The organism is Micromonospora sp. NPDC049114 (assembly GCF_040648635.1).
In the GTDB taxonomy this organism is placed as follows: Bacteria; Actinomycetota; Actinomycetes; order Mycobacteriales; family Micromonosporaceae; genus Micromonospora.
In genome coordinates this window covers 56,289-110,452 of sequence record NZ_JBEZEA010000012.1, presented here as the reverse complement: position 1 = coordinate 110,452, position 54,164 = coordinate 56,289, and the positions used below count along the sequence as shown (strand labels likewise).

Annotated in this window: 57 protein-coding genes and 1 tRNA gene (2 of these 58 cut by a window edge); 31 read left to right on the top strand and 27 right to left on the bottom strand. The window is 72.9% G+C overall.

Annotated features, from left to right (window positions below):
- A protein-coding gene (gene murQ, locus AB0B39_RS27065; protein ID WP_234582094.1) for an N-acetylmuramic acid 6-phosphate etherase crosses the window boundary here: on the top strand, positions 1–847 show its 3' portion. 77 nt of this gene lie to the left of the window's left edge; 847 of the gene's 924 nt are visible here — the last part of the coding sequence; its start codon lies beyond the left edge, outside the window; its stop codon occupies positions 845–847.
- Between the two features lie 400 nt (positions 848–1,247).
- Complete coding sequence (locus AB0B39_RS27060) at positions 1,248–2,237, top strand: sigma-70 family RNA polymerase sigma factor (RefSeq protein ID WP_083915936.1); 990 nt, start codon at positions 1,248–1,250, stop codon at positions 2,235–2,237.
- Positions 2,238–2,309: 72 nt separating this feature from the next.
- On the opposite strand, the gene AB0B39_RS27055 is transcribed toward AB0B39_RS27060, so the two are convergent.
- Complete coding sequence (locus AB0B39_RS27055; RefSeq protein WP_234582166.1) at positions 2,310–3,242, bottom strand: C40 family peptidase; 933 nt, start codon at positions 3,240–3,242, stop codon at positions 2,310–2,312.
- 582 nt (positions 3,243–3,824) lie between these two features.
- Between AB0B39_RS27055 and AB0B39_RS27050 the strand changes: the two genes are divergently transcribed.
- A complete protein-coding gene (locus tag AB0B39_RS27050) occupies positions 3,825–4,307 on the top strand; it encodes a DUF6232 family protein (protein ID WP_234582095.1) in 483 nt (160 codons plus the stop codon).
- 49 nt (positions 4,308–4,356) lie between these two features.
- Here AB0B39_RS27050 and AB0B39_RS27045 read toward each other — a convergent pair whose 3' ends face one another.
- Positions 4,357–4,683, bottom strand: a complete 327-nt coding sequence (locus AB0B39_RS27045; protein ID WP_234582096.1) for a DUF3817 domain-containing protein — start codon at positions 4,681–4,683, stop codon at positions 4,357–4,359.
- 26 nt (positions 4,684–4,709) lie between these two features.
- Positions 4,710–5,144: a hypothetical protein gene (locus AB0B39_RS27040; RefSeq protein ID WP_357575729.1), complete on the bottom strand. Its 435-nt coding sequence runs from the start codon at positions 5,142–5,144 to the stop codon at positions 4,710–4,712.
- Between the two features lie 130 nt (positions 5,145–5,274).
- Here AB0B39_RS27040 and AB0B39_RS27035 point away from each other — a divergent pair, with 130 nt between their 5' ends.
- The 3 genes from AB0B39_RS27035 to AB0B39_RS27025 are packed head-to-tail and all read left to right on the top strand — an operon-like array spanning position 5,275 to position 6,532.
- The gene (locus tag AB0B39_RS27035) at positions 5,275–5,613 is read left to right on the top strand and encodes a DUF6158 family protein (RefSeq protein WP_234582098.1); all 339 of its coding nucleotides are present in this window, start codon (positions 5,275–5,277) and stop codon (positions 5,611–5,613) included.
- A complete protein-coding gene (locus tag AB0B39_RS27030; RefSeq protein ID WP_234582099.1) occupies positions 5,613–5,939 on the top strand; it encodes a hypothetical protein in 327 nt (108 codons plus the stop codon). The genes AB0B39_RS27035 and AB0B39_RS27030 overlap by 1 nt, the downstream gene beginning before the upstream one ends.
- Before the next feature lie 50 nt (positions 5,940–5,989).
- The gene (locus AB0B39_RS27025) at positions 5,990–6,532 is read left to right on the top strand and encodes a DUF1360 domain-containing protein (RefSeq protein WP_234582100.1); all 543 of its coding nucleotides are present in this window, start codon (positions 5,990–5,992) and stop codon (positions 6,530–6,532) included.
- A gap of 64 nt (positions 6,533–6,596) precedes the next feature.
- Here AB0B39_RS27025 and AB0B39_RS27020 read toward each other — a convergent pair whose 3' ends face one another.
- The 3 genes from AB0B39_RS27020 to AB0B39_RS27010 form a co-directional block, all read right to left on the bottom strand.
- A complete protein-coding gene (locus AB0B39_RS27020) occupies positions 6,597–6,791 on the bottom strand; it encodes a hypothetical protein (RefSeq protein WP_007464327.1) in 195 nt (64 codons plus the stop codon).
- 48 nt (positions 6,792–6,839) lie between these two features.
- A complete protein-coding gene (locus AB0B39_RS27015; RefSeq protein ID WP_234582101.1) occupies positions 6,840–7,064 on the bottom strand; it encodes a hypothetical protein in 225 nt (74 codons plus the stop codon).
- A gap of 289 nt (positions 7,065–7,353) precedes the next feature.
- Positions 7,354–8,448 carry a 3-deoxy-7-phosphoheptulonate synthase gene (locus AB0B39_RS27010; RefSeq protein ID WP_357496113.1) on the bottom strand — a complete coding sequence of 365 codons (1,095 nt, stop codon included), beginning with the start codon at positions 8,446–8,448 and terminating at the stop codon, positions 7,354–7,356.
- Positions 8,449–8,722: 274 nt separating this feature from the next.
- Between AB0B39_RS27010 and AB0B39_RS27005 the strand changes: the two genes are divergently transcribed.
- Positions 8,723–8,941 (top strand): hypothetical protein, encoded by a 219-nt coding sequence (locus AB0B39_RS27005; protein WP_357496115.1) that lies wholly within the window; start codon positions 8,723–8,725, stop codon positions 8,939–8,941.
- Here AB0B39_RS27005 and AB0B39_RS27000 read toward each other — a convergent pair.
- A complete protein-coding gene (locus AB0B39_RS27000) occupies positions 8,908–9,669 on the bottom strand; it encodes a phosphodiesterase (protein WP_357575728.1) in 762 nt (253 codons plus the stop codon). The two genes, AB0B39_RS27005 and AB0B39_RS27000, sit on opposite strands and share 34 nt — an antisense overlap.
- A 93-nt stretch (positions 9,670–9,762) precedes the next feature.
- Between AB0B39_RS27000 and AB0B39_RS26995 the strand changes: the two genes are divergently transcribed.
- From AB0B39_RS26995 to AB0B39_RS26980, 4 genes are all read left to right on the top strand, one after another.
- Positions 9,763–11,055: a pitrilysin family protein gene (locus AB0B39_RS26995; protein ID WP_234582105.1), complete on the top strand. Its 1,293-nt coding sequence runs from the start codon at positions 9,763–9,765 to the stop codon at positions 11,053–11,055.
- Positions 11,052–12,389 (top strand): pitrilysin family protein, encoded by a 1,338-nt coding sequence (locus AB0B39_RS26990; protein WP_357575727.1) that lies wholly within the window; start codon positions 11,052–11,054, stop codon positions 12,387–12,389. Before AB0B39_RS26995 ends, AB0B39_RS26990 begins: the two co-directional genes overlap by 4 nt.
- Before the next feature lie 164 nt (positions 12,390–12,553).
- Positions 12,554–13,579, top strand: a complete 1,026-nt coding sequence (locus AB0B39_RS26985; protein ID WP_234582107.1) for an aspartate-semialdehyde dehydrogenase — start codon at positions 12,554–12,556, stop codon at positions 13,577–13,579.
- Positions 13,580–13,716: 137 nt separating this feature from the next.
- Positions 13,717–14,157: a PPOX class F420-dependent oxidoreductase gene (locus tag AB0B39_RS26980; RefSeq protein WP_357575726.1), complete on the top strand. Its 441-nt coding sequence runs from the start codon at positions 13,717–13,719 to the stop codon at positions 14,155–14,157.
- Between the two features lie 74 nt (positions 14,158–14,231).
- Here AB0B39_RS26980 and AB0B39_RS26975 read toward each other — a convergent pair whose 3' ends face one another.
- Complete coding sequence (locus AB0B39_RS26975) at positions 14,232–14,813, bottom strand: nucleotidyltransferase family protein (RefSeq protein ID WP_357575725.1); 582 nt, start codon at positions 14,811–14,813, stop codon at positions 14,232–14,234.
- A gap of 210 nt (positions 14,814–15,023) precedes the next feature.
- Between AB0B39_RS26975 and AB0B39_RS26970 the strand changes: the two genes are divergently transcribed.
- The 4 genes from AB0B39_RS26970 to AB0B39_RS26955 all read left to right on the top strand — a co-directional run bounded on the left by AB0B39_RS26970 (position 15,024) and on the right by AB0B39_RS26955 (position 19,075).
- Positions 15,024–15,440, top strand: coding sequence for a CBS domain-containing protein (locus AB0B39_RS26970; RefSeq protein WP_357575724.1), 417 nt, complete (start codon positions 15,024–15,026; stop codon positions 15,438–15,440).
- Between the two features lie 357 nt (positions 15,441–15,797).
- Positions 15,798–16,169: an SCP2 sterol-binding domain-containing protein gene (locus AB0B39_RS26965; protein WP_234582110.1), complete on the top strand. Its 372-nt coding sequence runs from the start codon at positions 15,798–15,800 to the stop codon at positions 16,167–16,169.
- Entirely contained in the window at positions 16,169–18,229 is a 2,061-nt protein-coding gene (locus tag AB0B39_RS26960; protein WP_357496128.1) for a glycogen debranching N-terminal domain-containing protein, read from the top strand. Before AB0B39_RS26965 ends, AB0B39_RS26960 begins: the two co-directional genes overlap by 1 nt.
- Positions 18,230–18,322: 93 nt before the next feature.
- Positions 18,323–19,075 carry a lysophospholipid acyltransferase family protein gene (locus AB0B39_RS26955; RefSeq protein WP_357496130.1) on the top strand — a complete coding sequence of 251 codons (753 nt, stop codon included), beginning with the start codon at positions 18,323–18,325 and terminating at the stop codon, positions 19,073–19,075.
- Between the two features lie 30 nt (positions 19,076–19,105).
- Here the strand turns inward: AB0B39_RS26955 and AB0B39_RS26950 are convergent, their stop codons facing one another.
- From AB0B39_RS26950 to AB0B39_RS26925, 6 genes are all read right to left on the bottom strand, one after another.
- Entirely contained in the window at positions 19,106–19,819 is a 714-nt protein-coding gene (locus AB0B39_RS26950; protein WP_234582113.1) for a hypothetical protein, read from the bottom strand.
- Positions 19,820–19,890: 71 nt separating this feature from the next.
- A complete protein-coding gene (locus AB0B39_RS26945; RefSeq protein WP_234582114.1) occupies positions 19,891–20,604 on the bottom strand; it encodes a response regulator transcription factor in 714 nt (237 codons plus the stop codon).
- The gene (locus AB0B39_RS26940) at positions 20,577–21,686 is read right to left on the bottom strand and encodes a hypothetical protein (RefSeq protein ID WP_357575747.1); all 1,110 of its coding nucleotides are present in this window, start codon (positions 21,684–21,686) and stop codon (positions 20,577–20,579) included. The genes AB0B39_RS26945 and AB0B39_RS26940 overlap by 28 nt, the downstream gene beginning before the upstream one ends.
- Positions 21,687–21,780: 94 nt before the next feature.
- Positions 21,781–22,959 carry an ATP-binding protein gene (locus AB0B39_RS26935; RefSeq protein WP_357496133.1) on the bottom strand — a complete coding sequence of 393 codons (1,179 nt, stop codon included), beginning with the start codon at positions 22,957–22,959 and terminating at the stop codon, positions 21,781–21,783.
- Positions 22,960–23,077: 118 nt separating this feature from the next.
- Positions 23,078–23,473, bottom strand: coding sequence for a VOC family protein (locus AB0B39_RS26930; RefSeq protein ID WP_357496135.1), 396 nt, complete (start codon positions 23,471–23,473; stop codon positions 23,078–23,080).
- An 87-nt stretch (positions 23,474–23,560) separates the two neighbouring features.
- Complete coding sequence (locus AB0B39_RS26925) at positions 23,561–23,944, bottom strand: hypothetical protein (RefSeq protein ID WP_357575723.1); 384 nt, start codon at positions 23,942–23,944, stop codon at positions 23,561–23,563.
- A 277-nt stretch (positions 23,945–24,221) separates the two neighbouring features.
- Between AB0B39_RS26925 and AB0B39_RS26920 the strand changes: the two genes are divergently transcribed.
- On the top strand, positions 24,222–25,241 hold the full coding sequence (locus AB0B39_RS26920; RefSeq protein ID WP_357575722.1) for a hypothetical protein: 1,020 nt from the start codon (positions 24,222–24,224) through the stop codon (positions 25,239–25,241).
- A gap of 6 nt (positions 25,242–25,247) precedes the next feature.
- On the opposite strand, the gene AB0B39_RS26915 is transcribed toward AB0B39_RS26920, so the two are convergent.
- From AB0B39_RS26915 to AB0B39_RS26905, 3 genes are all read right to left on the bottom strand, one after another.
- Entirely contained in the window at positions 25,248–26,141 is an 894-nt protein-coding gene (locus AB0B39_RS26915; RefSeq protein ID WP_357575721.1) for a septum formation family protein, read from the bottom strand.
- Positions 26,142–26,233: 92 nt separating this feature from the next.
- Positions 26,234–26,746: a DUF3592 domain-containing protein gene (locus AB0B39_RS26910; RefSeq protein ID WP_357575720.1), complete on the bottom strand. Its 513-nt coding sequence runs from the start codon at positions 26,744–26,746 to the stop codon at positions 26,234–26,236.
- Positions 26,747–26,823: 77 nt separating this feature from the next.
- Positions 26,824–27,303: a hypothetical protein gene (locus AB0B39_RS26905; RefSeq protein ID WP_357496144.1), complete on the bottom strand. Its 480-nt coding sequence runs from the start codon at positions 27,301–27,303 to the stop codon at positions 26,824–26,826.
- A gap of 277 nt (positions 27,304–27,580) precedes the next feature.
- Between AB0B39_RS26905 and AB0B39_RS26900 the strand changes: the two genes are divergently transcribed.
- A complete protein-coding gene (locus AB0B39_RS26900) occupies positions 27,581–27,841 on the top strand; it encodes a hypothetical protein (protein WP_357575719.1) in 261 nt (86 codons plus the stop codon).
- Between the two features lie 34 nt (positions 27,842–27,875).
- On the opposite strand, the gene AB0B39_RS26895 is transcribed toward AB0B39_RS26900, so the two are convergent.
- The 3 genes from AB0B39_RS26895 to AB0B39_RS26885 all read right to left on the bottom strand — a co-directional run bounded on the left by AB0B39_RS26895 (position 27,876) and on the right by AB0B39_RS26885 (position 29,471).
- Positions 27,876–28,256 carry a VOC family protein gene (locus AB0B39_RS26895; protein WP_357575746.1) on the bottom strand — a complete coding sequence of 127 codons (381 nt, stop codon included), beginning with the start codon at positions 28,254–28,256 and terminating at the stop codon, positions 27,876–27,878.
- 185 nt (positions 28,257–28,441) lie between these two features.
- Entirely contained in the window at positions 28,442–29,188 is a 747-nt protein-coding gene (locus tag AB0B39_RS26890) for a class I SAM-dependent methyltransferase (protein WP_357575718.1), read from the bottom strand.
- Between the two features lie 210 nt (positions 29,189–29,398).
- Positions 29,399–29,471, bottom strand: a tRNA-Arg gene (locus AB0B39_RS26885).
- A 158-nt stretch (positions 29,472–29,629) separates the two neighbouring features.
- Here AB0B39_RS26885 and AB0B39_RS26880 point away from each other — a divergent pair.
- Positions 29,630–30,325, top strand: a complete 696-nt coding sequence (locus tag AB0B39_RS26880; RefSeq protein ID WP_357575717.1) for a hypothetical protein — start codon at positions 29,630–29,632, stop codon at positions 30,323–30,325.
- A 55-nt stretch (positions 30,326–30,380) separates the two neighbouring features.
- Here AB0B39_RS26880 and AB0B39_RS26875 read toward each other — a convergent pair whose 3' ends face one another.
- Positions 30,381–31,442 carry an alpha/beta hydrolase gene (locus tag AB0B39_RS26875; RefSeq protein WP_357575716.1) on the bottom strand — a complete coding sequence of 354 codons (1,062 nt, stop codon included), beginning with the start codon at positions 31,440–31,442 and terminating at the stop codon, positions 30,381–30,383.
- A gap of 142 nt (positions 31,443–31,584) precedes the next feature.
- Complete coding sequence (locus tag AB0B39_RS26870) at positions 31,585–32,001, bottom strand: HPF/RaiA family ribosome-associated protein (protein ID WP_357496157.1); 417 nt, start codon at positions 31,999–32,001, stop codon at positions 31,585–31,587.
- Between the two features lie 305 nt (positions 32,002–32,306).
- Here AB0B39_RS26870 and AB0B39_RS26865 point away from each other — a divergent pair, with 305 nt between their 5' ends.
- From AB0B39_RS26865 to AB0B39_RS26855, 3 genes are all read left to right on the top strand, one after another.
- Positions 32,307–33,083, top strand: coding sequence for a single-stranded DNA-binding protein (locus AB0B39_RS26865; protein WP_357575715.1), 777 nt, complete (start codon positions 32,307–32,309; stop codon positions 33,081–33,083).
- Between the two features lie 207 nt (positions 33,084–33,290).
- Complete coding sequence (locus AB0B39_RS26860; protein ID WP_357575714.1) at positions 33,291–34,367, top strand: cobalamin biosynthesis protein; 1,077 nt, start codon at positions 33,291–33,293, stop codon at positions 34,365–34,367.
- Complete coding sequence (locus AB0B39_RS26855; protein ID WP_357575713.1) at positions 34,364–35,905, top strand: cobyric acid synthase; 1,542 nt, start codon at positions 34,364–34,366, stop codon at positions 35,903–35,905. Before AB0B39_RS26860 ends, AB0B39_RS26855 begins: the two co-directional genes overlap by 4 nt.
- A gap of 379 nt (positions 35,906–36,284) precedes the next feature.
- Here AB0B39_RS26855 and AB0B39_RS26850 read toward each other — a convergent pair whose 3' ends face one another.
- The gene (locus AB0B39_RS26850; protein ID WP_039908933.1) at positions 36,285–36,686 is read right to left on the bottom strand and encodes a rhodanese-like domain-containing protein; all 402 of its coding nucleotides are present in this window, start codon (positions 36,684–36,686) and stop codon (positions 36,285–36,287) included.
- A 510-nt stretch (positions 36,687–37,196) separates the two neighbouring features.
- Here AB0B39_RS26850 and AB0B39_RS26845 point away from each other — a divergent pair.
- The 5 genes from AB0B39_RS26845 (at position 37,197) to AB0B39_RS26825 (ending at position 42,409) form a co-directional block, all read left to right on the top strand.
- Complete coding sequence (locus AB0B39_RS26845) at positions 37,197–37,859, top strand: hypothetical protein (protein ID WP_357496265.1); 663 nt, start codon at positions 37,197–37,199, stop codon at positions 37,857–37,859.
- A 66-nt stretch (positions 37,860–37,925) separates the two neighbouring features.
- Positions 37,926–39,071: a M48 family metallopeptidase gene (locus tag AB0B39_RS26840; RefSeq protein ID WP_357496165.1), complete on the top strand. Its 1,146-nt coding sequence runs from the start codon at positions 37,926–37,928 to the stop codon at positions 39,069–39,071.
- Between the two features lie 36 nt (positions 39,072–39,107).
- On the top strand, positions 39,108–40,451 hold the full coding sequence (locus AB0B39_RS26835; protein ID WP_234582171.1) for a dipeptidase: 1,344 nt from the start codon (positions 39,108–39,110) through the stop codon (positions 40,449–40,451).
- 71 nt (positions 40,452–40,522) lie between these two features.
- Positions 40,523–40,729: a hypothetical protein gene (locus tag AB0B39_RS26830; protein ID WP_007464240.1), complete on the top strand. Its 207-nt coding sequence runs from the start codon at positions 40,523–40,525 to the stop codon at positions 40,727–40,729.
- Between the two features lie 87 nt (positions 40,730–40,816).
- Positions 40,817–42,409 carry an ATP-dependent DNA ligase gene (locus tag AB0B39_RS26825; RefSeq protein ID WP_357496267.1) on the top strand — a complete coding sequence of 531 codons (1,593 nt, stop codon included), beginning with the start codon at positions 40,817–40,819 and terminating at the stop codon, positions 42,407–42,409.
- A 31-nt stretch (positions 42,410–42,440) separates the two neighbouring features.
- Here AB0B39_RS26825 and AB0B39_RS26820 read toward each other — a convergent pair whose 3' ends face one another.
- Complete coding sequence (locus tag AB0B39_RS26820; RefSeq protein ID WP_234582131.1) at positions 42,441–43,262, bottom strand: SURF1 family protein; 822 nt, start codon at positions 43,260–43,262, stop codon at positions 42,441–42,443.
- 173 nt (positions 43,263–43,435) lie between these two features.
- Between AB0B39_RS26820 and AB0B39_RS26815 the strand changes: the two genes are divergently transcribed.
- The gene (locus AB0B39_RS26815; protein WP_357496169.1) at positions 43,436–44,839 is read left to right on the top strand and encodes a cobyrinate a,c-diamide synthase; all 1,404 of its coding nucleotides are present in this window, start codon (positions 43,436–43,438) and stop codon (positions 44,837–44,839) included.
- Complete coding sequence (locus tag AB0B39_RS26810; RefSeq protein ID WP_234582132.1) at positions 44,836–45,405, top strand: GNAT family protein; 570 nt, start codon at positions 44,836–44,838, stop codon at positions 45,403–45,405. The genes AB0B39_RS26815 and AB0B39_RS26810 overlap by 4 nt, the downstream gene beginning before the upstream one ends.
- A gap of 9 nt (positions 45,406–45,414) precedes the next feature.
- On the opposite strand, the gene AB0B39_RS26805 is transcribed toward AB0B39_RS26810, so the two are convergent.
- A complete protein-coding gene (locus tag AB0B39_RS26805; RefSeq protein ID WP_234582133.1) occupies positions 45,415–47,544 on the bottom strand; it encodes a transglycosylase domain-containing protein in 2,130 nt (709 codons plus the stop codon).
- Between the two features lie 122 nt (positions 47,545–47,666).
- On the opposite strand from AB0B39_RS26805, the gene cobC reads away from it, so the two are divergent.
- Genes cobC through cobA form a run of 3 tightly spaced genes read left to right on the top strand, consistent with a single transcriptional unit; the run spans position 47,667 to position 51,092 of the window.
- Positions 47,667–48,749: an Rv2231c family pyridoxal phosphate-dependent protein CobC gene (gene cobC / locus AB0B39_RS26800; protein WP_357575712.1), complete on the top strand. Its 1,083-nt coding sequence runs from the start codon at positions 47,667–47,669 to the stop codon at positions 48,747–48,749.
- The gene (cobT, locus tag AB0B39_RS26795; protein WP_357496269.1) at positions 48,749–49,828 is read left to right on the top strand and encodes a nicotinate-nucleotide--dimethylbenzimidazole phosphoribosyltransferase; all 1,080 of its coding nucleotides are present in this window, start codon (positions 48,749–48,751) and stop codon (positions 49,826–49,828) included. Before cobC ends, cobT begins: the two co-directional genes overlap by 1 nt.
- 31 nt (positions 49,829–49,859) lie before the next feature.
- Entirely contained in the window at positions 49,860–51,092 is a 1,233-nt protein-coding gene (gene cobA, locus AB0B39_RS26790; protein WP_357496174.1) for a uroporphyrinogen-III C-methyltransferase, read from the top strand.
- 323 nt (positions 51,093–51,415) lie between these two features.
- On the opposite strand, the gene otsB is transcribed toward cobA, so the two are convergent.
- Both otsB and AB0B39_RS26780 read right to left on the bottom strand, forming a co-directional pair.
- Entirely contained in the window at positions 51,416–53,977 is a 2,562-nt protein-coding gene (gene otsB / locus AB0B39_RS26785) for a trehalose-phosphatase (RefSeq protein WP_234582173.1), read from the bottom strand.
- Positions 53,978–54,018: 41 nt separating this feature from the next.
- On the bottom strand, positions 54,019–54,164 hold the final stretch of the coding sequence (locus AB0B39_RS26780; RefSeq protein WP_030488230.1) for a trehalose-6-phosphate synthase. The gene runs 1,255 nt beyond the window's last position; only the last 146 of its 1,401 coding nucleotides appear in the window; its start codon lies beyond the right edge, outside the window; the stop codon is at positions 54,019–54,021.

Genomic DNA, 54,164 nt, shown 5'->3' with positions numbered 1-54,164 from the left:
CGACCTGATGTCGACCCGGGACGTGCTCACCGTGATCAACGAGGCCGACCGGCGGGTGCCGGCGGCTGTCGCCGCGGTGCTCGACGAGATCGCCACCACAGTCGACCTGGCGGTGGCGGCGTTGCGCGGCGGGCACCGGGTGCACTACTTCGGGGCCGGCACCTCCGGCCGGCTGGGCGTGCTCGACGCGGCCGAGCTGGCTCCCACCTTCAACTCGCCCCGGCACTGGTTCTGCGCCCATCTGGCCGGCGGCCCGGACGCCATGTGGCGGGCCGTGGAGGACGCCGAGGACGACGACCGGAACGGGGCGGACGAGGCTGCCGGTTGTGTGCGCGCCGGTGACCTGGTGGTCGGTCTGGCGGCCAGCGGACGCACCCCGTACGTCCTCGGGGCGCTCGCCGCGTCCCGCGCCGCGGGCGCCTCGACGGTGCTGCTGTGCGCCAATCCGGAGGCGGAGGCCGCCCGGTCGGTCGACGTGTTCATCGGGGTGGACACCGGACCCGAGGTGGTCACCGGGTCGACCCGGATGAAGGCGGGCACCGCGCAGAAACTGGTGCTGAACACGTTCTCGACCGCCGTCATGGTGCGCCTGGGTCGGGTCTACTCGAACCTCATGATCGATATGGTGGCCACCAACGCGAAGCTCCGGGGACGAATGATCTCGATCCTGGTCGAGGCGACCGGCTGCTCGGAGGAGGTCTCCCGGCGGGCCCTCAACGAGGCCGACGGCGACCTGAAGACGGCGCTGGTCTCACTGGTCTCCGGAGCCGAGGTGGCGGCCGCCCGAGCCGCCCTGGCGCGCTCCGCCGACCAGGTTCGCGGGGCTCTCGCCCTGCTCGCCTCCTAGCCCGTACCGCCCGGGAAGCGAACGGGGCTCCGGATTGTTCATCGGGGCGGGGGGTAATCACACCCCCGTGGATGAACCGACGGCTCCATCGCTGCGTATCTGGCAGTGACCAGGATCGCAGCACGGAGGTGACCCGGGTCGCTGTGCCGGCACAGCGGGCGGTGTTGCCATGGTGCGGGCGATCAGCGATTCGTCGACCCACCAACCCGTTCGAGGTGCCCAGCGGCGAGCCGCCCGACGGGTGCTGACAGCAAACATGGACCGTGCTCTCAGCAACTACTCAGGCATTCGTGACACTTTCGACTCACGACATGGAATCCCCGACACGTCTCATCTGTTGTGTAGGTGTCAGCGACGGTGGGCACAGCAGAAGTTACCAGGGGCTGACCGGACGTGGGGAATGGCAAGGAACCGGGCAACCGGCGCGAGCGAGGGGACCGTGGGCAACGTGGACAAGAACATCGGCATGCGCACCGACGAGGTTGCCGAGGAGCGCGACCTGGTCGGCGTCTACCTGCACGAGATCTCCCGGACGCCACTGCTGGACGCCGCCAAGGAGGTCGATCTCTCCAAGGCGATCGAGGCCGGCCTCTACGCGGAGCACCTGCTCGGCGAGGACGCCGTCCCCGACGGTGTCGACCGGGCCGACCTGGAGCGGCTGGTCGTCGAGGGTGAGCGCGCGAAGGACCTCTTCATCCGCGCCAACCTGCGACTGGTCGTGTCGATCGCGCGTCGTTACGTGCGCTCGGGCATGCCCATGCTGGACCTGATCCAGGAGGGCAACACCGGCCTCGTCCGGGCGGTCGAGAAGTTCGACTACGAGCGTGGCTACAAGTTCTCCACCTACGCCACCTGGTGGATCCGCCAGGCCATCAGCCGGGCGATCGCCCAGCAGGAGCGCACCGTCCGTCTGCCGGTGCACCTGGTGGAGGACGTCAACCGGATGCGGAACGTGACCCGGCAGCTCACCCGTGAGCTGGGCAGCGACCCGGAGCCGGAGCAGATCGCGGCGTCGCTCGGCGTCACCGTCGAGCGGGTCAACGAGTTGCGCCGCTGGTCGCAGGACACCGTCTCGCTGGACACCCCGGTGGGCGACGACGGCGACACGAACCTCGGCGACCTGGTCGCCGACAGCGACGCGCCGTCGCCGGAGGACATCGTCCTCAGCGGGCTGGAGCGGCAGCGCATCGAGGGGTTGCTCAACCACCTCGACGACCGGTCCGCGGGCATCATGCGGGCCCGCTACGGGCTGGAGGACGGCCGCGAGCACTCGCTGACCGAGGTCGCGTCCCGCTTCTCGCTGTCCCGCGAGCGGATCCGGCAGCTGGAGATCCAGGCCCTCGGCCGGCTCCGCGAGCTGGCCCGCGCAGAGGGGCTGCAGGCAGCCTGACCTGGTAGTAATGACGGCGAACGGCCGGCGTCCGATAGGGGGACGCCGGCCGTTCGCCGTCACTGGGTCGGGCTAGCGGACCCGGCCGTAGCCGTGGATGGACATCATGTTCATGCCGCGTTTGAGCACGTTGCGACCGGCGCTCGGCGCGTCGATGACCTGACCGTCGCCCACGTACAGAGCGACGTGCCCGAGCCCGCTGTAGAAGATCAGGTCTCCCGGCCGCAGGTCACCCCGACCGATGTGGGCGACCGCTCCCCACTGCAGCCGTGCGCTGTGCGGCAGCGACCTGCCGGCCGCCCGCCAGGCCGCGAGGGTCAGTCCGGAACAGTCGTAGCCGTTCGGCCCGTCGCCGGCCCAGACGTATGGCTTGCCGATCGCCCCGAAGGCGTAGCGCACCGCCGCGCCGGCGTCCCCGGCCACTGCCGGCACGTTCCTGGCCTCGGCCTCCGCCGCCTTGGGCGCGGGTCGCTCGGTGGCGGCCCCGTACGCCTGCCGGCGCAGCTCGTACAGGTCGGCCAGGTCACTCTCGATGCGCTTCTTGCCCGCCGCCAGCTCGCGGGCCTGGGCGGCCTGCCGGGCCAGCGTGGCGTCCAGGCGTGTCTTCTCGTCGAGCAGCCGCCGCTGGTTCGCGGTGAAGCCGGAGATGCGCTCCTGGCGCTGGCGGGTCAGCTGATCGAGGGTGCCGAGCCGGTCGAGCAGAGCGACGGAGCCGCCGGGACGCAGCAGCGCGTCCGCCGTACTCAGGCCACCGCTCTTGTACGCGGTGTTGGCGAGTGCCGCGACGTCGGCGCGGCTCTGCTCGGCCTGCTGTTCCAGAGGGCCGATGCGGGCCTGTAATCGGGCCACCGCGGTCTTGTTGACCTTGATGTCCTCGGTGAGCTTGTTGTAGGACTCCACGATCCGTTCCAACTCGGCCGAGGAGGTCTCGATCCGGTGGGTCAGGTCGGCGGGGGACGGCTCGGCGTGGGCCACCGCCGTCGGGGCGATCAGTGCGGCCGACATGCCGGCCAGCACCGCGGTACGCAGCAGGGTTCTCAGGGATGACAAGAGCGAAGGGCCCCTCTCCCACGGTCGCCGACGGGGCTGCTGACGCCCTCGGCGACACCGGCCGGGGCCACCCGGGTGGACGGCACTGGGCCGGACCGGCTCGCCCAACCTAACCCGGGACGGTTGTGCCGCGCAGTTGAAGCAGGGGCGAATGTTGGCGAAGTGGCGGGAAGTGCCGCTGCTGTCGGTGACACCAGCGGGGCTGCTGACGCGGAACGGGGGATCGTCGTGAGTCCTTTTTCGCATTCACTGACCGATATCTGACTTTCGTCGTTCCGGGCGTATGCCGTCGGATGACCTCCGCCAATATCCGATAAAAGCTGAAATGGATGCTGTTTCGCGACGATGTCCCCCGGTCGGGTGAGCAGGTCGGAATCGTAAATGCCCAGGTGGAGTGGCGGTGCCCCAACACAATGGAGCCGCAGCCGGGAATCCCGTCCCCGGGCAGCGATGCCCGGCCACGGACCGAACCCGGCAGACCGCCCCACGGGAGGAACCGTGAATCGTGAAGGCGCAAAGACGCGACCGCAACGAACGGTGCCCGGAGCCAGGTCCACGCTGCTGTACGCGCGGCCCGGCATCATCGTCACCGTCGACCGGTTCACCGTCGGCCGCACCAGCTATCGCATCGTCGACCTGACCCACCTACGCACCACCCGGGGCCCGCACGACCGCATCGCCGTCCGGGCCGTCGTGATCACCGCATCCATGATCGGCGTGGTCGGCCTGCTCCTCGGCTTCAGCGGCGGCCTGCAACGGTTGACCGCCGAGGCGTACCTCATCCTCGGGGCGGTGCTCCTGCTGCCGGCGGCACTCGCCCTGGTCGGGGACCGCTGGCGCCCGCCGCCGTACGAGCTGTGGGGATGGCATCGGGGCGCCGAGGTGCTGCTGTTCACCGCCGACGACGAGAGGCAGTTCGGCCAGGTCACCCGGGCGCTGCTGCGTGCCCGGGAGGTCAACCGGTACGGCGGCTGGGTCGACCCGCTGGCCTCAACCGACCCCTGGCGGCCGAACCGCTGACCAGACCCGACGGTGGTGTGCCTGGCCCTGCTCGGCCCCCGCCGGCCGGTCAGCTGGCGACCGGCTCCGGCGTACGGGTCGCGGGCCGGTCCAGCCAGGCGGTGACGCGACGCTCGGCGTAGAACGAGACGAACGGCACGGTGCCGGCGAGCATCACCAGGAGCATCCGCTTCAACGGCCAGTCGGCCCGGCGGCTCAGGTCGAACGCGGCCACCAGGTAGATCATGTAGAGGAAGCCGTGCGCCGGCCCGACCGTCTCCACCACCACCGGGTTGTCGAACGCGTACTTCAGTGGCATGCCGACAACTACCAGCAGGATCAGCACCACGCCCACGATCCAGGCGATCACGCGGTACCGGGTAAGGGCTGCGCCCACCTTCGTCCGTCCTTCCGAGCCCCGGCTCAGCCGGGATAGTCACCGGGCCGGGCGCCCGGATTGGCGTTCAACCATGACAGGTAGTCGTTGTAGGCGGCCAGGTCGGCGTCGTCGCCGCGCGTCGCGTCGACCGGCACCCGGGCCACCCGCACCGGTCGGCGTACCGCCGGACGGGAGCCGACGGTCGCGGCCGGCGGCGGCTCGACGGCGGGCGCCTCGGCGGGGTCCGCCGGTGGCTCGGCGGCCACCTCCGCGCTGCGGCGGGCCAGCCGCACCTCGCGCCACCAGACGTACACCACGAAGCCGGCGAAGATCGGCCACTCGACGGCGTACCCCCAGCTGAGGTTGTTGCCGGCCGTGGCCCGGCTGATCTGCCACCAGCCCAGCCCGAGGAAGCCCACGACCAGCACGACCATGGCCACGTGACGTGCGATCCACGCCGGGGTCCAGAGCCTCCTCATGGCGTCGAGGGTACCGGGAACGACTGCGGTCTCCGACACCGTGTCGTAGGTGCCACGTGGGTCCGATGGTTTGGCGTCACCCGGTGTGGGCATCCGTCTAGACGCCAGCCCAAACGAGACCAGGGGGGCGATGATGACCGGATCGGTACGCGAGGACGGCTTTGGGTCCAGCGGCAGCACGGAGATGAGCCCGGAGCAGCGGGTGCCCGAGTGGGGCGGCGACCACCTCGCCGACTCCGGTGGTGCCGATCTCGACGGCGACGCGCTCGGCGTCGACCCGACGGAGCTGACCGACGACGATCTGATCCGCGAGATGCACAGCCTGCACCGCACCCGGCTGGACACCCTCCGGCACGCGGCGGACTCCGCGCTCGCCAACCACCTGCGGCGCACTGCCGAACTGGAGACCGAGTACCTCGCCCGTCACCCGGGCCGGGAGGTCGACCCGAGCCGCCTGCGGGACGCCTGATGCCGGCGCGAGCCGTGCGCGGCGTGTCCGCGCCACCCGAGGTGGTCTTCAACACGGCCACCGACCCGGCTCGGGCGTCGGCCTGGTTGCCGGCGCCACTGCGCTCCGACGGGAGCCCACCCGCCGAGATCAGCGGCGAGGAAATGCGGGCCCGCTGGGGCGACGCCGACTGGGCCGCCGAGATCCGGGTGGCTCCGGCCGACTCCGGTGGCGCCCGGGTCCAGCTCGACCTGACCGACGGCTCGGACGCCGACCCGGACCAGTTGGCCGACGAGGCGCTGACCAACCTCGCCCGCGAGGTCGCCGACAACCTCCAGGCCGGCTGACACCGGCACCGACGGCCGCTTTCGCACCACGACGACATGTGAGGAGAACGGTGAGCGACACTGGCCTGCGACAGAAGGCGGCGCGGCTGCGCCGGGCGTACGCGCCGCACGAGCACCGGCCGCTCGGCGGCTACCTGGTGGCGATGGGCACCTACGCCGGGGTGACCGGGGCGCTGGCCGGTCTGGTCAAGGTGACCGGCCGCCCGGTGCCCGAACGTCCCGCAGCCGCCGACGTCGTGTTGCTCTCCATCGCCACGCACAAGCTCAGCCGGCTGCTGTCCAAGGACGCGGTCACCAGCCCGTTGCGGGCACCGTTCACCCGCTATGACCGGCCGATCGGCAGCGGTGAGGTGATGGAGCAGGTCCGCGACTCGGGCAGCTCCACCCGGCACGCCATCGGCGAGCTGCTCAGCTGCCCGTTCTGCCTGGCGGTCTGGGTCGCCACGGGGCTGACCGGGGGCCTGGTGCTCGCCCCCCGCCTCACGCGTCTGGTGGCCACCGCGCTGACGGCGGTGGCCGCGTCCGACTTCCTCCAGATGGCGTACGCCACGGCGCAGCAGGCCGCCGAGGGTGGGCACGACGACGAGGACTGAAGCGACCTGACGAGCGCAGCACAGCGGGGGCCGGCGGATTCGCCGGCCCCCGCTGTCGTACGCGTCAGCGCTGCATGCCGGACCAGCCGTGCGGCGACTCCGGCTCCCGTTCGTCCTCGTCCTCGCCGGTGATGATGTCCCGGTCCACCGCCGTGCGGTCGTGCTCGTTGGCGAAGTCCGGCTCGGGCGTGGTGTCCCGGCCCTTCGGCGGCTGACCCAGCGCCGGGACCTTCTCGTCATGGTCCTCGTGGTGCGTCATGGTGGTGTCCCTTCGGGTCGCTGGCTTCGCTTGTTGCGCTGGCGCGGCTCAGGCGACGGTGCCGCCCAGCAGGTCGCTGGCCTCGTCCACCGCGTACTCGCCCTCGGGCAGCGCGTCGATGCGCGCGAGCAGCTCCGCGGGAAGGTCGGCGGCCACCGCCCGGCGATAGATGTCCGCCTGGGTGACCCGCTCTTGACCTCGGAAGATGTCGTCGAGCAGGTCGTCGAGGGCGCGGGTGTCCGGCTCGTCGGCCACAGATGCGTCGTCGGTCACGCCGATCAGCTACCCGGGGCGGAATCGGTCAAACGTCGCGCCGGTGGCCCGCGTTCCGGGCAGCGGCACCGCAACAGACAGCGCCGCCCCCGAGCCTTGTGGGCCGGGGGCGGCGCTGGTGTCGGTGTGTAGGTCGCCTCTCGGCGAGTGGCGCGACGCGGCTCCAGCCGAACGGTATTCCGCGAGGGCTATTTAGGTGAGGCCCGGGGACACTGAGCACACCGACACCTCAGTTAACCAGGCCCCACCGTCGCATGTTCCGCGCACCGCAGTGCCGGCCGTCACACAGTCACGCCCGGGTCGGCAGCGTGGCCCGGCGGGCCCGTACGGCGGTGGCCAGGTGGTCGAGCACCTCGGCGGTGTCGTCCCAACCGAGGCAGGCGTCGGTGACCGAACGGCCGTACACCAGCTCACGGGTCGGGTCGAGGTCCTGCCGGCCGGGCAGCAGGAACGACTCCAGCATCACACCGGTGATCCCGCGCTGGCCGGCGGCCATCTGCGCCGCCACGTCCGCGGCGACCAGCGGCTGGTTGCGGTGGTCCTTGCCGCTGTTGGCGTGGCTGGCGTCGATCACCAGGCGCTCCGGCAACCCGGCCGCCCGGAGCAGGTCCAGCGCGCCCGCCACCGACTCCGCGTCGTAGTTGGGCCGACCGCCACCGCCGCGCAGCACCAGGTGCCCGTCGGTGTTGCCGCGGGTGTGCATGATCGCCGGCGTGCCGGAGAAGTCGATGCCCGGGAAGACGTGCGGCACTCCGGCGGCGCGGATCGCGTCCACGGCGGTGCCGATGCTGCCGTCGGGGCGGTTCTTCATGCCGATCGGCATCGACAGGCCGGAGGCGAGCTGCCGGTGCACCTGGCTCTCCACGGTACGGGCGCCGATCGCACCCCAGGCCACCGTGTCCGCGATGTACTGCGGGGTGATCGGGTCGAGGAACTCGCAGCCCACCGGGAGGCCGAGGCGCAGGACGTCGAGCAGCAGCGCCCGTGCCCGGCGCAGGCCGGTGTTGACGTCGCCGCTGCCGTCCAGCCCCGGGTCGTTGATCAGGCCCTTCCACCCCACGGTGGAGCGCGGCTTCTCGAAGTAGACCCGCATGACGATCAGCAGGTCGTCGGCGACCCGGTCGGCGGCGGCGCGCAGACGCTCGGCGTAGTCGAGGGCGGCGGCCGGGTCGTGCACCGAGCACGGGCCGACCACCACCAGCAGGCGGTCGTCCTCGCGGTCCAGCACGCGGCCCACCGCGCGTCGGCCGGTCAGCACGGCGGCGGCGAGCGGGGCGTCCAGGGGCAGCTCGTGGTGCAGGAGGGCGGGTGTGGTCAGCGGCACGACACGGTCGATCCGCTGATCGCTGACCCGATCGGTCTCCGGGGTCGTCACGGTGGGCATCCTTCCGCCGACCGTGCCCGGGGCCGGTGCCCGGGACGAGCCGGCTGCTCGTACGCAAAAGGGCAGGAACGACAGCTCCTGCCCAGCCGGCTCGGTCCGTGGTGACGTCAGTTCATGGTGAAGTCACCGGCGTGGGAGCCGGCTGCCTAAACCATCGATAGGAACGCGTCACGGGGGCCAGCGTACCCGACCGGGCGGGGATGCCCGGGGCATCGTCCCAAGATGCGGGGTGAACATCGCGTGCCGAGGCCGGGCCCGGGGTAACAGCTGTGCCATGAGTGACGAGCAGAGCGATCAGGAGCGGGTGGAGTCCCGCGCGCACCACCTCCTCCCCGAGGAGGCGGCCGTGGGCAGCGATGACCCCCAGGCGCAGGCGGAGGCCATCCTCGCCGAGTCGGACATCCGCGAGGAGGACCAGAACGCGGCCCCGGACACGGTGCTGGAACGTCGTACCTCGGATCAGACGGTCGCCGCCGTCGAACCGCCGGACTGAGCCCGCGCGCCGCGGGCCCGGCGTGACCCCCGGTAGGTCTGCTCACGCAGCCAGGTGAGTGGGCCGGCCGCCCGCAGCTCGGGTGGCAGGTTGCCCACCGGGTCGAACGCGAGCGCGGCGTCCTCCCCGGCGTCGAGCGGGGCACCGATGCTGACCTGGCCGACCGGCCGCCACGGCCCGACGGCGGACGCGACCGCGAGCACCACGCGCGGCGCGTCCGCCCGGGCCGCGGCGGCGACGGCGGCCAGCGTGCGGCCGAGGTCCACCGAGTCCGGGTCGGCCAACGCGGCCAACCAGAGGCGACGCCGGCCCACGCGGTAACACATGATCGTGCTGTACGTCCCGGTGAAGCCGCGGCGGGGCAGCGGCAGGTTCCGCAGCACCGGAGCGGCGCCGCTGGAGCTGACCAGCAGGTCGAACGGGCGGCCGGTCCGGGAGTGCACGCGCACCGCCAGGCCCAGCACGTCCGGCCAACCGCCCGGTGTGGGCGTACCCCTGGAGAGCCGGACCGTGGCCGCGTACCGGCCGGGGTCGTCCAGCAGGGCGACCCCGGTGGGCGGTCCGGGCGTACCCCAGATCGTCACCTCGCCGGCGAACGACAGCCCGGCCGGATGCAGCAGCCGCCGGCCGTGGCGCAGCCGGCCGAGCGCGGCGGTGGCGCGTTCGACGGCCCGGGCGGCCGGTCCGACGGTGCGGCGCGCGGGCGGGGTGGGGGTCGGTGGGGTCATTGCTCTGCGGTACCCCGACCGGCGGAGTCGATGCCGGCTCGCCGACCGGCGGCACGTCACCTTTCCGCCCGCGAGATCGGATAGCGTCGTGCCATGCCCGACAGTGGTTACCCCTGGCCCATCGAGACGTCCCGACTGGACAACGGCCTGCGTGTGGTGGTGAGCGAGGACCGCACCGCACCCGCGGTGGCCGTCAATCTCTGGTACGACGTCGGATCCCGGCACGAGCCGGCCGGGCAGACGGGTTTCGCCCACCTCTTCGAGCACCTGATGTTCGAGGGCTCGGTGAACGTGGCGAAGACCGAGCACATGAAGCTGATCCAGGGCTCCGGCGGCTCGCTCAACGCCACCACCAACCCGGACCGGACGAACTACTTCGAGACGGTCCCGGCCGAGCACCTGGAGCTGGCACTCTGGCTGGAGGCCGACCGGATGGGTGGGCTGGTCCCGGCGCTCACCCAGGAGACGCTCGACAACCAGCGCGACGTGGTGAAGAACGAGCGGCGGCAGCGGTACGAGAACGTCCCGTACGGGGACGCCTGGCTGCGGTTGCTCCCGCTGCTCTACCCGCCGGGGCACCCGTACCACCACTCGACGATCGGCTCGATGGCCGACCTGAACGCCGCCGACCTCGCCACCTTCCAGGCGTTCCACGAGACGTACTACGCGCCGAACAACGCGGTGCTCACCGTCGTCGGCGACGCCCCGGCCGCCGAGGTGTTCGCGCTGGCCGAGAAGTACTTCGGGGCGTTGCCCGCCCGCGACGACATCCCGCCAGCGCCCGACGGCCGCAGCGTCCCGGCGACCGGTGAGCCCGCCGTGGAGATCGTGACCGCCGACGTGCCGGCGCCCCGCGTCTACATCGCCCACCGGGGCCACCCGTTCGGCAGCCCCGGCTACGACGTGCTCACCGTCCTCGCCACCGTGCTCGGCAGCGGCCGGGGCAGCCGGCTCTACCAGCGGCTCGCCGACGGCGAGCGGATCGCGCAACCCGACCTTGTCGGCGCGTACGGGGTGGACCTCGCGCACGCCCCGGCGCCGCTGATCGCCACCGCCACCGCCCGCCCCGGCATCAGCGGCGAGCGGCTGGCCGAAGGGCTGGCCGAGGTCGTCGACGAACTGGCCACCGTGCCGGTGACCGCCGCCGAGCTGGACCGGGCGAAGGCGTTGCTGAGCACCGCGTGGTGGCGGCAGATGTCGACAGTGGACGGCCGCGCGGACACGCTCGGCCGGTACACGACCCAGTTCGGCGACCCGGCCCGGGCCGCCGACCGGCTGCCCGCCTGGCTCGCGGTGACCGCCGAGCAGATCGCCGAGACCGCCGCCGAGGTGCTCGGCGCCGCCGACCGGGTGACCCTGACCTACCTGCCCGAGGAGACCGCATGACGCTGATCGCCGACCGTCCCGGCCCGGGCGCCGCTCGCCCGTACCGGTTCCCGCCGGTGGTCCGCCGCGCGGCGGGTGGCGGCCAGGTGGTCGCCGCGCACCTGCCCGGGCAGAACCTCGCCGTCGCGCTGCTGCTGCTCGACGCCGGCGCCGGCCGGGAGCTGACCGGCAAGGAAGGGCTGGGCGGCGTGCTCGCCAAGGCCCTGGAGGAGGGCACCGCGCAGCGGGACGCCACGGCGTACGCGTTGGCCATCGAGGCGCTGGGCACCGAGCTGGTGACCGGGCTGGACTGGGACTCGTTCCAGATCAGCGTCCAGGTCCCGGTGGACCGGCTGACCGCCGCGGTGCAGCTCCTCGCCGAGGCCGTCCGGACGCCCCGGCTGGACCCGGCCGACGTCCGGCGCGTCCGCGACGACGAGGCCACCGCGTTGCGGATGGACTGGGCCAACCCCGGCCCGCGCGCCGACGCCGCGCTGCGCGCCGACCTGTTCGGCGCCGACACCCGCTGGGGCCGACCGATGTACGGCGATCCGGACTCGGTGGCCGCCCTGGACACCGAGGACATCACCGTCTTTCACTCCGAGTGGTTCCTGCGCCCCGGCACGCTGATCGTCGCCGGTGACCTGGACCGGATCGACCTGGACGCGTTGGCCGGCGCGGCGTTCGCCGGCACCGGCGGCGGTCCGGCCGAGCGGGGCGGCCCGATCGAGGTCCCGCTGCACACCAACCGCCGGATCATCCTGGTGGACCGGCCCGGCTCGGTGCAGTCCACGCTGCGGCTGGGCCACCCGTCGCCGCACCGGGCGCACCCCGACCACGTGCCGATGACGCTCGCGGGCACGGTGCTCGGTGGGGCGTTCACCTCCCGGCTCAACCACCTGATCCGTGAGGTGCGCGGCTACACGTACGGCATCCGGGGCGAATTCGCCTCGTCCCGCCGGTTCGGGCGGTTCGCGGTCAGCTCGGGCGTGCAGACCGCCGTCACCGCGCCGGCCCTGGTCGAGGCGGTGGGCGAGATCACCCGTACGCAGGCGGGCGGCGTGACCGAGGACGAGCTGGCGGTGGCCCGTTCCTGGCGGGCCGGGCAGCTGTCGGTCGAGTTGCAGAGCCCCCGGACGATCGCGTCCGCGCTGACCACTCTCGTGGTGCACGACCTGCCGGACGACTACCACGCCCGGCTGCGCGAGGAACTGCTCACCGCCGACGTGGACCAGGTCTCGGCGGCGGCGGCCACCCACCTGCACCCGGAAGCGCTGACCCTGGTCATCGAGGGCGACGCCGCAGTGATCCGCGACGACCTGGAATCGGCCGCCCTGGGAGACCTCCTCCCCTGACCCGGCGCCCGCTGACCCTCGTTGATCATGAAGTTGTTGTCACTCGTGACGGCGTGTCGCGGCAACAACTTCATGATCGACGGGGGAGGGGGCGGGTGTGAGGTGGGACCCGGGGGGTGGGAAAGGGGTCCCGGTTTCGGGGGTGGGGTGGGTAGCCTCCGGGCATGAGGATCGGCATTGTGGGGGCCACCGGCCAGGTCGGTGGCGTGATGCGGCAGGTGCTGGCGGAGCGGGAGTTCCCGGCGGAGCAGGTGCGGTTGTTCGCCTCGGCGCGGTCCGCCGGGCGGACGCTGCCGTGGCGCGACGGCGAGGTGACCGTCGAGGACGCCGCGACCGCTGACTACTCCGGGCTGGACATCGTGCTCTTCTCGGCGGGTAAGGGCACCGCCCGGGAGTTGGCGCCCCGGGTCGCCGAGGCCGGCGCCGTGGTGATCGACAACTCGTCGGCGTTCCGGATGGACCCGCTGGTGCCGCTGGTGGTCGCCGAGGTCAACCCGCACGCCGCCGCCGACCGCCCGAAGGGCATCATCGCCAACCCCAACTGCACCACGATGGCCGCGATGCCGGTGCTGCGTCCGCTGCATGCCGAGGCTGGGCTGGTCGGCCTGGTCGTCTCGACGTACCAGGCGGTCTCCGGCGCCGGCCTGGCCGGCGTCGCCGAGCTGGACGAGCAGGTCCGCAAGGTCGCCGAGCACGCCGCCGGCCTCGCCTTCGACGGGTCGGCCGTGGAGTTCCCCGCGCCGCGCTCGTTCGCCGAGCCGATCGCCTTCAACGTGCTGCCGCTGGCCGGCTCGATCGTCGACGACGGCTCGTTCGAGACCGACGAGGAGCAGAAGCTCCGCAACGAGAGCCGCAAGATCCTGGAGATCCCCGACCTCAAGGTCTCCGGCACCTGCGTCCGGGTGCCGGTCTTCACCGGCCACTCGCTCCAGATCAACGCCCGCTTCGCCCGTCCGCTCACCCCGCAGCGGGCCCACGAGCTGCTCGCCGACGCGCCCGGTGTCGCGCTTACCGCAGTGCCGACGCCGCTGCAGGCCGCCGGGCAGGACCCGACCTACGTGGGCCGCATCCGCGCCGACGAGACCGTCGAGTACGGGCTGGCGCTCTTCTGCTCCAACGACAACCTGCGCAAGGGCGCCGCCCTCAACGCCGTACAGCTCGCCGAGCTGGTGGCCGCCGAGCGACGCTGACAGTTGCGACAACTGCGGGCTCCCGGCCGGTCTCGGTGGGGGGCCCGCAGTCCGTGGCGGGCGGCGGCTCATCGGGGGCGGGAGCACGCCGGTCATGTTTGGATGGACTTAGCCAACCGTGCCACCTGGAGGAAGCCGTGCCGGAGGACCCCACCCAGCAGGCGTTGACCGACCTGATCGCCAGCCGCTCGATGGGCGTGCTGGCCACAGTCAAACGCGACGGGCGACCCCAGCTGTCCACAGTGGTCTACTCGTTCGACCGGGCGGCCGGCCTGATCCGGGTGTCCGTCACCGAGGGCCGGGCCAAGACCGCCAACCTTCGCCGGGACCCGCGGGCCAGCTTCCACGTCAGCAGCGAGGATGGTTGGGCGTACGCGGTGGTCGAGGCTCGGGCCGAGCTGACCGCTCCGGCAGCCGGCGTCGACGACGCCACGGTCGAGGAGCTGGTGGGGCTCTACCGGGCGCTTCGGGGCGAGCACCCGGACTGGGCCGAATACCGCAACGCGATGGTCGCCGAACGGCGGCTGGTGCTGCGCCTGCACGTGGAGCGCGTCTACGGGATCCCGCCCCGCGCCTGAGAGGGTCGGGAACCACGCCCGTGCCTGAGCGGCCGCAGACCGCGCTTCGCGACTGACGACCGCCCCCGCCCGGCTCAGCCGGGCTCGATCACTGTCACGCCGGGCCAGCGTTGCGCGGGCCGGTGGCGAGCCAGTCGCTGCCGGGACAGCGGGACGCCGACCCGGGCCGGGTTGTGCCGCCACACTCCGCCCAGCAGATCCGCCAAGCCGTACGGGGCGCACACCTCCAGCCCACCGCTCGGGCGTAGCCGCACGGCCACGGCTGTCGCGTACTCCGGCCAGGTGGCCACCGCCTCGGCGACGCTGCGGTACGGGGCGATCGGATTGCCGCCGAACTTCGACGCGTACCAGGTGTGCACCGCCGCCTGGTTGCGTGCCTCCCACGGCGGCACTGCCCACGCCGCGGCGAGTCGGGCGGTGGCCCGGCGGTCGTCGTCGCGGGACAGTCTCGTCGGGTCGAAGAAGACCACGTCCACGTCGCGGACCGTCGCCGGGTCGAACCCGTCGCCGTACCGATCGCCCCACACCAGGTCGCGGAGGGCGCCCGCGCCGATCCAGGCGTCCGGCAGGCCGGAGTCGCGGACCACGGTCAGCGCCCGGGTCAGCCAGGCGTTGCCGCCGACGAGGTCCCTCAGCTCCCGCTCGCCCGCCAGCACCCCACCACGCTAGGCGGTGCCGCCCTCGGCGAGTTGGTGGGGTCTGTGCCATTAACTCGCCCGGCGTCACGACGGTTGTCGATCAGGCGGTGTCGCGGGGTTTCTTCCCGCCGCCCCACGCGGATGGCGGCCCGCACCGCACCGCCGGCGGCGTTACCCCCTCCCGGGCGGCGGGTAGACGGGGCGTGCCGACACCGAGAGGGGAGCACCATGACAACGGTCGGAGAGTTCATGACGACCCGGTTGGTGACGATGGACGGCAACGACACGCTCATCGCCGCCGCGCAGGAGATGCGCGACAGCGCGATAGGTGACGTGGTGGTGACCGATGGCGACAGTGTCGTCGGTATCGTCACGGACCGGGACATCACGGTCCGTGGTGTCGCGGAGAACATGGACCCGGGCTTGACCCGGCTGAACGAGATCACCAGCCGCGACGTGATCACCGTGAGCCAGTACGACGACGCGGTGTCCGCCGCGGACCTGATGCGCACGTACGCCGTACGCCGGCTGCCGGTGATCGACGACGGGCGCCTGGTCGGCCTCGTCTCGATGGGCGACCTCGCGGTCGAGCGCGAACCGCAGTCGGTGCTGGCCGACATCAGCGCGGACGATCCGAACAACTGACGACCCGCAGCCAACGCGCCGGCCCTCTCCCTTCGGGGGAGGGCCGGCGTCGCCGTGCCCCCACCCCGCCCTCGGCGCCCCGCCCGGCCCTGCCCCACCTCGCCTTGCCTCGGTGATCAAGAGGTTCGCGTCACGACACGCCGGAAGCGGTGACGCAAACCTCTTGATCACCGGAACGGGGCGGGGCGGGGCCGGGCGGGGCGGGGGGTGGTGGGTGGGGGTGGGGTCACCCGATGTGGGCGAGGTTGGGCGTGCGCGGCTCGGGGACCCGTGCGGGGACGTGCAACGCCGGCCGTGCGCGCGACGCGAGCGCGCCGGGTGGGATCCCGGGCCCGGCCAACTGGGAGGAGTGACCCGATGGTGGACGCGACCACGAGGTTCTTTGAGGACCTGGACCGGCGGGGGTACGAGCCTCTGCTGGCGAAGACCTCCGGGACACTGCGGATCGACCTGCACGAGGGGGCGCAGACCCGGCACTGGCTGCTCGCGATCGACCACGGGCGACTCAACGTCAGTCAGGAGGACCGGGAGGCCGACACGGTGATCGGCGCCAGCCCAATGCTGTTCGACGAGATCGCGGCCGGCCGTGAGCACGGCCTGGCCGCCCTGTTGCGCGGGGACATGACGGTGTCCGGCGACGCTCGGCTGGTGGTACTGGTGGAGCGGATCTTCCCCGGGTCGCCGGACGCCCGTGGGCCGCGTCGCCGTTTCGCGGGGGAGGTGCGCTGATGGGCCAGAGCAACACGATCCGGATCCTGGACGGCAACACGTTCGTCGTCTGCGAGGACACCGGTGACATCGAGGCGACACCGAGTGAGCCGACCGGCCTCTTCTCCATCGACACCCGGTTCCTGTCCACGTGGGTCCTGAGCGTGAACGGTGAACGACTCAACTCGCTGTCGTACGACGACCTGCAGTACTTCGAGTCGCGGTTCTTCCTGGTGCCGGGAATGGCCACGCACTACGTCGACGCGAAGTTGTCGATCATCCGGGAGCGTGCGGTCGGCGGCAGCTTCCGGGAGCAGCTCACCATCCTGAACCACGACGAGAAGGCTGTCGACCTGGAAATACGGATGGACGCGGCGTCCGACTTCGCTGACCTGTTCCAGGTCAAGGACGAGATCCTGAACAAGAAGGGCGAGATCTACACCGAGGTCGAGGCCGACAAACTGCGTCTGGGCTACCGCCGGGGCAACTTCCGGCGCGAGACGATCATTTCCTCGTCGATGGCGGCCCGGTACGACAGTCAGGGCTTCGCGTACACCGTGCACCTGGAGCCGAACGAGCAGTGGGAGGCGGCGATCGACGTGCAGACGCGCGCGGTCGGGCCCGGCGACCGGGACCTGCGGATGGGGCTGCGGGTGCACGGCGGTGAGCGGCTGGCCCTGCAACATGACCTGGAGCAGTGGATCGCGGACGCCCCGAAGGTCAACAGCGAGCACGGCCGGGTGGCCAGCACGTACCGGCGCAGCCTGATCGACCTGGCGGCGCTGCGCTTCTCGCCCCTCTCGCTCGGTGGCGCCACGCTGCCCGCCGCCGGCCTGCCCTGGTTCATGACCATGTTCGGCCGGGACAGCATCCTCACCTGCCTGCAGACGCTGCCGTTCACCCCGCAGTTGTCGAAGACGACCCTGCGCATCCTGGCGTCGCTGCAGGGCAGCCGGTTCGACGACTTCCGGGACGAGGACCCGGGGCGGATTCTGCATGAGATGCGCTACGGCGAGACCGCCGCGTTCGAGGAGCAGCCGCACTCGCCGTACTACGGGTCGGTGGACGCCACGCCGCTGTTCGTCGTGCTGCTCGACGAGTACGAGCGGTGGACCGGGGACGTCGCGCTGGTCAAGGAGTTGGAGCAGGAGTCCCGGGCCGCGCTGAAGTGGATCGACAGCTATGCCGACCTGGTCGGCAACGGCTACATCTGGTACGAGCGGCGCAACACCGAGACCGGCCTGGAGAACCAGTGCTGGAAGGACTCCTGGGACTCGATCTCCTACTCCGACGGCACCCTGCCGCCCTTCCCGCGGGCGACCTGCGAGGTGCAGGGCTACGCGTACGACGCGAAGGTCCGCGCGGCGCGGATGGCCCGCGAGTTCTGGGGTGACCCGGAGTTCGCGGACCAGTTGGAGCGGGAGGCGGCGGAGCTGAAGGAGCGGTTCAACCGGGACTGGTGGGTTGCCGATGGCGAGTACTACGCCCTGGCCCTCGACCCGGACGGCCGTCAGTGCGACGTTCTCAGCTCCAACATCGGCCACCTGCTCTGGAGCGGGATCGTCCTGCCCGAGCGCGCGGAGAAGCTGGCGGCGCACCTGGTCGGGCCGCGACTGTTCTCCGGCTGGGGGGTGCGGACCCTCGCCGAGGGGGAGACGCGGTACAACCCGATCGGCTACCACAACGGCACGATCTGGCCGTTCGACAACTCCTTCATCGCCTGGGGCCTGCGCCGGTACGGCTTCGCCGAGGAGGCCGCCACCCTCGCCAACGGCATCCTGGACGCGGCCACCTACTTCGACGGGCGGCTACCTGAGGCGTTCGGCGGCTACCCGCGGGAGCTGACGAAGTTCCCGGTGGAGTATCCGACGGCGTGCAGCCCGCAGGCCTGGTCGACGGGCACGCCCCTGCTGTTGCTGCGCACCATGCTCGGCCTCGAACCGCACGAGGGGCACCTGGCGGTGGAACCGCGGTTGCCGGTCGGGATGGGCCGGATCGAGGTGCTGGACATCCCGGGCCGCTGGGGTCGGGTGGACGCCTTCGCCCGGGGTCGGCTCGATCTGAACAGTCTCGCCGACTGAGGCATTGCCGGCGTACCGGCGGCGGGGCGCCACCCGCGTCGCCGCCGGGCCGCCACCCAGGCGATCCCCAGCCGGGCAGGGTAGATTCTGCGGATGCCGGAGCTCGTGTACCCGCCCGTTATCGCCGCCGCCAAGACGATGTTCCGGGTCCTCGACCTGAAGATCACCATCGAGGGCGCCCACCACGTACCCCGCACCGGCGGGGCGGTGTTGGCCAGCAACCACGTCAGCTACCTCGACTTCATCTTCGCCGGGCTGGGTGCCAACGCGTCGGGTCGGCTGGTGCGGTTCATGGCCAAGCAGTCGGTCTTCACGCACCGGATCTCCGGCCCGCTGATGCGCGGCATGCGCCACATCCCGGTGGACCGGGAGGCCGGTGCCGCCTCGTTCCGCTCGGCAGTCGCCGCGCTCAAGCGCGGCGAGGTGGTGGGCGTCTTCCCGGAGGCCACGATCAGCCGGTCGTTCACGGTCAAGGAGCTCAAGAGCGGCACCGTCCGGATGGCCCGTTCGGCGAAGGTGCCGGTGCTGCCGGTCGCGCTCTGGGGCACCCAGCGGCTCTGGACCAAGGGCCGGCCCCGCACCCTCACCCGTCGGCACACGCCCATCACCATCCTGATCGGCGAGCCGATCCAGCCGGCGGACTTCCCGGACCCGAACCTGCTGGCCGCCGAGCTGACCACCCGGTTGAGCGCGCTCGTCGAGCGGGCCCAGCGCGACTACCCGGACGCGCCGGCCGGCCCGGAGGACAGCTGGTGGCTCCCGGCGCACCTCGGTGGCACCGCGCCGACGCCGGAGGAGGCCGCCACGCTGGACGCCGTCGGCGAGGAGCGCACCCCGAGCGTCTGAGAACGATCAGACCTGTCGCGCGGCGCGGCCTCACCAACGCCCGGACGCCGCGCCGCCTGCGAAACCGTCCCAGGAGGTCGGCTCCGGTCCCGAGCGGTAGTAGTCGTCGCGGGAGCGGAACTCCACCGGCAGCGAGCCGGGCAGGGTGATCCGGGTTTCCCCGGCGGGCAGCGCGGGACCGGCCCGCAGCAGCAGAACGTCGCGCTCCTGCGCGGAGAGGTCCACGAGTTGCGGGCGGGTGAGCCGGAACATGGCCACCGCCCGGCGCACCTGCCGGGCCAGGGCGATGATTTCACCAGGTGACCCGCCGAGGGCCAGCGCCGGCTGCTGAATGGTCCGCAACGCGTCGCAGACGATCATCAGCTGTGCCGGATCGGTGGGGGGAAGCTCCAGCCGGGACGGCCACTGCCAGCGGATCTGGCCGGTCATCAGCCCGGTCAGCCGCCCCGCCGGCCGGGGCCGCGGCGCGTCGTCGGCGACCAGGGACAGCTGCGAGCCGGTGCCCACCCAGCAGATCCGCTGGTCGGTGACGGTCACCGAGACCGGCCCCGGAAGCTGCCAGCCGCGTCGTGTCTCGGTCGGCCCGAGCAGGTAGCCCGCGACGAGCAGCCGGTGTCTGCCGAGCACCTTCTCGCCGGGCAGCGGGCGCATGTCGTAACGCCGGTCGAGGGTCGGGCCCACATCGTCGTCCGGCGCGTCGAACCGGTGTGGGCCGATGAAAAAGGGGGACGCGTCGGCGTGCATCGTCACGACCTCCCGGTCAGCTGGCTGTGGGTTGAGCCTCGCCGATCCGCCGGCCACTGTCATGACGCCCGTTAGGGGGTCGGCCGGTCGTGCGTCGCCTGTGACCGGTAGATGCCGATCTCCTCCGGGCGGACGAGCCCGTCCTCGATCGCACGGGCGAGCAGCGCCGCCTTTGTGGCTGCCGGCCGCCCCGCCCGGGTGTACTTGATCCGCGCACGGTCCACATACTGCTTCACCGTGTGCTCGCTGATCCGCATGCGACGGGCCACCGACGCCTTGGACATCGACTGGAACCACAGCAGCAGCGCCTCACGCTCCTTGTCGGACAGCATCGGCCGGTCCGGCCTCGGATCGCCGACCATCGCGCCGGCCAGCGCCGGTGGCACGTACGGGCGGTCGCTCGCCGCCGCCAACACGGTCGCCACGCAGTGCTCCCGACCTTCGTGCTTGGCCAGGAAGGCAACGGCTCCGGCGTCCAGCGCGGCGAGCATCGTCCCCGGGTCGGTGTGCTCCGAGTAGACCACCACCCGTCGCCCGGTGGCGCTCAACTCGGCCAGCTTGTCCAGCGCCATCCGGCCGTGCAGCCGCAGGTCGAGCAGGACGACGTCGGCGTCCGGTGCCGCGCGCAGCACCTCGTCCGGGTCGTCCCCGGTGGCCAGCACGGTCAGTCGCGGCTCGCTGGCGAGCCAGGCGCGCACCCCCTCGACGACCACCGGGTGGTCGTCGACGATCGCCACCCCGACCAGCCGGTCACCGGTCACCCCAACCACCGGGTCTGCGCCCATCTGATGTCCCCGTCCCGTTCGTAGAGGTGCTGCACCGGCCCGTCGTCGTGCTCCCCGGGTGGAGGGCCGGTCGCGTCCGGTCCCTCCCGGTCCGGCGTGACCAGACTGACCACCACCTCGTCGGGGCCGGACACCACGGTCAGACGCGCCCACCCCCGGGCGTCGGCGAGCAGGCCGGTGAGCGGGTCGGCCAGCCGGCGGCGGATCTGGACCGGCAGCGGCGGTGGGGTGCCGATGGCGATCAGGTCGATCGGCAGTCCGTTGCGTTCGGCCAGGTCGGCGGCGGCCCGCAGCTCGTGCAGCAACGGGTCGGGCACGTCGTCGGACTCGGCGATCAGGCGACGCAGCCGGGCCGCGGCCAGCACGCAACGGCGCTGCGCCTCCGGGTCGTCCGGGTCGACCTCACCGGCGGCCAGCTCGCCGAGCACCCGTCCGGCCGCCGCGCCGACCAGGGCGAGCCGGTCCCGGCGTTCCTGCCGGCTCCGCTCGGCGGCCGCCCGCTCGGCGGCGAGCGTGTGCATCGCGGCAGCTGCGGCGGCCCGCTCCCGGGCCAGGCCGACGATCACCGCGCTGCCGACGAAGACCGCCACCGGCAGCGAGAAGGTGCCGTAGACGTACATGGTGTAGCGGGCCAGGTCGGCCGCGCCGGGGCCGTGCACGATGACGGCGGCGAGCGCGATCAGCGCGTGCGTGGTCAGCAGCGCGACCAGACCGCTGACCCGCCGACCCCACAGCGCCAGCACGAAGAACCAGCCGAGCGTGCCCCACACCCAGTTCGCGGCGGCGAAGAGCTGCCGTTCGCCGACCGCCGCGAAGACGGCCGCGTCGACGGCGAGCAGCAGCCCGGCGAGCGGCCAGGGCGGCAGCGGCGCTCCCCGCAGCAGCCGGACGCCGGCCACCGCGCCGGTCACGGCGACCAGGATCCAACCGCCGAGCACCACCGTCGGCGCGGTGAACTGCGTCCGCATCGCCAGCACCGCCGGAAGTCCGATCGCGACATGCCAGGCCAGCGCGATGGCGACGGCGACGATCCGGGCCCCCCGGTCGGAGGCGTGCGCCACCGCGGCCGGCGCGGCGAGCACCGCGGGCTCGGGCGGCGTGGACCCGTCGGCCGGGCCGGGCGGCCCCGGAACGCGTACCTTGCGGGTGCGGATGCGCTCCGCCGAGGCGCCGAGGTCAGCCGACACCGGGCCACTCCAGTCGGATCCGGGTGCCCGCACCGGGCGCGGAGCGCACCTCGGCCCGCCCGCCGACCGCAGCCATCCGCCCGCGGATCGACTCCCGCAGCCCGTACCGGTGCGCCGGGACGGTGCCCGGGTCGAACCCGGGGCCGTCGTCGACCACCTCGACCACGACGGCGACCGCGTCGCGGGTCAGCCGCAGGGTGGCCTGCGCGCCCGGCGCGTGCCGGACCACGTTGGACAGTGCCGCGTAGGCGCTCTCGGTGATCGCGTCGGCCACCCCGGCGGGCACCGCGCAGGAGGCCAGCTCCAGGCCCACCGACAGTTCGGGCAGCCGGTCGGGCACCGTCCGCAACCGAGCGTCGAGGGGGACCGGGCCGTCGCCGGGCGCCGGACCCAGGTCGGTCAACGCGACGAGAGTACGCAGGTCGGTGGCACAGCGATCGCGGAACGCGGCCGACGGCCCAGCCACCGCGCCGAGCCCCACCATGGTGAGCGTACCGAGCACTGTGTCGTGCAGGTCCCGATTCTGCTGGCGCTCCGCCTCGCGGGCGGCGCGGGCGACCAACGCCTCCCGGGTCAACCGCTGGTGCTCGGCGAACGCCCGGTCGGCCCGCCCGATCCGGCGGCGCATCACCCCCGTCATCATCGCCGTGCAGGCCGTCTGCACCAGCAGGGTGGCGGCGTGCGCCCGGGACTCGGCGGGGTTGCCGGCCGCCTGCGCGCCGACCACGTACGTCGCGGTGACCAGCAGCCCGGCCGGGACCGACCAGCGGGCCGGGGCGGTGGCCTGCGCGTTGATCACCGTGGTGCTGGCGAGCACCGCGATCCAACTGCCCTCGCCGGGCAGCACCTCGGGCGCCACCAGGCGAGGGATGAGCAGGCAGGCCAGCGCGGTGATCCCGACGTCACCGGCGACCAGTGCCGGGGTGATCCCGTGGCGCAGCGCGCGGCCGGCATACCAGAGCGACCATCCGGTGAGCGCGGCCACGCCGGGCCACAGCAGGGCCTCATCGACCGGCGGGGTACGCACCGACAGCGCCACCGCGGCGCCGACCAGCCCGCACGTCAGCCGCAGCAGCGCCGGCAGCGTGGTGAAGATGAGGCTGAACGCCCCGCCGGCCGGACTGTCCAGGACGGGCGGTGGCACGGTCGGGGCGGCAGTCGCCGGCATCGGGAGCTGTCCTTCCGACAACGACCCGGTCCGGGTCCGCGCTGCAGAGATCGACATCGGAGAATAGCATGGCGTACGGTGAGCGTTCACCCACCGTACGCATGGTGTCGCCTTGTCGTCACTCTGCGCTGCGAGGCTGGATCAGGTCCCACCGATTGCCGTACAGGTCGACGAATACCGCCACCGAACCGTACGCCTCGTGCCGGGGCTCCTCCAGGAACCGCACCCCGGCCGCGACCATCCGGGCGTGGTCCCGGGCGAAGTCCTCGGTGTGCAGGAACAGGCCGACCCGGCCGCCGGTCTGGTCACCCACCCGGGCCTGCTGCTCGGCGCTGCTCGGCCGGGCCAGCAGCAACGCCGTCTCCCGAGCCCCCGCGGGCCGCACCACCACCCAGCGCGAGCCGTCCGGGCGGGCCGTGTCCTCCACCAGCTCGAAGCCGAGGCCGCCCACGTAGAAGTCGATCGCCTCGTCGTACTCGCGTACCAGTACCGAGACCAGTCCCAGATGTGCCATCGGGCCATCATGCCGACGGGCGAGGTGGTCCGACCGGCGGCGCCGCCCGGCGTCGGCGACATCACCCTTGGCCAGCGGCTGGATCGTCTACTGGAAGGCGACCGGGTGGGACTGGACTGACCAACTCAGCTGACGATTGTCTCGGCCCGGCTCGGTCCAGTAGCTGAGCACGGCGTACCGGCGTCCCTTCTCGGGCACGGTGAGCCGCTGGTGTGTCTCGGCGCCCGTCGGCGAGGTGGCGGTCACCTCGTGGCTGCCCGGCGGGAGCTTGATGGGGAACAGGATCCAGTTGTGCTGGCCCTGCACGTCGAAGGGCTGATCGACGAGCCGGGTGCCGTCGATGCTGACCACGACGGTGACCCGGTCGTCTTCGAACGACTGATTGCTCACCCACAGGTGCAGGTCGGCCGAGTCCTCGTCGACGAGGCGGATGGCGGCTGGTGTCGCGCTGGGAGGCGGGTGCGAGACCACGGACCCTGGCGTTGCGCCGCGCGATACCGGGGGAGGCGGGTTCGTTGACGTGGCGAACCCTGCGCAGCCTGCCGCGGCCAGCAGCGGCGCAACGGCGAGAGTGGCCATCCGGGCGAGGGTCTTCGCATCCATTCCCATGCGACGCGGCAGGACCGGCACGCGTTCCCGCAGGGGTCGGACTCGCCAGTCGGGGTGAGCATCGCGCCGGCCGTCTCGACGGCCGGAACCGGGAAGCGGCACCCACCGTCTCATCTCCTGGCGAGAGGTGGTGAGCCGGATGCGCTCGGGCGGAACGACACTTGCGGCGGCGCTGCTCGGAATGGGGCTGTGCGGCCTGGTACTGAGCGGCTGCGCGGGCCCGGCCAACACGCCCAACGATCCCGGTCCGGCCGAGATCGTCGGGAAGTGGACCTCCTGCGCCGAGGTCGCGCCGCAGGCCGGCGTCGTGCTGCCCGTACCGCCGGGGTCGGACGGGCCCGCGGCGCCGACGCCCGCCGGGACCGAGCCGACGATCGGGCGGATCGACCCCGCGTTCGTTCCGGTCGCCGCGGTGCTCTGCGGCCGCGAGGTCCGGCCACGGGCCGGTGGCGGCCGGGAGCAGGTGGCCACCGAGCGCCGCGCCGACGAGATCGCAGCGCTGCTGGCCGCGTTGCGCCTGCCCGACCAGGGCCGCGGTCGAGGGGAGATCGCCTGCACCCTCGACCTGCTCATCCCACCCTGGCTGGCGCTGCTCGACGACCGGGGCCGCTGGCTGCGGCCGTACCTGCCGACGGACGTCTGCGGCAAGCCGCGCCCGGAGGTGCGTGCGGCGTTGGACGGGCTGCGCCTGACCACTGTCGACACCCGCACGGTCGGGCTTGTCGAATCGTCGGCGGCCGAGACCGCCGGCTGCGAGCAGCGGTGGTCCGACATGGTGTGGGTGGAGACCCACCTCGGACATCCCGGACGTGTCGTGCCCGGCGCGAGTCCGAAGGCCGGGCCGCTGCGCCTCTGCGTCTACGAGGTGCCCCCGTCCGAGCGCGGCGGCGGCAAACCGGCAGGTGACTTCGTGTACGGCGGGCCGCTGCCACCGCAGCGGCAGGCGAAGGCGCTCCAAGCGCTGGCCACGACTCGACCGGCGGCCGACTGTGCCACCCCGGCGTCCCGCTTCGCGGTGCTCCGGTCCCTGGACGGGGGTGGGCCCGAGTGGTACGTCGAGCTCGACGCCTGCCGACGCTTCCTGGTCGTGGCCTCACCCGGTGGAACGCAACTCGGGCAGGGTGACGCCGCGTTGGCGGCGCTGCTGGGACCGATCTGACCCGCCTCAGCGGATCGGCAGCGCCTTCGTGCCGCCGCCAGCGATCGAACGCTTGATCATGGGGCCGCCGGACCAGTAGTAGCAGCGCACGCCACGATCACCGCGTTCCCACAGCAGGCGGTTCGGGAAGCGGTACGAGGTCCCGGTGCGGTATTGCAGGTTGCTGTCCACGGGCACCTTCGCGTACTGGGCGATGACCGTCCGGCAGGCCGAGTGGATGGAGGCCTCGTCCCGGGTCGCGTCCGCCCAGGAGCGATCCGGCGCGGTCCAGGCGCCGGCGTACTCGAACTGATGCCCGGCAGTGCACGCGACCGGACGCAGCATCCCCCACTTGTCCTCGTTCATGCACCCGTAGTGCAGCGGGGAACTGCTGGCCAGGGCGTTGCGTAGCGAGCCGGACCGCTGGATCGCCGCATCGCTCTCGCCGTTCGGGCCGTTGATCTCGTCCAACTCGAAGATGTCGCACCGGTACCAGCGCGCGCCACCCGCCCAGGCGGCTGGCGACGTCGGCGCGACCTGCACCGATAGTCGGGCATCGCGCCATTCGCCGCCCACGAACTTCTTGGCGCGGCTGTCACAGTCGGCAAAGGTCGACCGCATCGACGCCGACTCCGTCTTGGGCGGCGCGGTCCGGGCGGCCAGAGCTCCGGTGAAGGTGCCGACGTAGAAGGTCTCCACCTTGTGGGTCTGGACGCAGTTGACGGGGGAGTAGCTGCTCAGGTACGACGTGGCCTCGTCGATCACGTGGCACTCGTCGGCCTTCGGGGTGAACTGCTGCGCCGCAGCCATCGGTCGCCAGTCGTCGGACAGGTCACCGTCCGTGCCGGCAGGCGTGCCGCAGCCCGCCAGCGCCACAGTGAGGAACGCAGCCGCGAGCGCTGCCCTGCCGTACCGTCGCATGTGATTCTCCCCGTGGCCCCCGTGTGGACGCGCGCAGCATATGGCACCGGCGCGACGGGTCGGCACCGGCTTCCGGTGGGGCTGAGCCGGCCTTACCGCCACTGTTCGTCCCTCGTGCGGACGACAAGCACCAGCAGGATGGTGCCGACGGCGGCGAGGAGGAGCCCGACGGGAGGGATCGTCCAGGACATCAGGAACGACAGCGAGCCATCGGTGTGCCCGTTTGCCGCCACGAACGTGCCAGGTGCGTCCGGGTCCACCCACACGTCCATCGTCGGGCCGGGAGTCCGGCGGCAGCCGGTCTCGCCAGCGCAGGGGATCCAGGTGCTGTACGACCTCGACTCGTAGAGGTAGGAGACCTCGATCCGGTCGACACCGCTGCCCCGTCCCTGGCCCCCGGCCCGATCGGAGACGTAGGCCGTGACCCGAACGCCCTCGGCCCGCAGACGGTCCGCCTCCGACGACACGCGCCAGCGGTAGGCGACCGCGCCGACAACGAGGCCCACACCTAGCAGCAGCATGGGCAGCGCGGTCAGCAGCACGCGCGTGCGCGGACGCAGACCGGTCGGAGCGGGTGGCGGCGACTGACGCCGTCGTCTGGTCATCCGGCCATCGTCCATCGCACGCGCAACAGTCGACGTCACCAGGAGTCGGGGTGGTCGACGTCGCCTGTCGGCCGTTGCTACAGGCAGATCCAGCAGTAGATGTGCTCCCCGTTCGTGCTTGCTCGTCGGGCCAGTCCAACGAACTCCCGCAAGCGCGACAGCATGACCTCCGGTCCCGTGTCGCTGTAGTGGGACAGCTCCTCGATGCGTGACCACTGCTCGGCCAGGCTCGGCAAGCGGTCATCCGGGATCTCCGCAAGCACGTCCCGGGTGCGATCGCTCAACGCGACGACCCACGGTCCTTCGTACTCACGGTCCTCGGCAGCACCGTCCGGCCAGATAAGCCGCTCCCCGACAAGGTTGGGCTCCCACGGCACGTCGAGGGCGAACGAGACGACCTGGCCGAGGACGACGGGCGGATCGATCCCCTTGCCGTCCACCGCATCCTCGACGGAAGAATCTCCCTCGCACACCACCGGGCCGCCGTCGGTGACGGCCATCAGCTTCGCGACGGCCTCGTCGTCAGAAGCGCGGAAGTAGTCGTACAGCACACCCACGAAAGCCTCCCGATCGGCTGACACGTCACCATCTGTGGGGCGACCGGGAGAACGTACACGCGGGCTACGCCAGTGTGCCGACTGACCGAGTCGACGCTGCCGCCCCGCGCTGAAGACCACGTCGCTCGCCGGACGTGACCTGAACGGCCCATCGTCCGAACCCACCAAGACCACGGGCAGCAGGATGGCTCGGGTGCGCCCGGCAGGATTCGAACCTGCGGCGTTGTCACGAGAAGGACATCGCGGATGGTGGTGGCGGCATGCAGGAGGGGCGGCAATGACCGAGGACGACAACCGCCCGCTGAAGCGGGTCGACAGCCTGGACGACCTGGTTACCTGGCTGCGGTGGATAGATGACGATGTCGCTCGCGATCCGGACACGGTCGAGAACATGACCACAGACCGCTACCTGGAGGCGTGCGCCGCGTACCTCCAGGACCGAAGCCGCCTGCAGAAGCGTGCCGGCCAACCTCTCCCGGCGCAACCGACCTGGCAACTCCTCGCGGACGCCCTGCGCGCCGGATGCTTCTACGAGTAGGCGCTACGCCTTTCGCCGCAGACGATTGAAGTCGTCAGAGCTGCTGGACGATCTGGATCGGGTTGCCGTCCGGGTCGGCCGTCCAGGCGATGAGCAGGCGGTCGAGCCACCGGTGCGGTGCGGCCAGGGCGGGGGCGCCGTTCGCCGTGAGGGCCGCGTACGCGCCAACGGTGTCGTCGGTCCAGAGGATCACCGCGGCCCGCTGACCGTGCGGCACGGGGTCGAGTCCGTGGTCATCACGCGTGGAGGCCACCGAGGCGATACCGATCTTGTAGCCGTCGAGCGCCAGGTCGATGTGGATCGGCTCGCCCTCGGTCGGCACCCGGAAGGTCTCGGTGAAACCGAGGCCGGCGTAGAACTCGGCGGCGCGAGGGACGTCCTCGCTGAAGAGGATCACCTGCGGAGTCCGGAACATCGACACGCGACGACGCTATCAGCGTGGGTTTCGGCCGTTCCGCGTCAGCGCCCCGTCCTGGTCGGGTCGAGCAGATCAGCCAGTCGGTACCGCGACGCCGCAGGGTGGCGGATCGCATATCGGAAGGTGAAACCGCTGCATTCGTGATTTCACCCCGTCGTTCTCGGTGGCAGCGCCGTGCGTCCTCAGCGCGTTCTGTGCGGACGCCGTGCGCGAAGGAACGCCGTGGCCATCGTGCGCCGCGTTGGTGTGCCGGCCGCAGCCAGAGCGGTCATGTACGTGTCGAGACGCTCGCGTTCGTCGTCGGTCAGGGCGGCGGCGATCGCTTCGCCGTACGTGGGGACCAGCGGGTTGGGCGCCACGCGCTTGAGTGTTTCCCAGTCCCCGACCGGGTCGGCGGGCACGTCGATCTGGGCGCGATAGTCCAGTTCCACCGCCTCGAAGCCGGCGGCCAACGCCCAGTCGACGAGATTCCGCTCGTCGAAGTCCATCATCGGTCGGGTGGTTTCCGCAGTGGTGCTCCGGTGGAAATCGCTGACCTTGGCGACCACGTCGTTGACGGGCGAGTCGCCCAAGCCGAACAGATCATCGGGCCGGAGCCGCTCCGCGAAGCCGTTGATCGGCTCGAACAGGGAGATCCGTCCGCCCGACCGCAGGACCCGGAAGAACTCCGCGAAGGCGGCGGCCTTGCGCTCGGAGTAGATGAGCACCGACCGAAGGGTCACGACGTCGACAGAGGCGTCAGCGATTCCGACGAGATCATCGGCCGACGCGACCACGAAGCTGCACCGCCCGTCGCCATCGGCGGTACGCCGGCACTCGTCGAGCACATCCGGTGAGACATCACTGAAGATGACTCGGCCGTCCGGGCCGAGCCGATCCAGCGCGCCGAAACCGATCAGCCCCGTCCCGCAGCCCACGTCGAGGACCACGTCGTCGGCCGCCAGGCCAGCTCCCTCAAGGACGCCGTCCCGGAACGCCGCCAGATCCAGGGCGTTGCGGGCGCGCAGGCCTGCGCTGTCGCCGTCCCGGCGGGTCAAGAGCCACTGGGCCCACTTGTCCCTCGCCACCGGGTCAGCGTAACCCCCGATGCATTGTGGCCCGATCGGCGCAGGCGAGCCGCTGACCTGTGGTGGTAAGGGTGCGCCCGGCAGGATTCGAACCTGCGGCCTTGGGATTAGAAGTCCCCTGCTCTATCCGCTGAGCTACGGGCGCGCGGTGTGGATGTCGCGCCCAGAGGGTACCGCCGTCCGGCTGCCCGACGACGAAAAGGGTGCCCGCGTCCACGTTGCCGAGCAGGGTCTCACGGAGCCTCCCCGCCTGGCATCCGGGTTCCCGCCGAATGGCCGTGCGTCGGCCCGTACCCTCGGCTGGTGTTGCTGGACCCCGACGCCGAGAGCGGCGTCGCCTACGAGCTGTGCCAGGTCGTCGGCCGCGCCATCCTGCCGTACCGGACGGCCGACGCCTACGGCACCGCCTTCTTCTTTCAGGACGGCGACGACCCGGTGGGGGAGGCGCTGCTGACGGCCGCCGACCTCGTCGGCCCTGCGGGCGGGGAGCTGGGCCTGCGGGGGAGCGTCACCGAGCCGGCCGGCGTCGCCCCGGACGTCATCGCGGAGGGCGAGATCGTGCCCGGTTGGGCGCGCTTTGCGAGCGACGGCGTCGCGGTGCTGCCGACCGGTGGCCTGCACCGGTACGCCGGCGACGGCGGCTGGCGGTGGCGCGTGCAGCCGGTGCCGGCGGGGATCGCCGCCGGGCCCGAGGCCGTCGCCCGCCTCGGCGCCGACGGCAGTTCCGCTTTCGTGCTGGCCCATGGGGTACGCGAGGACGCCTCGCGCCCCCTGGAGGTGGGGATCGAGCGCGTGGTCCGCGACGGGGACGACGTGCGGATCACCACGGAACTGCCGTCGGGGTACGTCGGTGCGCCCGTCTTCGTCGTGCAGGCCGACGCCACCGGCGACGTCTCGCTGTACTGCCTGGGCCTGGTGCTGCCCGGTGTGGGCGGTCACCCGGTGGCGACCTTCGACCGGATCCGGGCCGTCCTCCCGGCCACGCCCGGCGACGCCTGAACCCGGCTCGACCGACCTGGCACCGAAGCGCCGTTGCTTCGGTGCGGGCGGTCGGTCAGTCGCCGATCGCCGTCGTCTCGGCGTGACCGGTCGACGGGCGTCGGCTCTGCGGCAGCGTGGGTGCATCGGCGGGATCGTCGGCGGTGGGGTCGGTGGCCGGGGCGGTGGGGCCGGCGGCCAGGAACGCCTCGGCCCAGCGGCCGACCTCGTCGAAGACCTTGGCGCGTACGGCGGGGCCGGAGAGCGTGAGATCGTGCAACCCGCCGTCGAAGCGGGCCACTGTGACGTGCCGGCCGAGGCGGGGCGCGTACCGCACCATGTGTTCGACGTCCAGCACGGCGTCGGCCACTGTCGCGTTGTCGTGCCATCTGGTGCCCCGGAAGGAGCGGGTCGAGCAGGCCAGCAGCACCGGGACCGGAATGTCCAGGCCGGCGCGCAGCCGGCGTTGACCGGTGCGGATCGCGTTCAGCCAGCCGGCCCGCACCGGGAACCCGGCCAGCGGCTTCCACGCCAGGTCGTAGGTCCACTCGCCGCGGTGGTCGGCGTGCAGGCTCTCGCCGTACACCGTGCCCAGGCCGAACGGCAGGATGCGGTGCGGCGCCCTGCGGCCCAGCCGGGAGACGGCGGCCGCGAGGGGTCGACGGACCGCCCAGGGGGCGTTGATGTCGAAGAAGGGGCTGTTGAGGACCAGGCCGTCGACGACGCCGGTGTCGCGGCGGGCGTCCGCCCAGAGCGAGATGATCAGGCCGCCGGTGGAGTGGCCCATCACCAGCAGGGTGTCGTGCCCGTCGTCGGAGCGGATGATCTCGGCGGCGGCGTCCAGCTCGGGGAAGTAGTCGCTGATGTCGCGGCAGAAGTTCGGCGTCTGGTGCGCGAGCAGGCTACGACCGTATTTACGCAGGTCGAGCGCGTAGAAGTCCCAACCGCGCTCGGCGAAGAAGTCGGCCAGGTGGGTCTGGAAGAAGTAGTCGACGAAGCCGTGCACGTAGAGCACCGCCCGCCCGGTGGGGCGCTCGGCCCGCCGCCGGACCAGTGTCGCGACGACGGGGCCTTCGTCGTCGGTGCCCAGGTCGATCGTCTGCCGCTCGTACGGCGGCCCCAACACGTCCGGTTCCACGAACGCGACGCTACGCCGACCGACCTACCCGGCGGTAGCCCCCGCCCTCTTCCCCGCGATCTTGCACTTTCTGCCCCGACAGAACGGGGCAACAGCCTCGATTCGCCGTCCGAAAGTGCAAGATCGCGGGGCGGGGCGTGGGTTATGCCGTTTCCGCGTCGACGCGGGCCGGGTCCGCGGACTCGTCGACCTCGCCCTGCGGCTGGGGGATGTCCCGCAGGTGCTTGTTGTGCCGGGGCTCCTGGCGGGTCTTGGCGTCGTTGAGCCGCCGGCGCAGGTCGTCGCGGACGTCGTTGAGGGCGGCGTGCAGGTCCTCCTCCGAGGAGGTGGTGACGATCTTCTGACGGCCGGCGATCCAGCACTCCAGGGTGACCTTCTGGCCCCGGGCCTCCCGGTCCTTCACCGAAACCTCAAGCTCGGTGGCGTCGGCGTGGAAACCGGCCAGCCGGGCGTCGAGGGTGGCGAACTGCTCGGCGATCCAGTTGCGGTCGCCCTGGGAGAACCCCGCACCCACCCGCAGGCACTCGCCCACGGTCGCCGGGTTCGCCACGGCGCTCATCGCCGCACCTCGGAGACGGTTGCGGAGCCGAAAGTAGTGATCATCATGGCGCTGACCTCTCGTCGACGTGGAGCTTGTCGGTGGTGCGTTGATCAAATCCATACCCAGTTCGGGCGGCTCCGGAACCGTCGGTGTCCGGACAGATGGGTCGGGCGTACCACACCGGGGGTGTGATCAGGGCGTTGTCCACAGGTGGCCTCGTCATCCACAGGTCGGGGTGGTGGCGCTGGCGGCAGCCGACGAGAACGCACAGGCTCGGTGCCGAGTCGACTCGCTGGCAGACCCCGGATCCCCCTGGAGGGACGATGTTCGACACGTACGTCACGATTGTCGGCAACATTCTGACGGCGCCCGAGTGGCGGCGTACGACCCAGAGCAACACCCTGGTGGCCAACTTCAAGGTCGCCTCCACCGCCCGCCGGCTCGACCGCGACAGCGGTCGGTGGGTCGACGGCAACTCACTGCGCGTCCGCGTCAACTGCTGGCGCAAGCTCGCCGAGGGCGTGGCCGCCTCGGTGATGGTCGGCGACCCCGTGGTGGTGTGCGGCCGGCTCTACACCCGCGACTGGACGGACGACGCGGGCAACCACCGCACCCTCTACGAGCTGGAGGCGGTCGCCGTCGGCCACGACCTGTCCCGGGGGCGGGCCCGCTTCCTGCGCAACCGGCCGACCATGACCACCAGCACCGTCGAGGACGCCGCCGCCGAAAGCCGCGTGCAGGGCGAGCCCACCGAACCGGTGCCCGACGAGCAGGCGCCGGTGCTGCGCGACGACCGCCCGCTCGACGACGACTTCGAGTTGCCCGAGTACGGCTCGCCGCGGACCAGTCCGCTGCGCCACGGCGCGCTCGACGACGTCTCCCTCGGCGATGGTGACTCTTTCGACGACGGCTTCCCGGGCGGCGGCGATGGGCACGCGGTCCTCGACGACGAGCTGGCCCTCGCGGTGAGCACGGACGACTCCGACCCGGAGGTCGACCCCGACGACGAGTTGGGGCCGGTGCCCGAGGAGGGCCGGCCGGAGGTTCCGCAGTCCGGTCGGGGCCGGCGGGGCCGGGGGCGGGTTCCGCAGCCGGCGTGACGGACCGCGTCCGGCGCCTGCACCGTACGGCCAGGCCGCCTGAGGCCGGTGTCGACGACGGTACGCGCCGGCGGCACGACGGGGGCGGGGTGGCGACGCGATCGGCGTCGTCACCCCGCGTGACGGAAGTGGGGTTCGATGGAGCACGGCGGCCGCGGCTGGCGCACGGCGTGCTCGTCTAGGCTGGCCGGCCGGGGGGTGGTACGCGTGCGACGGACAGCGCCGGTGGCGAACGCGGTGGGCCTGGTGGCCGGTTACGCGCTGGACAGGCTGTTCGGCGACCCTCGCCGGTGGCATCCGGTCGCCGGGTTCGGGCAGGTGGCGGGCGCTCTGGAGAGTCGCCTGCACCGACCGGACCGGACGGCCGGCGCGGTGTTCACGGCACTGGCCGTCGGCGGGCCCGTGGTGCTCGGGGCGGTCGCCGCGGCGGCCACCCGGCACCGGCCGGTGAGCCGCGCGGTGCTCGTCGCCGCCGGCACCTGGACCGTGCTGGGCGGCCGTACGCTCCGACACGAGGCCGCCGTCATGGGCCGAACGCTTCGTGACGGTGACCTGCCCGCCGCCCGACAGCGCCTCGGCAACCTCTGCGGCCGGGACCCCTCGACGCTGGACGAGTCGGAGCTGGCCCGGGCCACAGTCGAGTCGGTCGCGGAGAACACCTCCGACGCGGTGGTCGCCCCGCTGCTCTGGGGCGCGGTCGCCGGCCTGCCCGGGCTGCTGGGCTACCGCGCCGCCAACACCCTCGACGCCATGGTCGGGCACCGATCGGAGCGCTACGCGCGGTTCGGCACCCCGGCCGCCCGGCTGGACGACCTGCTCAACCTGGTGCCGTCCCGGCTGACCGGGCTCCTCACCATCGCCGTCGCGCCGGTCGCGAACGGCGACCGGGAGCGGGCCTGGCGGGTGTGGCGACGGGACCGCAACGATCACCCGAGCCCCAACGCCGGCCAGTGCGAAGCGGCGATGGCCGGCGCGCTCGGCGTCCGCCTCGGTGGCCGCAACATGTACTTCGGGCGCTCCGAGGTCCGCCCGTTCCTGGGCGACGGCCCCCGTCCCGAGGCGCGGCACCTCAAGCGGGCAGCCCGCATCTCCGGCGCCGTCGGCCTGGCCGCACTCGGGCTGGCGGCCGCGTACCCGGTGACCGTCGGCCGCCTGGCCGGCGCGGTCGCTCGTCGGAGCCTGCGGGCCGTCGGAGCCAGGCCCGGGAGCGGCCTGCTGTCCGGCGGGGCCGGGTCGGAGCGCGGCCTGTTTCGCGGCGCGGTGCGGCGGGAGAGCGGGCGGTGAGCGGCGGGTTGCTGGTCGCCGGCACCACCTCCGACGCGGGCAAGAGCGTGCTCACCGCCGGCATCTGCCGATGGCTGCACCGGCAGGGCGTGAAGGTGGCGCCGTTCAAGGCGCAGAACATGTCGAACAACTCGGCCGTCGTGGTCGGGCCGGACGGGCGCGGCGGCGAGATCGGCCGCGCACAGGCCATGCAGGCCGCCGCCTGCGGCCTCGCCCCGGACCTGCGCTTCAACCCCGTTCTGCTCAAGCCCGGTAGCGACCTGGCCAGCCAGGTGGTTCTCCTCGGCACGGCGGTCGACACGATCACCGCCGGCACCTTCCGACAGTTGCGGCCCCGGCTCGCCGAGACCGCGTACGCGGCGCTGACCGAGCTGCGGGCCGCGTACGACGTGGTGATCTGTGAGGGCGCCGGGAGCCCGGCGGAGATCAACCTGCGGGCCGGGGACTACGTGAACATGGGCCTCGCGCGGCACGCCAACCTGCCCGCCATCGTGGTCGGCGACATCGACCGGGGCGGCGTCTTCGCCTCGATGTTCGGCACGGTGGCCCTGCTCGACCCGGCGGACCAGGCGCTCATCGCCGGCTTCGTGATCAACAAGTTCCGTGGCGACCTCGGTCTGCTCCAGCCCGGGCTGGACATGCTGCGTCAGGTGACCGGCCGTCCCACGTACGGGGTGCTGCCCTGGTCGCTCGACCTCTGGCTGGACGCGGAGGACTCGCTCGCCTACGGCCGGGTGCTCGGCCGCCCCGCCGCTCCGCACGGCACCGACTGGCTGGACGTGGCAGTCGTCCGGCTACCCCGGATCAGCAACGCCACCGACGTGGAAGCGCTCGCCACCGAACCGGGCGTGCGCGTACGTCTGACCGTCGAACCGGCCGAACTGGCCGCCGCCGACCTGATCGTCCTGCCCGGCTCGAAGTCGACAGTCGCGGACCTCACCTGGCTACGCGAGACCGGCCTCGCCGACGCGGTGACCAGACACGTGGCAGCCGGCAAGCCGGTGCTCGGCCTCTGTGGCGGCTTCCAGATGCTCGGTCGGGCGATCCACGACCCGGTCGAGAGCCGGCAGGGCAGCGTGCCCGGGCTCGGTCTGCTGCCCATCGAGATCACCTTCGATCCGCGCAAGACCGTCCGGCAGTCGGTAGGCACCGGCCCCGGCGACGTGGCGGTCCGCGGCTACGAGATCCACCACGGGTACGTCTCGCAGACCGACCCGGCCCTGACTCCGCTGCTGACCGGAGCCGACGGCAGCGGTGAGGGCGCGGTGCTCGGCGCGGTGCACGGCACGCACTGGCACGGGGCGTTCGAGTCCGACGGATTCCGTCGCTGGTTCCTCACCGAGGCCGCCCGGCTGGCAGGGCGTACCGGGTTCCGGGTCGCGCCGGGCACCAGCTTCGCCGCAGCCCGGGAAGGCTCGCTCGACCTGCTCGGCGACCTCGTCGAGGAGCACCTGGACACCGACGCCCTCTGGCGCCTCATCGAGAGCGGCGCACCCCCCGGTCTTCCCTTCATCCCACCCGGCGCCCCGTCGAGCTGAGCCCGACCCAGCGCCGGCCGACCTGAGCCCGACCCGGCGTCCCGTCGAGCTGAGCCCGACCCGGTGTCGGTCGAGCTGAGCCCGACCCGGGCGTCCCGCCGACCTGAGCCCACCCGGGCGCCGCAAGATCGTGCTCGATCCATGAAGTAGTGGTGTCGACGACGCCGGGATGCCACTACATCCATGTTCCAGCGCGATCTTCAGCGGCGGGGGCGGACGGTGTCGTGCGGGCCCGCGATCAGCGCGGCCTCCAGCGGCGGGTGCGGACGTGTCGCGCAGGCCCGCGGTCCCAGGGCCGCCTCCAGCGTCGGGGCGCGGCCGACGCGGCGCGGGTGCGGTGGACGCGGCGCGGGCGTGGTGGACGCGGCGCGGGCGCGGTTCAGGGCCGGATGTCGGCGGGGCGGTCAGTGGTGGGCAGCCCGGCGGCCAGCCACGCGTCGACGCCGCCGATCATGTCGGTGGCCCGGCGCAGGCCGAGGGTCTGGAGACTGGCGGCGGCCAGGCTGGAGCTGTAGCCCTGGCGGCACACCACCACGATCTCCCGGTCGTACGCGGTGGCCTCCGGGATGCGCCAGGCGCTTGCCGGATCGAGCCGCCATTCCAGCACCGTGCGGTCGATGACGACCGCCCCGGGCAGGTCGCCCTGTTCGCGGCGCTGGGTGTCGGTGCGGGTGTCGACTAGCAGGGCGCCACCGCGGACCGCCTCGACGGTCTGCTGTGGAGTCAATCGGTGCAGCCCGGCGCGGGCCTGTTCGAGCAGGGCGTCAATGCCGGGGCTCATCACGTCTCGGAGCACCACCCGATCATGCCGACTCGGGTACCAAGCCGCGCGCCGAACGGGCCGCCCGTCACCCGTCGCCGCCCCAATTCCCCCGGTCGTGAGAGTGACCGGTCCAGGGCCGTCAGCCGGACGTGTCAGGCTGGCGAAACCGGGGTGATCGACTCGGTTTCCGTGATGTCGGGGTGTCCTGGCCGACGGGATACCCCGACATCAATGATGCCGAGTTGATCTGGGCGGTGAACCGCCGGCGCGGGGGCTTGCGCGAGGCATACTTCGGTCGTGCACGGACCCGTCACCAGGGAGCCTGCCCGCAGGGGCCCACAGCGGCGCAGCCCCGACGGCACGGGCCGGAACGGGGATGGGGGCGTGGGCGAGGGCGGGTCGCAGGGCGGTGACGGGGGGCGCGCGGGGAGCGGGAACGAAGGCGTGACCGGGGACAGGGCGGGGAGCGGGAACGAAGGCGTGGGCGAGGGCGGGTCGCAGGGCGGAAACGAGGGCGGGCACGGGGGCGTGGACGTCGGCGGGCCGACCGGGCGATCCGCCGGGCAGGTGCCGCCGGTGGTGGTCGTCGAGGCGTACGCCGAGTTGGCGCGTCGGGTGCTCGCGGGCCCGGCGCGGTTGGGGCGGACCCGGCTCGTCGCGGTCGACGGGCCGAGCGGCGCGGGCAAGAGCCGGTTCGCCGCGCACCTCGCGGACGCCCTGGCGGCGCTGCCCGGCGGGCGTCCGCCGGTGGTGCACACCGACGACCTGCTCGACGGCTGGGACGATCAGCTCACCTTCTGGCCTCGTCTCGACAGCGAGGTGCTGACCCCGCTGCGCCAGGGGGAGCCGGGGTCCTACCGGCGCTACAGCTGGGTGCGGCGGTGCTTCCTGCCCCGCCCGGTGCCGGTGCCGGTGACGCCGGTGCTGATCGTGGAGGGGGTCAGCGCGGCACGTGCCGTCGTCCGGCCGGAGCTGACCCTCGCCGTCTTCGTCACCGCGCCCGCGCCGCTGCGGCTGGCCCGGGCGGTCGAGCGGGACGGGCCGGAGATCCTGCCCGAGCTGCGCCGCTGGCATGCCGGGGAGCGGGCGCACTTCGCCGCCGACGACACCGCCACGCGCGCCGACCTGGTGGTCGACGGTGCGCCGACGGTGCCGCTGGACGCGTCCCGCTACTACGTGCGGGTTCGCTGACCGGGCATGGACGTTGGCCACCCGCTGGGGCACGATGCGAGGACTCACGGCGAACGGGGACCCATCATGACGGCAGCGGACGCGCCAGCGCGGCGCCGGATCACCCTCACCGGCATCAGCTCGCGGGCCTGGGAGCATCCGGCCGACCGGGGCGCCCTGGTCGCGTTGCGCGAGTTGCGTGGTTTCGACGACGTGGTGCGGGCGTTCTTCGGCATGTGGAACGAGCGGGGTTTCCGGCTGTCCGTGCTGGCGTCCGGCATCCGCGTCGATCACCGGCAGTATCCGGCGGTGTGGCAGCGCTACACCGAGGCCGCGGCGGCGCTGGACGTCGCCGAGCTGCCCGAGCTGTACGTGACGCAGTCGCCCTGGCTGGGCGCCGAGGCGGTCGGTCTGGACCGGCCGTTCATCGTGCTGAACTCGGCGTGCGTGCAGCAGCTCGACGAGGACGAGCTGCGCTGCCTGCTCGGCCACGAGTTGGGGCACGTGGGCAGCGGGCACGCGGTCTACAAGACCATGCTCATGATCCTCACCCGGTGGGCGGCCAACCTGAGCTGGTTGCCGGTGGGCGCGTTCGCGCTGCGGGCGATCATCGCGGCGATGCTGGAGTGGTGGCGCAAGGCGGAGCTGTCCGCCGACCGGGCCGGCCTGCTCGCCGGGCAGGACCCGGCCGCCGCGCTGCGGCTGCTGATGAAGCTCGCGGGCGGCGGCGACCTGTCGCAGATCGACACGACAGCCTTCCTGGAGCAGGCCGCCGAGTACGCCGGCGGCGGCGACCTGCGCGACAGCCTGCACAAGATCCGGATGACGGCGTGGAGCACCCACCCCGCGCCCGTGGCGCGGGCCGCGCAGGTGCGGCAGTGGATCGACTCCGGGGCGTACGGGCGGGTGCTGGCCGGGGACTATCCGCGCCGCGACGACGACGCCTCGACAAGCGTCTCGGAGGAGATCAAGGCTGCCGCCGAGTCGTACCGGGAGGAGTTCAGCAGTTCCACCGACCCGCTGGTCGGGTTGCTGCGCCGCCTCGGCGACGGGGCCAGCGACGTCGGCGAGTGGGTGGGCGGCACGGCCGGCCGGGCCCGCTCCTGGATGGATGCCGCCACCGACGCGGCCGCCCGCGCGCACCGCGCCGGCCGGGCCGCCCCGGGCGCGCGGGCGGGCTCCGGCCCAGCGAGCGGCGGTGACGGTACGGGCTCGGCCCGCATGCCTGAGTAAGGCCAGCATACGATTCCGGTCATGACCTCACCGATCATGTCCGAGTCCGAGGTGCGGGCCGCCGTCGAGCGGGAGATGCCCGGCGTCCGCGCTGACCTGGAACGCCTCGTCCGCATCCCCGGCATCGCCTTCGAGGGCTTCGACCACTCACACGTGGAGCGTTCCGCCGAGGCGGTCGCCGAACTGCTGCGCGGCTGCGGCCTGGACGTCGACATCGTGCGCTCCGGCGGGCAGCCCGCCGTGATCGGCCGTCGGGCGGCCCCACCCGGTGCGCCCACCGTGCTGCTCTACGCCCACCACGACGTGCAGCCGGTCGGTGACCGGTCGCTGTGGGAGTCCGACCCGTTCGAGCCGGTCGAGCGCGACGGCCGCCTGTACGCCCGGGGCGCGGCCGACGACAAGGCCGGCATCATGGCGCACGTCGCGGCCCTGCGGGCGTACGGGGACGCGTTGCCGGTCGGTGTGGTGCTGTTCATCGAGGGCGAGGAGGAGTACGGCTCCGACTCGCTGGAGCGGCTGCTCGTCGAGCACCGCGACGAGATCGCCTCGGATGTCATCGTGATCGCCGACTCCGCGAACTGGGACATCGGCGTACCGGCGTTGACGACCTCGCTGCGCGGCATCGTGAACTGCTTCGTCGAGGTGCGCACGCTGGACCACGCCGTGCACAGCGGCATGTTCGGCGGGGCGGTCCCGGACGCGCTCACCACGCTGGTGCGGCTGCTGGCCACGCTGCACGACGACGCCGGTGACGTGGCGGTCGACGGGCTGATTGGCCGGGTGGGCGCCACCGTCGACTACCCGGAGGACCGGTTCCGGGCCGAGGCAGGGCTGGCCGAGGGCGTGCGGTTGATCGGCACCGGCCGGATCACCGACCGGATCTGGACCAAGCCGGCGCTGGCCGTGCTCGGCGTGGACGCGCCGTCCACCGGCGAGGCGCCGAACGCCCTGGTCCCGGCCGCGAAGGCGAAGCTCAGCGTCCGCCTGGCCCCGGGTGACGACCCCAAGCGGGCGTACGAGGCGGTGCGCGCGCACCTGGAGAAGCACGCGCCGTGGGGCGCGCAGGTGACGGTCAGCTTCGAGCACGACGGCGACCCGTGTGTGATCGACGCGTCCGGGCCGATGTTCGACGCCGCGCGGTCGGCGTTCCGGGCCGCCTGGGACGGCACCGATCCGGTGGACGTCGGCATCGGCGGGTCGATCCCGTTCATCGCCACGTTCCAGGAGATGTTCCCGCAGGCGGCGATCCTGGTGACCGGCGTCGAGGATCCGCACGCCCGCGCGCACGGCCCGAACGAGAGCCTGCACCTCGGGGAGTTCGCCCGGGTGTGCCTCGCCGAGGCGCTGCTGCTGGGCAAGGTGGCGGCTGCCGCCGCCTGACAACGGAGAGTTTGCGTCTGATCTGCCCGTATGCGGCGTGTCGCCGATGGGATTGCTATAGGCTTTCGAACATGAGTACGAACGAGGTGATGGCCCGGTTGGGGGCCGCCGTCAGCGCACTGGGGGACGTCGACGTCTCCGCGTGGTCCGAGGACACGCTCAACGACCAGCTCGGTGAGCTGTCCGCCGCCCTGGTCGCCCTCGACTCGGTGCTCTCCCGGGTCGCCGGCGAGGTCCGCGCCCGAGGGTTGCGCATCGAGGAACCCGTCTCCGCCTGATTCCCGCCGCCCTCCGTGGGCTGCGGCACCGCGCCGACACCGCCCGGGCACGGCAATGCCCGGGCGGTGTCGGAGGTGGCTGGCAGGATGGGCTTCGTGCGGTTCATCGACCTGGCGGCCACCTCCGCCGCCGTGGGCGCCACCAACGGCCGGCGGGCCAAGGTGGAGCTGCTCGCCGACGCGCTGCGCCGGCTCGACCCGGCCGAGGTGGAGCCCGGCGCCGGCTATCTCGCCGGTGAGCTGCGCCAGCGACAGACCGGCGTGGGCTACGCGAGTCTGCGTGACCTGCCGCCACCGGCCACCGAGCCGACGCTGACCGTGGCAGCCGTCGACGCGGCCATCGCGCAGATCGCCGCAGTGCAGGGCGCCGGGTCGCAGGCCCGCCGCCGGGCTCTGCTCGGCAGCCTCTACGCGGCGGCCACCGCCGACGAACAACGGCTGCTCACCGGCCTGTTCGGCGGTGAGCTGCGCCAGGGCGCCCAGGCCGGGCTGCTCGCCGACGCCGTGGCCCGGGCCGCCGACGTACCGGTGGCCACCGTCCGTCGGGCCCTGCTGCTCGCCGGTGACCTGCGTGCCGTGGCGGTGGCCGCGCTGGCCGGCGGCGAGGCCGAGCTGGCCGGGTTCGGCCTGCAGGTCGGCCGGCCGCTGGCGCCGATGCTCGCGCAGAGCGCCCCCTCGGTCGACGAGGCGCTGGCCGCGACCGGCACGCCGGCGGTGGTGGACGTGAAGCTCGACGGCATCCGCATCCAGGTGCACCGCTCCGGCGCCGACATCGCCGTGTTCACCCGCAGCCTCGACGAGATCACCCGCCGGGTGCCCGAGGTGGTCGCGGCGGTCCGCGCCCTGCCCGGCCGGGAGTTGGTGCTCGACGGCGAGGCGATCGGCCTGGACGAGACGGGCCGCCCGTTGCCGTTCCAGCAGACCTCCAGCCGGGCTGCCCGGCGCACCACCCCGAGCACCACCGGGCGCACTCCGGTCGCCCCGGCGGTGCTCGCGGCCGCAGCCAGCACCGGCGCGACGGTGCTCACCCCGTACTTCTTCGACCTGCTGCACCTCGACGGTGAGGATCTGATCGACCTGCCCGGTCGGGAGCGGTGGGCCGCGCTCGCCGGCGCGGTGGACGCGTCACTGCTGGTGGGGCGCATGGAGGTTGACGGGCCGGAGCAGGCCGGCGCGGCGTTCGCCGCCGCGCTCGACGCCGGCCAGGAGGGCGTGGTGGTCAAGGACCCGGACGCCCCCTACGACGCCGGCCGGCGCGGGGCCGCCTGGGTCAAGGTCAAACCGCGGCACACCCTCGACCTGGTGGTGCTCGCCGTCGAGTGGGGCAGCGGCCGGCGCAAGGGCTGGTTGTCCAACCTGCATCTGGGTGCCCGCGACCCGCGCACCGGCGACTTCGTGATGCTCGGCAAGACGTTCAAGGGGCTCACCGACGAGCTGCTGCGCTGGCAGACCGAGCGGTTCCTCGACCTTGCCGTGGAACGCGGCGACTGGGTGGTCCGGGTCCGCCCGGAGCAGGTGGTGGAGATCGCTTTCGACGGGGTGCAGACGAGCACCCGTTATCCGGGTGGGATGGCCCTGCGCTTCGCTCGGGTGGTGCGCTACCGGGACGACAAGTCCGCCGCCGAGGCCGACACGATCGACGCGGTCCGCGCCATCCACGCCGGCCGCCCCGGCGGGTGACGGGCCCCGCCGACCCGGGCGGGCCGCCCGGTCAGGCGGACGCGCTCGGCGTCGGCTCGGCCGCCCGGTCCAGCGGGGCGCTCGTGCTGCCGAGCCCGGCGGCCCGCCGTGCCTCGCGTCGGGCCACCCAGCCGTAGCCGAAGATCGCCATGGCGGCGAAGAGCCACCACTGCACGACGTAACCGAAGTTCTGCCAGTTGTTGGTGTGCCCGACCGGCACGGCCTTGAACACCGGGTCGGCGGCCGGGGTCTGGTCGTCCAGCAGCAGGTAGCCGCCGTAGACCGGGTAGGGCAGCTCGCGGGCCAGCCGCGGTACGGCGATCCGCCGCGTCTCCAGCCGGCCGTCGCGGCGGTCCACCGCGCCGCCGCCGCTCTCGGTCTCGTGCACCCGACCGCTGACCGTCACGTCGCCGCCCGGCGGGGTGGGCACCGACGGCTGGGCGGTCGCCCCGCCCGGCGCGGGCGGGATCCAGCCCCGGTCCACCAGCAGCGCGCTGCCGTCGGCGAGAACCAGCGGGGTGAGCACCTCGAAGCCGACCCGGCTGTCGACAGTCCGACCGCGGACCAGGACGGTGTTCGACGTGTCGTACCGGCCGGTGGCGGTGATCCGGGTCCAGACCTTGTCCTTCGCGGGGGCCGGGCCGGCGGTCCCCGGACCGTCGGTGGGCGCGCGGAACGCGTCGGCCAGGGGCCCGGGGGCCATCCGCTCGCCCGCGTCGATCCGCTCGTTGATCTCGGTGCGGCCCCGGTAGCGGTCCAGCTGCCAGTTGCCCAGCCACACCATGACGGCGGCGGCGACCAGGGTCAGCGCGAGGGCGCCCAACCAGCGTGGGCTCAGCAGGAACCGGTACACGGCACCGAGGCTACCCGTATGACCGGGGCCACTCACCGCGACCGGGCCGGGACGGTCCGCCGACCCCCGGTTGGCGGTGCTCGCCCGTCGGATCGGACGGGTATCGTCACGCCGACGGATCGACCTTTTCGGTTGTCCGTCGCGTACCCGCCGCCGCCCGCGAGGAGTCGATGATGACCGTCGTGCCGCGCCTGGTGCTCAGCGCACCGTCCTCCGGGCACGGAAAGAACGCGCTGGCGATCGGGCTGCTCGCCGCACTGGCCGAGCGGGGTGTCGACGTCGCCGGGTTCAAGCTCGGCCCGGACCATGTCGACGCCGCGTACCTCGGTCTCGCCGCCGGTCGGCCCGGTCGGGTGATCGATCCCCGGCTGGTCGGCGTCGACCGGCTCGCCCCGCTTGTCGCACACGGCGCCGCGGGCGCCGCGCTCGCCGTGGTGCAGGGCAGCATGGGCCTGTACGACTCCGTCGGTGGCCGCCCGGAGCAGGAGTCCACGGCCGCCGCGGCCACCGCGCTGCGCAGTCCGGTGGTGCTGGTGGTCGACGTGGCCGCGATGGGCCAGTCGGTGGCCGCCCTGGTGCACGGTTTCCGCTCGTACGACGAGCAGTTGTGGCTGGGCGGGGTGATCCTCAACCGGGTGGCGTCGTCGCGGCACGAGGCGATGCTGCGGGAGGCGCTGGACGACGTCGGCGTGCCGGTCTACGGCGCGTTGCGTCGCCAGGACCTGCCGGCCGTGCTGCCGTCACGCCGGCACGGGGTGGCGCCGGTGGTCGACTCCTCGGCCGACGCGGGCCGTGCGGTGCGCCGGCTGGGCGAGGCGGTCGCCGCCACTGTCGACCTGGAGCGGCTGCTCGGCCTGGCCCGTTCCGCCCCGCCGCTGCCGGCGGCGGCGTGGTCGCCGCAGGAGGCGCTCGGTGAGCTGGTCGTCCCGGCGCAGCGTCCGCTGGTGGCGCTGGCCGGCGGGCCGGGTGGCAGCTTCAGCCACCCGGAGACCGCGGAGCTGCTGACCGCCGCCGGCGCCGAGGTGGTCACTGTCGATCCGCTGCGCGACGAGGCGCTGCCGGTGGGCACCCGCGCGCTTGTCGTCGGGGGTGCGCTGCCCGAGTCGTACGCCGAGCAGTTGTCGGCCAACCGGCGGCTCTGCATCGCGGTGGCTGAGCTGGCCCGCACCGGGCGGCCGGTGGTCGCCGAGGGCGCCGGCCTGCTGTGGCTGGCCCGGGAGCTGGACGGGCTGCCGATGTGCGGTGTGCTGGACGCGGTGGGCGTGAGCCGCGACGGCCTCGTGGTGGGCTACCGGGAGGCGACCGCCCAGACCGACAGCGTGGTCGCCGCGAGCGGCACTGTTGTCGTCGGGCACAAGGAGCACCGGGCGGTGCTCACCCCGCGCGCCGGTCAGCGGCCGGCCTGGAGCTGGGACGGCGGCACGCCGGAGGGTTTCGTGTGGCGCAACGTGCACGCCTCGCAGCTCACCCTGCACTGGGCGGGGCACCCGGCGACCGCCGCCCGGGTGGTTGCGGCGGCGGCCAGCGAGCCAACTGTCGAGGCGGTGCCCGCGCAGACTCCCGTGGTGCCCGCGTGATCGGTGAGTTGGCGGTCCGCCGGTTTCCGGCGTTGACCGTCTCCACCCCGCGCACCGAGGTGCGTCGGCTCACGGCGGCGGACGCGTCGGCGGCCGGGGAGATCTTCGCCGACAAGCTGACCCGCAGGTGGCTGCCGCTTGCCGACGACTCCGGCCCGATCGACGGGCACGCCTGGTGCACGGATCTGGCCCGGCAGCGACGCGACAGCGGCGAGGGCGACCACTACGCGGTGGTCCGCCGGGAGGACGACCAGGTGGTCGGCTCCCTCTGGACGCGGCGCACCGACTGGGGCGCCCGGCTCACCGAGATCTCCTATGCGATGGCCCCCCACGCGCGGGGCTTCGGCCTGGCCGCCGAGGCGGTGGACGCGGTGGCCATCGCGTTGATCCTGGAGCACGGCTTCCAGCGGGTCGAGCTGCGGGTGGCGCCGGGAAACCTGGCGTCCCGCCGGGTCGCCGAGAAGGCCGGCTTCAGCTACGAGGGGCTGCTGCGCAACGCCGGTTTCGTCGGCGGTGGCCGGGTCGACCTCGAACTGTGGTCGTTCGTGGCGGCGGATCTGCGCTGATCCGCGTCGTCATCCGACGATGGCGTCCGACGGTGGCGTGAACTGTCGGGTCGGTGTGCCCTTCAGGCCGTCGCGCAGTGTCTCGGCCACCGCCGCGATCGGGATCTGGGACTGCCCGTCACCGACGGCGTTGAACGGGTTGTCCGGGTCGGAGATGAAGCTCGCCGCGGCCAGCTCCGGGGTGTAGCCGACGAACCAGGCGGACCGGGTGCTGTCGGTGGTGCCGGTCTTGCCGGCGACCGGGCGGCCGACCGTGCCCCGGACGCTGTCGGCGGTTGACCAGCCGCCGCAGCCGCCGCGTGCCGGAGTGTCCCCGGTCGGGCAGCGGGCGGCGTCGGTGGCCGCCCTCGCCGCGTCGGCGCTGACCACCTGCCGGCAGCGCGGCTTGGCGACCTCGCGGTGCAGACCGCCCGGGGTGGCGTACGTGGCCGGGGTGCCGTCCCGGTTCATGATCGCCTGTACCGGGATCGCCTCGCAGTAGCGGCCGTCGGCCGCCACGGCGGCGTAGGCGTTCGCCATCTCCAGCGGTGTGGCGTCGGAGACGCCCAGGGTGAACGCGCCCCACTTCTTGGCCTTGCCCGGGGACGCCTGTTCCCGGTCGACGTCGGTGCGCCAGCGCAGCCCGAGCTGTTCGGCCAGCCGGACCGCCCGGTCTGCGCCGACCTTTTCCTCCAGCCACACGAAGTACGTGTTGACGGACTTGCCGAAGCCGGACCACATGGTCTGCTGTCCGGTCATCGCGCCGCTGGCGTTGGAGGGCGCCCAGCCGTCGTAGACCGACGACTTGTAGCGGTACGGGGCGTTGAACGAGGTGGACAGCGTCATCCCCGAGTCCAGCGCGGCCAGCATCGGGAACATCTTGAACGTCGACCCGGCCTGGTAGCCCGGCAGGTCGCCGCCGCCGAGCAGCGGCGCCACGGTGTTCGGATAGTTGGCCTTCACCTTGGGTCCGGCCTCGGGGTTGGAGCTGGGTGGGTTGTCGGCCAGGTCCAGGGAGTAGTTCCGGTTCACCGCCATGGCCTTCACGCGCCCGGTCCCCGGCTCGGAGACCACGATCCCGTTGGCGAACGGGCTGCCGGTGCCCTCCTTGGCGCCGACGTTCTTCTCGGCCGCCTCCTGGATCTTGGGGTCGAGGCTGAGCACGATGCGGTAGCCGCCCCGACGCAGCTTGTCCATCCGTTCCAGCCGGTTGGCCCCGAACGCGGGCTGCGAGCTCCACCAGTTCTTCAGGTAGTCGCAGGCGAAGCCCCAGCTCCGGTACTTCTCGATGAGCGAGGCGCAGTCACTCGGCGGGGTGGTGAGCTTCAGCCGGATCGGCTCGGTCTTCGCGGCGGCGGCCGAGTCGGGGGAGAGGTAGCCGAGCTGACTCATCCGGTCCAGTACGTAGTTGCGCCGCCCGGTGGCGTCCTTCTGGTCGGTGTCGGCCGGGTCGTACTCGGAGGGGGACTTGACCAGCCCGGCGAGGGTGGCCGCCTCGACCGGGGTGAGGTCCTTCGGGGTCTTGGAGAAGAAGATCTCGCTGGCGGCGTAGATGCCGTACGCCCGGTGGCCGAAGTACGCGGAGTTCAGGTAGCGCTCGAGGATCTGCTCCTTGCTCATCTCCTTCTCCAGGTCCAGCGCCATGCGCATCTCCTTGACCTTGCGCAGGCTGGTCTGCTGGGTGGCCTCCTGGACCTCCTTGGGGGTGGTCGCGCTGTCCCGCAGGGCCATCCGGACGTACTGCATGGTCAGCGTCGAGGCGCCCTGGGAGCCGCCGGAGCGGGCGTTGGACACGAAGGCGCGGGCGACGCCCTTCGGGTCGACGCCGTGGTGCTGGTAGAAGCGGTTGTCCTCGGCGGCGACGATCGCCTGCTGGATGTTCGGCGACATGTCCGACAGCTTCGTGTACTGCCGGTACTCCTCGTAGAACATGGTCAGCACGGTCTTGCCGTCCGGGGCGTAGAGGTAGGAGGTCTCGGCGGGCAGGGCGGTGGTCAGCAGTCTGGTCTTCTGCTCCGTGGCGTGCGCGGTGGCCTTCGCGCCGAGCCCGGTGAAGGCGACCACCGGGTACGCGACGGCGGCGATCACGATGCCGGCGATGAGCCCGGCGCGGAGAAGAGGGACGAGTCGACCAGCGGCAGCAAGGGGTCGGGTGCTCACGTGGCCAAGTTATGACATTTCCGATTCGTACATGAGAAGAACTCATAAACCCGTGAGGTGGTGACATGGCTTACGCCGACAGTGACTGTCCCGCCGGCCACCTTCCCGGCAGGATCGCGGACATGCGTGATCAGTTCGAGGCCGTCGCCCCGCCCACCGGGGCCGAGCCGGACCTCGCGCACCACGGGGACGCCGAGGTGGGCGCCGGTCTGATCGACCTCGCCGTCAACGTCCGCCAGGCGCCGCCGCCGGCCTGGCTGGCTGATCCGATCGCCGCCACCCTCACCGACCTGGCCCGCTACCCCGACCCGGCGCCGGCCCGCGCCGCCGTCGCCGCCCGGCACCGGCGTCACCCGGACGAGGTACTGCTCACCGCCGGCGCCGCCGAGGGCTTCGTGCTGATCGCCCAGGCGTTGCGGGGCATTCGCCGACCCGTGGTGGTGCACCCGCAGTTCACCGAGCCGGAGGCGGCGCTACGGGCCGCCGGTCATCCGGTCGAGCGGGTGTTGCTGGACCCGGCCGACGGGTTCCAGCTCGATCCGTCAGTGGTGCCCGACGACGCCGACCTGGTGATGATCGGTAACCCGACGAATCCCACCTCGGTGCTGCACCCCGCGCGGACGGTGGCCGCGCTGGCCCGCCCGGGTCGGGTGCTGGTGGTCGACGAGGCGTTCGCGGACACCACCGGCGGTGCGCACTCCGGCGAGCCGGAGTCGCTGGCCCAGCGGCGGGATCTGCCCGGCCTGCTCGTCCTGCGCAGCCTCACCAAGACGTGGGGCCTGGCCGGCCTGCGGATCGGCTACCTGCTCGGCGCCCCGGAGTTGCTGGCCCGCCTGGCCGCCGTGCAGCCGCTGTGGGCCGTCTCCACGCCCGCGCTGGCCGCCGCCGAGGCCTGCGCCACCGCAGTCGCGGTCGAGGCCGAACGCGCGATCGCCGCCGACCTCGCCGCCGACCGCGACCACCTGGTCGCGCGCCTGGCCGACCTGCCCGGCGTACGCGTCGCGGGGCGTCCGGCCAGCGCGTTCGTCCTGCTGCACCTGCCCGACGCGAACCGGGTCCGGGAGGGCCTGCGCGATCGGGGCTGGGCGGTACGCCGGGGCGACACCTTCCCCGGGCTCGGCCCGGACTGGCTGCGCGTCGCGGTACGCGACCGAAACACCACCGACGCGTTCATCGAGGTGCTGCGCGAGACCATGGAGGCATGATGCTGGAGACCACGATTTCGGCCATCCGGCCACTCGACGAGGCGGCGATGGCCGCCGCCCGCGAGCTGCACGGCCGGCTGACCAAGCCGGCGGGCTCGCTGGGCCTGCTGGAGGATCTGTCGGTACGCCTCGCCGGGCTGGCCGGGGTCTGCCCACCGCCGGTGCCCGAGCCGGCGGCCGTGGCGATCTTCGCGGGCGACCACGGGGTGCACGCCCAGGGGGTCAGCCCGTGGCCGCAGGAGGTCACCGCGCAGATGATCGGCAACTTCCTGGCCGGCGGCGCGGTCGTCAACGCGTTCGCCCGCCAGGCCGGCGCCTCGGTCACGGTTGTCGACGTCGGGGTGGCCAACCCGCTGCCCGTCCCCGAGGCTTCCGGGCCGGTCGACGCGTCCGCGCCCCGACTGGTCGCCGCCTCCGTGCGCCGGGGCACCCGGGATCTCACGGTGACCGCCGCGCTCACCCGGGACGAGGCGTTGGCCGCGGTGTCGACAGGCATCCGGATCGCCGACGAGCTGATCGACGCCGGGGCGGGCATCCTGCTCACCGGGGACATGGGCATCGGCAACACCACCCCGGCCGCCGCGCTGATCGCCGCGTTCACCGGCGTCGACGCGCTCGACTCCACCGGCCGGGGCACCGGGATCGACGACCCGACGTACGCCCACAAGGTTGCAGTCGTGCGGGCCGCGCTGGCCCGGCACACGCCCGATCCGGCCGACCCCCTGGGCGTGCTCGCCGCCGTCGGTGGCCTTGAGCACGCCGCGCTGGCCGGGCTGATCCTGGGCGCCGCGGCCCGCCGTACGCCGGTCCTGCTGGATGGTGTGATCGCGGTGTCGGCGGCGCTCGCCGCCGCCGCGTTCGCACCGGACGCGGTCGGGGCCATGGTCGCCGGGCACCGCTCGGCCGAGCCGGGCGCGACTGTGGCACTGCGCCACCTCGGCCTCGACCCGCTGATCGACCTGGGACTGCGCCTCGGCGAGGGCACCGGCGCGCTGCTGGCGCTGCCCGTGGTCACCGGGGCGGTCCGCGTGCTGCACGACGTGGCCACCTTCGACTCCGCCGGGGTGGCCGAGAAGTGACCACGTTCGGCGGTCGGTCGGGTGGCGCCGGATGAGCGCCAGCCCGTACCCCCTTGGTCTGCGGCTCGACGGCCGGCGGGTGGTCGTGGTGGGCGGCGGCGCGGTCGCCACCCGGCGGGTGCCGGCGCTGCTGGATGCCGGCGCGGACGTCCTGCTGGTGGCCCCGGAGCTGACCCCGGCGCTGCGGGCCCGGGTGGACGCGGGCCGGCTGCACTGGGTGCCGCGCCGGTTCGTGCCCGAGGACCTGGACGGGGCCTGGCTGGTCCAGGTGGCCATCGACGATCCGATGGCGGCGGCTGCGGTGAGCGCCGTCGCCGCCGAGCGGCGGATCTTCTGCGTCCGGGCTGACGACCGGACCGCCGCCACAGCCTGGACGCCGGCGGTGACCCGACACGGCCCGGTCACCGTGGCGGTGCTCGGTGGCGGAGACCCCCGCCGCGCGATGACCGTCCGCGATGCCATCCGCGACCTGCTCGCCGTGCGCGACACCGCGCCCACCCGGGCCCGCCCCGACGTCGAGGCCACTACCGGTGCGACAGCCGGGCGGGTGGCGCTGGTCGGGGCGGGGCCGGGAGACCCGGAGCTGATCACCGTACGGGGCTGGCGGTTGCTCACCGAGGCCGACGTGGTGGTCGCCGACCGGTTGGTGCCCGGTCTGCTCCTGGACGAACTCCGCGCCGACGTCGAGCTGGTGGACGCCTCGAAGATCCCCTACGGCCCGTCCCGGGCCCAGGAGGAGATCAACCGGATCCTGGTCGACCGTGCCCTGGCCGGCGCGGTGGTGGTCCGGCTCAAGGGCGGCGACCCGTACGTCTTCGGCCGCGGCGGCGAGGAGTTGCTCGCGTGTGCGGAGGCCGGCGTGCCGGTCACCGTCGTTCCGGGAGTGACCAGCTCGATCGCTGCGCCCGCGGCGGCCGGGATCCCGGTCACCCATCGGGGGGTGGCGCACGAGTTCACCGTCGTCTCCGGGCACGTGGCACCCGACTCGCCGGCCTCGCTGGTGCGCTGGGACGCCCTCGCGGGCCTGCGCGGCACCCTGGTGATCCTGATGGGGCTGAAGAACCTGGCCGCCATCACGGCCACCCTGATCGCGCACGGCCGGCCGCCGCAGACACCGGCCGCCGTCGTCCAGGAGGGCACGACGGGCGCCCAGCGCGTGCTCCGCGCGACCCTCGCGACGGTCGCCGCCGACACGCTGGCGGCCGACCTCCGTCCGCCGGCCGTCGTGGTGGTCGGCGACGTGGTGGGTGCCCTCGACCGGTGACCGGCAGCACGCTCCACGCAGGTGCTTCGCGGCCCTGGTAGAGCGGCGCGCAGCGGGCCCTTCGGATGCTGCGGGCGGCAGGGACCGACTGGTCCCCGCGCGTCCTTTGCTCTGCTTCAACCGAGGAAACACGGAGAAGGCGTTTGTGTTGCCTGGAGTGAAGCAGAGCAAAGGACGCGCAGGGGGTGGCGGGCGCGAGGGTGGTGACGGCGGCGCTCGGGTGACCGGCGCCGTCGACGCGGTCAGACCGTGGCGCGGCACCGGCCACTACGACGACGGGCCGGAGCAGCGCTGCTCCGGCCCGTCGTCGTAGTGAAGAACAGTTACTGCTTGAGCATGTTGTCCAGCAGCAGGGCGCAGCGGATCAGCCCGAGGTGGCTGTACGCCTGCGGGTGGTTGCCCAGACCGCGCTCGGCGAGCGGGTCGTACTGCTCGGGGAGCAGGCCGGTCGGGCCGGCGGTGAGCACCATCTGCGCGAACAGTTCCTCGGCGTCGGTGCGGCGGCCGGTGCGCAGATACGCCTCGATCAGCCACGCCGTGCAGATGTGGAAACCGCCCTCACGCCCGGGCAGGCCGTCGTCCCAGTGGTAGCGGTAGACGACCGGGCCGCTGCGCAGGTCCGCCTCGATCTTCAGGACGGTGGACAGGAAGCGCGGGTCGTCACCCGGGAGCAGGCCGGAGAGGCCGATCCAGAGCGACGAGGCGTCCATGTCCTCGTCCCCGTACGCGACGCTGTACGCCTCGACGTCGTCGTGCCAGCCGTGCTCCAGCACGTTGGCGCCGATCCGGTCGCGCAGGTCCTTCCACTCCGGCCGGTCCTCGCCGCCGTGCTGGCGCATCACGTGCAGCGCCCGGTCGACTGTCATCCAGCACATCACCTTGGAGAAGACGTGGTGCCGGGGTGGCAGCCGCGCCTCCCAGATGCCGTGGTCGGGCTCGTGCCAACGGCGGCGGACCGCCTCGACCATGTTCTCCAGGACCCGCCACTCGTCGTCGCGGACCGAGCCGCGCGCGTCGGCGACCGCCGCGATCAGGTCGGCGATCGGGCCGAACACGTCGAGTTGGAGCTGGTGGTTGGCGAGGTTGCCGACCCGGACCGGCCGGGAGCCGGCGTACCCGGGCAGCGTGTCGATGACCGCCTCGGCGCCCAGCTCGTAACCGTCGATGGTGTAGAGCGGGTGCAGCCGCTCCGGGTGACCGCCGGTGCGCTCGATGCAGCCGTCGACCCAGCGCAGGAACGCCTCGGCCTCGTCGATGGACCCGAGGTCGACAAGCGCGCGGGCGGTCAGCGCTGCGTCGCGCAGCCAGCAGTAGCGGTAGTCCCAGTTGCGGACGCCGCCCAGCTCCTCGGGGAGAGAGGTGGTCGCCGCGGCCAGGATCGAGCCGGTCGTCTCGTGGCAGAGGCCGCGCAGGGTGAGCGCGCTGCGGGCCACCAGGTCGCGGGAGGTGGACGGCAGCCGCAGCGAGGCCACCCAGTCCTTCCACGGCTGCTCGGCCGCGGCCTGCCGCTCGTGGATCGGCACCCGGTGGTGCTCCAGGCTGTGCGTGCCGAAGCGCAGCTCCAACACGACCTGCCCGCCGGCGGCCGACAGGTCGACGATCGCCTTGGCGGTCTCGTATCCGCCGTCGTTGTTGACCTGCCACTCGACCCCGGGGGAGTAGAGGGCGACCGGCTCGTTGGAGCCGAGCACCAGCAGGCCGTCGCCGAGCGGCTGCAACTGCACGGCGACCTGACCGAACTCGGGGCGCGGGGCGAACTCCACCCGGACCCGACCGCTGCCGGTGAGCACCCGGACCAGGGTCGAGTCGCCGGTGACCACCGCCGGGCCGTCGGGGGTCGTCTCGCGGGCCGGCTTGTCCAGCCAGTCGGTGACGGTGAGCCCCGACCACCGGGTCTCGACGGTCATCGTGCCCGAGCGGTAGCGCTGGCCCAGCGGGATGCCTCCACGCTCCGGGGCGACGCTGAAGTGGCCGGCGGGGCTGCCGCCGACCAGGTCGGCGAAGATCGCCGCCGAGTCCGGCTTGGGGTGGCAGAGCCAGCTGACCTTCGCCTCGGGCGTGAGCAGCGCGACCGTACGACCGTTGGCGAGCATGGAGTGCCGCTCGATAGGCACCGCCCGCTCGCCGAAGAGCCAGTGGCGGCGGGTCTCCAGCAGCAGCCCGAGCGCGCGGGCGGCCTCGATGGGCTCGGCCACCCGGAAGCCGGCCTTGGTCTCGCCGGGGCCGATCTTGATGCCCAGGTCCGGCCCGTGCAGGTTGCCGAAGGCGTTCTCGTCGGTGACGTCGTCGCCGATGAAGAGCACCGCGCTGGCCGAGAGCTGGGTCCGGAGCTGGTCGACTGCGGTGCCCTTGTGGGTGGCCACCACGGACAGCTCGATGACCTCCTTGCCCTGCGTCACCGTGACGCCGTCGAAGGTGGCCGGGCCGTTGCGGACCGCCTCGATGGCCGCGGCGGCGACCTGCGGGTCGACGCCCCGGGTGTGCACCGCGACGCTGGCCGGCTTGCGTTCCAGCCGGATGCCGGGGTGGTCGGCGGCGATCTCCCGCAGCGCGTTGCGCACCTGCTGACGCACCGCGACCAGCTCGGGGGAGAGGCGCTCGACGAAGCCGATGTCGAACTCGGAGCCGTGACTGCCGACGAGGTGCACCTCGCTGGGCAGCCGGGAGAGCGCGGCCAGGTCCCGTAGGGCCCGGCCGGAGACCACTGCCACGCTCGTCTGCGGCAGCGCGGCGAGCGCGCGGATCGCCGCCACCGACTCGGGCAGCGGTACGGCGGTGCTCGGGTCCTCCACGATCGGCGCGAGCGTGCCGTCGTAGTCGCAGGCGATCAGGAGCTGCGGAACCCGGGCGATCCGGCCGATGGCGGAGCGCAACTCGGGGTCCATCACCCCGGTGGTGATCGCCGCTCCGTCGTTGACGGACGTGTTCACTCGGCCTCCGCCTCGGGAACTCCGAGTTCGGAGAGGAAAGACTTGGCCCAGTGCCCCACGTCGTGGGTACGCAGGTGACGTTGCATTGTCCGCATCCGGCGGCGTGCCTCGGTTTTCTCCACGTGCACGGCCCGGAGCAGGG

Excerpts from the sequence above, each read along its gene's own strand:
- AB0B39_RS27060 (WP_083915936.1), top strand. The coding sequence starts at position 1,248 with ATGGCAAGGAACCGGGCAACCGGCGCGAGCGAGGGGACCGTGGGCAAC.
- AB0B39_RS27055 (WP_234582166.1), bottom strand. The coding sequence starts at position 3,242 with ATGTCGGCCGCACTGATCGCCCCGACGGCGGTGGCCCACGCCGAGCCG.
- AB0B39_RS27040 (WP_357575729.1), bottom strand. The coding sequence starts at position 5,144 with ATGAGGAGGCTCTGGACCCCGGCGTGGATCGCACGTCACGTGGCCATG.
- AB0B39_RS27035 (WP_234582098.1), top strand. The coding sequence starts at position 5,275 with ATGATGACCGGATCGGTACGCGAGGACGGCTTTGGGTCCAGCGGCAGC.
- AB0B39_RS27030 (WP_234582099.1), top strand. The coding sequence starts at position 5,613 with ATGCCGGCGCGAGCCGTGCGCGGCGTGTCCGCGCCACCCGAGGTGGTC.
- AB0B39_RS27020 (WP_007464327.1), bottom strand. The coding sequence starts at position 6,791 with ATGACGCACCACGAGGACCATGACGAGAAGGTCCCGGCGCTGGGTCAG.
- AB0B39_RS27010 (WP_357496113.1), bottom strand. The coding sequence starts at position 8,448 with ATGCCCACCGTGACGACCCCGGAGACCGATCGGGTCAGCGATCAGCGG.
- AB0B39_RS27005 (WP_357496115.1), top strand. The coding sequence starts at position 8,723 with ATGAGTGACGAGCAGAGCGATCAGGAGCGGGTGGAGTCCCGCGCGCAC.
- AB0B39_RS27000 (WP_357575728.1), bottom strand. The coding sequence starts at position 9,669 with ATGACCCCACCGACCCCCACCCCGCCCGCGCGCCGCACCGTCGGACCG.
- AB0B39_RS26995 (WP_234582105.1), top strand. The coding sequence starts at position 9,763 with ATGCCCGACAGTGGTTACCCCTGGCCCATCGAGACGTCCCGACTGGAC.
- AB0B39_RS26990 (WP_357575727.1), top strand. The coding sequence starts at position 11,052 with ATGACGCTGATCGCCGACCGTCCCGGCCCGGGCGCCGCTCGCCCGTAC.
- AB0B39_RS26985 (WP_234582107.1), top strand. The coding sequence starts at position 12,554 with ATGAGGATCGGCATTGTGGGGGCCACCGGCCAGGTCGGTGGCGTGATG.
- AB0B39_RS26970 (WP_357575724.1), top strand. The coding sequence starts at position 15,024 with ATGACAACGGTCGGAGAGTTCATGACGACCCGGTTGGTGACGATGGAC.
- AB0B39_RS26965 (WP_234582110.1), top strand. The coding sequence starts at position 15,798 with ATGGTGGACGCGACCACGAGGTTCTTTGAGGACCTGGACCGGCGGGGG.
- AB0B39_RS26960 (WP_357496128.1), top strand. The coding sequence starts at position 16,169 with ATGGGCCAGAGCAACACGATCCGGATCCTGGACGGCAACACGTTCGTC.
- AB0B39_RS26955 (WP_357496130.1), top strand. The coding sequence starts at position 18,323 with ATGCCGGAGCTCGTGTACCCGCCCGTTATCGCCGCCGCCAAGACGATG.
- AB0B39_RS26950 (WP_234582113.1), bottom strand. The coding sequence starts at position 19,819 with ATGCACGCCGACGCGTCCCCCTTTTTCATCGGCCCACACCGGTTCGAC.
- AB0B39_RS26945 (WP_234582114.1), bottom strand. The coding sequence starts at position 20,604 with ATGGGCGCAGACCCGGTGGTTGGGGTGACCGGTGACCGGCTGGTCGGG.
- AB0B39_RS26935 (WP_357496133.1), bottom strand. The coding sequence starts at position 22,959 with ATGCCGGCGACTGCCGCCCCGACCGTGCCACCGCCCGTCCTGGACAGT.
- AB0B39_RS26930 (WP_357496135.1), bottom strand. The coding sequence starts at position 23,473 with ATGGCACATCTGGGACTGGTCTCGGTACTGGTACGCGAGTACGACGAG.
- AB0B39_RS26920 (WP_357575722.1), top strand. The coding sequence starts at position 24,222 with ATGCGCTCGGGCGGAACGACACTTGCGGCGGCGCTGCTCGGAATGGGG.
- AB0B39_RS26915 (WP_357575721.1), bottom strand. The coding sequence starts at position 26,141 with ATGCGACGGTACGGCAGGGCAGCGCTCGCGGCTGCGTTCCTCACTGTG.
- AB0B39_RS26910 (WP_357575720.1), bottom strand. The coding sequence starts at position 26,746 with ATGACCAGACGACGGCGTCAGTCGCCGCCACCCGCTCCGACCGGTCTG.
- AB0B39_RS26900 (WP_357575719.1), top strand. The coding sequence starts at position 27,581 with ATGACCGAGGACGACAACCGCCCGCTGAAGCGGGTCGACAGCCTGGAC.
- AB0B39_RS26895 (WP_357575746.1), bottom strand. The coding sequence starts at position 28,256 with ATGTTCCGGACTCCGCAGGTGATCCTCTTCAGCGAGGACGTCCCTCGC.
- AB0B39_RS26870 (WP_357496157.1), bottom strand. The coding sequence starts at position 32,001 with ATGAGCGCCGTGGCGAACCCGGCGACCGTGGGCGAGTGCCTGCGGGTG.
- AB0B39_RS26865 (WP_357575715.1), top strand. The coding sequence starts at position 32,307 with ATGTTCGACACGTACGTCACGATTGTCGGCAACATTCTGACGGCGCCC.
- AB0B39_RS26850 (WP_039908933.1), bottom strand. The coding sequence starts at position 36,686 with ATGAGCCCCGGCATTGACGCCCTGCTCGAACAGGCCCGCGCCGGGCTG.
- AB0B39_RS26840 (WP_357496165.1), top strand. The coding sequence starts at position 37,926 with ATGACGGCAGCGGACGCGCCAGCGCGGCGCCGGATCACCCTCACCGGC.
- AB0B39_RS26835 (WP_234582171.1), top strand. The coding sequence starts at position 39,108 with ATGTCCGAGTCCGAGGTGCGGGCCGCCGTCGAGCGGGAGATGCCCGGC.
- AB0B39_RS26830 (WP_007464240.1), top strand. The coding sequence starts at position 40,523 with ATGAGTACGAACGAGGTGATGGCCCGGTTGGGGGCCGCCGTCAGCGCA.
- AB0B39_RS26825 (WP_357496267.1), top strand. The coding sequence starts at position 40,817 with ATGGGCTTCGTGCGGTTCATCGACCTGGCGGCCACCTCCGCCGCCGTG.
- AB0B39_RS26815 (WP_357496169.1), top strand. The coding sequence starts at position 43,436 with ATGACCGTCGTGCCGCGCCTGGTGCTCAGCGCACCGTCCTCCGGGCAC.
- cobC (WP_357575712.1), top strand. The coding sequence starts at position 47,667 with ATGCGTGATCAGTTCGAGGCCGTCGCCCCGCCCACCGGGGCCGAGCCG.
- cobT (WP_357496269.1), top strand. The coding sequence starts at position 48,749 with ATGCTGGAGACCACGATTTCGGCCATCCGGCCACTCGACGAGGCGGCG.
- cobA (WP_357496174.1), top strand. The coding sequence starts at position 49,860 with ATGAGCGCCAGCCCGTACCCCCTTGGTCTGCGGCTCGACGGCCGGCGG.
- otsB (WP_234582173.1), bottom strand. The coding sequence starts at position 53,977 with ATGGACCCCGAGTTGCGCTCCGCCATCGGCCGGATCGCCCGGGTTCCG.